Source organism: Coleofasciculus sp. G3-WIS-01 (assembly GCF_040223135.1).
GTDB lineage: Bacteria > Cyanobacteriota > Cyanobacteriia > Cyanobacteriales > Coleofasciculaceae > Coleofasciculus.
In genome coordinates this window covers 1-57671 of sequence record NZ_JAVJZI010000012.1, presented here as the reverse complement: position 1 = coordinate 57671, position 57671 = coordinate 1, and the positions used below count along the sequence as shown (strand labels likewise).

Genomic DNA, 57671 nt, shown 5'->3' with positions numbered 1-57671 from the left:
CGGGTGATGGAGGGGCAATTACTCTCAGAGCAGACGGCGATATCATTGCCAGGAATTTGAATTCGTCCTCGCTCTTGTTCTCTGAAGATGGGGATGCTGGGAATGGAGGGGCGATTATGCTCTCCTCTAACTCCGGTGATATCACTGCCAACAATTTGTACTCGTCCTTCTCCTCGTTCTTTGGGAATGGGAATGGGGGGGCGATTATTCTATCCTCTGTTTCCGGTGATATCACGAGCAACAATGTTTTCTCGTTCTCGTTTTCTGGGAATGGGGGCAGGATTATCCTATCCTCTGACTCCGGTAATATCACGACCAACGGTGTTTTGCGTTCGTTCTCGACCTCGTTCTCTGGGGATGCTGGAAATGGAGGGGCGATTTCTCTCTCCTCTGACTCCGGTGATATCACGACCAACGATGTTTTCTCGTTCTCGTACTCCCCTGAAGGGAATGCGGGCAAAGGGGGAGCGATTTCTCTGATGGCTAGAGGTGGTGATATTAGCGGAACGTCTGGTAACTCACTCCTGTCTTCCTTCGCCCTCTCTGACGTAGGCACAGCAGGAAGGGGTGGAAACGTTACGATAGCCGCTCAAAACAACATAACCAACCTGGAAATTTTAACTCTATCCTCTGCTGCTGAAGCTGGAGATGTTGCGCTCAATGGGTTGGCAGATTTATCCATTGCTAATACCCGTATCCTGACGAGCAGACGTGTGGAAGTGCAAGTACCATTTTCATTTTTGGGAACCCTAACCTTGGAGGTTGGTGGTCAAGGACAATCTGGCAATGTCACTGTCACCAGTTCAGGCAATCTCACAGTCAACGATAGTTCCATTGAAAGTGACACCAATGGTCGCGATAATGCGGGGAATGTCATCTTAAGCAGCCCCGGTTTGGTCAGGTTCAATAACAGTCAAATTATTAGTAATACCAGTAACATCGGAAATGCCGGAACTATCGATATCAATGCTGGAGACGGCATAACGTTCCAAGGTTTATACTCCGACGCAGGCGAACCTCAACGTGGCGGACTATTTGCTGGCACCACGAATGAAGGCAATGCCGGAAGGATTACCCTCACCACCCCGGCGTTAACCCTACAAAACGGAGCCAATATTGGCACTACTACAGCAAGTTCTAGCCAAGCTGGAAATATTACCCTAGCGCCTGACTCCCAAGTATCGGCTTCTACATCTGGAAGTGGCAAAGGTGGCGATTTAATCCTGAGTGCGCCGCAAGCGATTACCATTGCGGGACAAGGACGATTGGCGGTAGAAAGCCGGAGTACAGGGGATGCGGGGAATGTATTAGTCACGACTCCCCAATTTACTCTCACTGATGGCGTGGAACTGTCGGCGGCGGCGACAAGCAGTGGCAATGCGGGAGAAGTTCGCATTAATACCCAACAGTTGACTCTGGAGAATGAGGCACAGATATTAGCATCTAATGTCTCTAGTCGCAGTGAGGGGATTATCCTAGAAGGTTTGGATAGCTTGAAAGTTGATAACAACAGCGCCATATCAGCCTCGACTCAAACCGGTGAGGCGGGAAGTTTAAGGATTAATGCAAATTCAAATCCAGCTAATTCGGTGCAAGTGAGTAACAATAGTCGCTTATCCGTGGAAGCCACTCAAGGCGGTACAGCAGGTAACTTAACCATTAAAACCGGGCAAATGTCTGTTCAGGATGAAGCCGCAGTAACCGTTAGTAGCCCCTCTGGACAAGCAGGTAGTCTGCTAATTACTGCTAATGCTTTACGCCTTAACCAAGGCAAACTGACAGCGGAAACTGGAGGCACTAACACCCAGGAAGGGGCAAATATTAACCTAAATTTATCGGATTTGTTGTTGATGAGCAACGAAAGCCTAATTTCTGCCGAAGCCTTTAGTAATGCTGATGGCGGTAATATCACCATTGATACTCGCTACTTAATTGTCCTACCCCCAGACGGCGCAAATGGTAGCGACATTATTGCCAAAGCTGATAAGGGCAATGGCGGTAATATTACTATCTCCGGTCAAGGGATTTTCGGGATTCAAGAACGTCTAGCTATTGAGGGAAATCGCAGCAATGATATTGATGCCAGTTCTCAATTTGGTTCCCCCGGTAACGTTACCCTCAATATACCTCTTGACCCCAGTCGGGGACTGACGGAATTACCCAGCAATTTTGTTGACCCGACGGGGCAAATTATTCAAGGTTGTCCCGCAATGGGAGAAAATGGCGGTAGTCGATTTGTGGTGACAGGGCGGGGAGGTGTGCCACCTACTCCGGATGATGTGCTTACTTTGGATACTGTTTTAGATGATTTAGGTACTCTGGCACAAGAGACACAGATGCAGGCACAGGAGGAAATGGAGATAGTAGAAAATCAAATTTCCAATCGAATTATCGAGGCTCAAGGTTGGGTGAAAACGGCGGATGGACAGGTTATTATAGTTGCTGAATTTCCCGACGCTACGCCTTCTGGAAACTGGAATAATCCCGCTAATTGTTCAGATTATAAGCAAAATCCATGATGGTTTACATACCACTGGCGAATTCGGAAAACCTAACCCCCCAGCCCCTTTCTTACCCCTCTCATTCCCCCCTGCAAGAAACCCCATTTTTGCTCTGGCGACTGGAAGTCGCAGCTACACAAACTTTCGTCCGCCTGCGCGGACTAGATTATAAAGTGGGTGGCTAACCCTGATTGGGTATTACATCATGTCCGGATAAACAGTTACGATAAAATTAACACACCAATATTTACTGGACTCAACTTATAGCGCTTCGCGCTGGTGTATTTACACATTAGATAGGGATGCTTGATCAGGAGGAATTTAGAACACTTGTACTGTAACTACGCGAGAGCGAACTGCTATATATCGTAAGTGATCAATCGGACATGATATTAGTAGACTAAAGACCATAATTGAGTTCAGAAGCAAAAAATATATTCCGCTTCCCTCCCCTTGTAGGGGAGGGCGAGGGAGGGGTCTGACCCCTGAGTTAATTGACCAGCAGTATCCTTTAAGGTCAAACATCTGAACTACTAACTTATCCAACTCGGTGAAATGGTCAAGCAACGGTTTATCGTTCCGATTCTTCAGCCAAAATCCCTCAAGTATCTGGGTTGGGCAATCAGCGTTACTCTGATGACGCTGTTGTTGAATCTGACTATATCCCCAACCGTAGCAACCGTAACTGAAGTAGAAACAACTACTCCAAATTCACCCGTTATTGATGCCCTAACAGTAACTACGTCTCAACTCGTACAACAAGGTAAAAAAGATTATCAAATGGGACACTATGCGGCGGCGATAACGTTCTGGAAACAAGCCCTGGAAACCTTTACAACTCAAGGCGATATCTTAAATCAAGCCATGGTGCTGAGTAATCTGGCATTAGCCTATCGGCAGTTGGGACAATGGCATGAAGCGAATCAAGCGATTGAAACCAGCCTCAACCTAATTTCCACTCAAAACCAAGATACATCCCAAAACACCTTAAAAATATTAGCTCAAGCCCTGAATACCCAAGGTCATCTACAACTGGCGCAAGGACAAGCTGAATCAGCCCTGGCCACCTGGGAACAAGCCACGAAAACCTATCAACAAGTCGGAGATGAAACAGGCGTCACACGTAGCTTAATCAACCAAACCCAAGCCATGAGAGCCTTGGGGCTTTACCTGCGGGCGAGAAACCTGTTAGACCAAATCCGGCAAACCTTAGCCGCCCAGCCGGATTCCCTAACCAAGATAGTCGGTTTGCGATCGCTCGGTGATCTTCTGTGCATTACTGGCGACTTAAACCAATCTCGGCAAATCCTAGAACAAAGTCTGGCGATCGCGAAAACCTTACCCTCCCCTCCAAATATTACCGCAATCCTATTTAGTCTCGGCAATACCGCCCGTTCCCAACACCAAATCGAAGACGCCATCCAATTTTACCAACAAGCAGCCGCCACCACCCTTTCCCCGACCCTCCAATTCCAGGCTCAAGCCAATCAGCTTAGTTTATTGGTAGAAACCCAGCAGCAACAAACCGCCAGCCAGTTGTGGACTCAACTGCAACCCCTCCCCGGTGAAAAAGAGGTCAGCCAAGCCCATCTCAAACAAGCCCGTGAGGTGATTGAATCCCTGCAACTGGCAGAACTGGATAACTTCTTTCAAGAAGCCTGTTTAAGCAGCCAACCCCAACAGATTGATCACATTGATCCCACCGCCGCCGTTTTCTATCCGATTATTTTACCCGACCGACTAGAAGTTATCTTATCCTTACCTGGGCAACCCCTACGCCACTATGTGACTCAGGCTTCCTCTGTCCAAGTCGAAGACATCATTAACCAAATGCGCCAATCCCTGAGACCCACCTCTTTAAAAAAGAGCGTTTGACCTTGGCGCAAAACCTCTACGACTGGCTTATCCGTCCGGCTGAGACTGAATTAGCCCAAAGCGACATCACCACGTTAGTCTTTGTCCTTGATGGTTCCTTGCGGAATCTACCTATGGCAGCTTTATACGATGGTGAACATTATCTTGTAGAAACCTATAGCCTAGCCATCGCCCCAAGTTTACACCTGCTCTCACCGCAACCCCTAATCCCAGGGCAACTGAAAGTCTTAACCGCAGGCGTAAGCCAGTCAATTTCCGGGTTTTCGCCCCTACCCGCCGTTGAGTGGGAATTGTCGCAAATTACGACTAAGGTTCCCGCCTTACAACTTTTAAATCAGGAGTTTACCAGTGTAAACCTGACCGATAACCTACAAAACAAGCCATTTTCAGTCGTTCATTTAGCCACTCATGGTCAGTTTAGTTCTGATCCAGAGGAAACATTTATTCTTGCTTGGGATAAAAAAATTAAAGCCAAAGACTTCGAGACTATCTTACGTTCAACTCAAGCTGACCCAGCCTATTCCATTGAATTACTGGTTCTCAGTGCCTGCCAAACTGCTACAGGTGATCAGCGAGCGGGTCTAGGTTTAGCGGGAATCGCGACTCGCTCTGGGGCACGCAGTACGCTTGCCACACTCTGGTCGGTACAAGATGATTCCACGGCTCAACTCATGGTGGAGTTTTACAAAGAACTAAACCAGGGGAGTCTCAACAAAGCGACTGCCTTGCGCCATGCCCAATTAACTCTATTGCAACAAGGCTATAACCATCCCTACTACTGGGCGCCGTTTATCTTAGTCGGCAATTGGCTTTAAAGTTATCCTATCTTCAAAATCAAATTTGACTGTTAATTGTCTAAATTTTGACGGTCACTGGATTAGTCCTGGCATTACGTTCAATGGGAGGGTTACAGTTATGGGAATGGACAGCCTATGACCAATTTTTACGCTGGCGTCCTGGGGAAACCCTGGATCAGCGTATTGTTATTGTCGCGATTGATGAGCCAGATATTCAAACCTTAAAGCAATGGACATTATCGGATGCCACATTAGCCCAATTACTCCGTAATATCAAAGCCCAACAACCTAGCGCCATTGGTTTAGATATTTATCGAGATTTACCAGTGGAACCTGGTTATCAAGACTTGGTTGAGGTGTTTACTTCGACACCGAATTTAATGGGTGTCCAGAAATTTCTAGGGGATGAGTATGGTACAAGTGTTGATGCACCACCCCGATTAAAAGAACGCAATCAGGTGGGTGCGATCGATGTTTTATTAGATGAAGATGGTCGGGTGCGTCGTGCTTTGCTATCTATTAGACAGGACAATACTCAAACTGATGCATCAAGTCAGACAATCTACAGTTTACCCGTCCGGTTAGCATTGATGTATTTAGAAAATAAAGGCATTACGCTGCAACCCATTGATCCGGCGCAGGGCAAAGTGGGTTTAGGGAAAGCTGTATTTGTTCCCATGCAACCCAATGATGGCGGTTACATTAACGCGGATACAGGGGGCTACCAGATTCTATTAAACTATCGTCACCCTCGATGCCTACAGCACTTCAAACGCTGCAGCTCATTTCCCACCGTATCACTGACTGATGTTCTAGAGAATAAAATACCCGCCAATCTAATGCGCGATCGCATCATTTTAATTGGTGTCAAAGCCGCCAGTCTCAAAGATATTTTCTTCACCCCTTACAGTAATAGTTACCTCTCGGCGGAGTACGGTGTAGAACTCCATGCCCAGATTACCAGCCAACTCGTGAGTGCAGCACTGGATGGGCGTTCCCCGATCCAGGTTTGGTCTGAACCAGTAGAAGGGGTGTGGATAGTCTTTTGGTCTAGTGTAGGTGCTATTTCTAGCTGGACATTCCTACGAATGCGCTATCTAGCGGTTAGTATTCTGCTATTGAGTACAGTTCTCGTCGGTGGTTCATACCTGGCTTTTTTACAAGGATGGTGGATTCCCCTCATTCCCCCATTACTTGCCCTAATCGGGTCAGAAATTGCGATTACAGCTTACCTCGCCTGCATTGAACGGGAAGATAGACAAGCAGTAATGAATCTCTTGGGACAATACGTTACTCCTAAACTAGCCCAAGCCGTTTGGCGCGATCGCCATCAACTCCTCAAAGAAGGACAGATTACCGGACAACAACTAACCGCAACGGTTCTATTTACAGATATTAAAGGCTTTACCGGAATTACCGAACGGACTAACCCTGAAGTCCTGATGGTTTGGCTTAACGAATACATGAAAGCCATGTCTCAGAGTGTACTTGACCATGATGGTGTCCTGGATAAATTTATTGGCGATGCGGTTATGGCGGTGTTTGGCGTTCCCATTCCCAGCACCACACCAGAAGCAATTGCCCAGGATGCGATCGCGGCGGTTCGTTGTGCATTGAATATGGCGGCAAAACTCGAACAACTCAACCAACAATGGAAAATCCAAGGGCTTCCCACGGCGGCGATGAGAGTTGGAATTGCCACAGTAACAGTTATCAATGGATAATTAATAATTGATAATTGACAATTGATTAATTGGGTCTAAGACCTCTTCGTTTACGAAGAAATTTAAAAAGATTTTCCTTGATTTCAATCCTCTTCTTTTAAGGAGAGGTCATCATCCATTGTTCATTATCCATTGTCAATTGGTGAACTCCATTCGTTGCACCACATACCGTTAAAAGTAAGGATTATAAAAGGGTAATCAACCGGAATTTGGTATCCTATCACTTCCGTTTAGGTAGTCATTGTAAAAATAGCCTAAAAGCTTTATAATATCTTACTGTAAGAATGAGCATGTAAACGGAATTAACATCAGTAAGCTTTAGCTTACTTTAGCTTTGGTTCCGGAAAATTATTTCCCGGCTATATGAGTTAAGCGATATTCCTATACGAGTCAGTGAAATTCAGTTTAGGGGCGACGGCAATAATAACTTCTAGTAGCCGACAGGAGAGACTCCCCTTTGTTTGGTCGAGTCGTTGGGCGATTTCATCAGGAATTTTAATCGGTGTAACCTTAGATCTATGGTACGCGATCGCGCCAGGTTCCCAGTAATCGATCAGACTCAGGTTTTGCACCGCTTTCTAGCCACTCAATCGGTGTCTCTTCTTCCACTTTATCGGGATTTACCCACACAATCTCTTTGAGTGCGTTAATTTCACTAGCCGCCTGACTAAAAAATGTTCTGGCTGTATTATCATCCAACGATATCACAGTTTTATCTGTCGCGATCGCGGCTTCCAGTAATCGTAAATCTTTAAACATATCTGCACGCTTTCTGTCCGTAGCAGCAATCAGATCAATTTTATCCCATAACTCCTTATCCCCTGAAACCTCTTTTAAAAAGACAAACTTCCCTTTAGCCACCATCCGACGACGCCATCTCAGCGCAAATACTGATTGATGCTTATCCCACTCTTTTCTAATATCCGGCGTCATTACAACTTTGTGACAGATATCCAAAACAGCTTGTAAAAAATCCCGACAGTGTACTGAAGTTGGATAAGTCGCATCCTCTCCGCCAGATGAACGGGCAACTGACGCATCAATTACCAGTCGCTTGGAAACCCCTTTAGCTACCACTGGAACCTTCCGATAAGCGAGATTCAGCTGCATTTAAATAGCGACTTTCTAGTTTTAGAGATACATCGCTAAAATCTTCAGGAAAATCTCCAAAAGCACCTGCTTCATCTAAATCAGCACTACTAATTGTTGTCATCCCATCATCTCCCCGTGTAAACCAGTGCAATTTTACTAAATCTGGTGATAGTTGACGTTCTGCGACTAAAGATTGAACAGCTAAAAGTAGCAATTCACTGTGAGTTTCTATAACAACACGGACACCCCGTTTAGCTGCATCTGCTAGTATATTAGCTAAAGCGGCTTGGGCGCGAGGATGTAAGTGAAGTTCTGGTTGCTCGATGTAAACTAACTGTCCTGGTTTGGCTACCAGAAGCGCTACTAATACTGGCAAAACTTGAGAGACACCAATACCAACGTCAGCTATACTGACCATATCATTTGCATCATATATTCCTGATAAACGACCTACACGCAATTCAATCTGAACATCATTAATTTGTCTAGCTTCAACTGTCCAAGTCAGTCCCAACATCTCAAGAGCTTTACCCAAACTCACAAGTCGTTCATCTTTTGTTTTCTGCCATTGATTTATTAGGCTGGCAACATAATCTTCAAATGTTCCAGAAAAAGGACTGGCTGTCGCTGCATTTTTGTAATTCCTTTCTGGATTTTTCCTTGATCCAGGAATATATATGATTTCATGAATGGCTTGCATGAAAATATCGGCAGGACTAAAATCTTGCCTCAAAATCTTATTTGTATGAGGCTGTATTTGGTATTCAAATACTTGAAACGCCAGTAGTGTGAATGAAATTCTATTTTTTCTGACTTCAAATTTTAATTTTTCTGGTTTATAAGTATATTTTTTGCTTTCTAATTCAACAGTCTCAGTAGACTGTTTTGTAGTTACAAGTAAGTTGTTGATAATCCAATCCGGAAATGCATTCTTAATCTCTTCTTCCGCGAGATTTAGTTTAATTGTTTTAATTTTCTCTAATTCATCACTGTCTGAATCATCCTTATATCTTAATTCTATAATATCAATTCCTTGCCCCGGTACACCTTCAAAGATCATTTGAATAAAATGATCAAATCCACTGTGTTTTAATTCAAGTACAGTATTAAATTGACTTATTTCATTTTTGTCAGATTTTTTAGATAGAATTTGTTCCACAGAAGTAAAGCGCACATTTGGACCATTCAGTAACAATGCACCAGGGTCATAGGTAGCTTCCAGGGTTTGCTTCATCAGCAATAATGGCTGCATGCTACTGGATTTACCGGAACTATTCGCACCAGCCAGAATGGTTAAGGGACGGATTTCAATACTGCACTCGTCATAGAGTGACTTAAACCCCTGTACAGAAATCTTGGTGATTCCCTGAACTTCCTTGTTGTTGCTTTCAGGTAATGTAGATTGACTCATAACTTAAATATACTTTTTCTTGTGTTTTACCGCGTTTTTCCCATATCCGCATAAGCCGCATAAACTCCCTGCACGTTATACCAATTGAGGAAAATTCGGGCAATTTCTAAGGCTAACTGCGGCTTTCCGCGATTAATCAAATATTGCAAAAAGGATGCCATGGTTCGTTCATTTAATCGCCCACCTAGAGAAAGAACACCCCAGAGTATCCGGTGCAGCCATGTCATCTGAATCATCATCCGCACGTCCCAAGTGGGATGTTTTTGATAAAATAATACCCCCATGCGTCCCCGTTGAATTTCTCGGTCAATCATCTGGGGAATTTGGTCTAAATTAAAGGGAGGATGCCAATGATAACCAACAGCCGCCGGACATTTAATCAGTTTTAAGCCTAACTGTTTGAGGCGAACACCTAGTTCTAAGTCTTCCCAACCATAGAGTTGAAAACGAGTATCAAAGAGTCCCGCTTTCTCCAACCACTTCCGCGCGATCGCAACATTCCCCGTAGCAAAATACGCGGCGGAGAAATCCGTTATCTTATAGGGTTCTGAACTGGGATTATCGAAATTGTTGGTATTAATCACCCAACCGTAAGTAAAGACGCGATCGCTCCTTAACTGCTGTTGTCCCTGAACCAATGCATCAGCATGGGCTTGCAGGAAATTCTCGGTAACGACTAAATCGCTATCAATAAAGATAATCGTATCGCCCTTAGCCTGCTCTACGCCTAGATTACGAGCTGCGGCTGGACCCAGGTGATCTTGAGAGAGCGATCGCACTTTAGATAATTCATGACGATGAGAATCTAGCCACTCTAGTGTGCCATCTGTTGAGCCATCATCCACGACGACGACTTCATAGCCAGCGACAACAGTATTGTCTCTGAGATGTTGGTATTCTAAGGCTTTTAGGCATTTTTGTAGAATGGGTAAGCGATTATATGTGGGAATAACAACGCTGAAAAAGAAGGATGAGTGATGGGGTATTACAGATGAATTTTTGTTCTTCATTCAGGGGTAAACGGCTGTAGGACTTATTGATTATGAATCAGGGTGGGTTTTGTTGTTCATTTATCGGTGGGGCTGGCGGGTTTTGTTGTTCCGTTGTCGGTGGGGAGGGCGGGTTTTGTTGTTCCGTTAGTGGTGGGGAGGGCGGGTTTTGTTGTTCCGTTAGTGGTGAATATCTGAATTTTGTCCCTAAACCCGCCCCTACAATTGTCCCTAAACCCGCCCCTACGGACGTATTACTTTATATCGTGCCAAATGTCACCCTCTTTTGTTTTAGCCAGCGACGGTAAGCTAGGGAGGCTTTATCACTGGGGAAATGACACTCCCGTTGTACATCTAAAGGCAATAATTGAGGACGTTGTGACTCAACAATGGGAATATCTTGAGCCACAACTTGATCTTGAAACGCTTTTAATTTAGCTTCAGGAACATCAAACGCATAATTCATCGCTAACCCCATCCAGCCCAGACATTCGGTTTCCGTGACTGGCGTGACGGTAAAAAAAATAGCCAAGTTCCCTTGAGTCGATTCTTTGATAAAATGAGCCGTTAGCGGACGCAAAATTCGATAAGTATAGGTTACGTAGCCGCCTTCACCCGTACCATCGGGGTCAGGTTGCCAAACGCGGATATTATTAATCATAATTTCATCTGGGGTAGATTGGACGTGATAGTCCGCGATCGCACTTTGACACACGTCTCCCAGTAATCCTTCATGGACAAAGGGAAAATGAGCCAAATCCAGAAAATTTTCCAAGGCGCGAAAAGCGCTAGCGCGATAATAATACGCACCACAGAGAATTTTACGATAACTAGGGTCATCCCACTCCGGGAAACAAGGAACTGTTTCCTTTGGCTGACCCAGAGATGTCCAAATTAAGCCGTAACGTTTAACAATCGGATAAGTCCTCAAACTAGCGCTGGCTGGTGGTGTCAGGTGAGGATGAGCAGGAATGCGAATGCAGTTTCCCTGGCGGTTATACGCCAAGCCGTGATAAGGACAGATCAAATTCCCTGAGCGAACAACTCCTGGTGATAAAGCAGCCCCTCGGTGCGGACACTGATCTTGCGCCACCGCGAAATCTTCACCATCATGCCACATCACTAAATCATGTTCCAGCAACCGGATAGACTGCACCGTACCCGCAGTAACATTATCAGCCGCCGCAATAACCTGCCAGTCGTTGAGCAAAACTGAGTCTTTGAACATACTAAAAGTATGGTGAACGGATAAAAGTTGATGACCGATTACGACAAAGCCGCCAGTGATAACTCCCCACTCAACCCCAAGCGCAGACAGTTTCTCAAACGATGTGGTGTCCTCGGTGCAGGAATCGCCCTATCTGACTTAATTTTGCAACCCATCAACCAACCAGTTGCAGCCGCACCGCTCCAAAAAACGCCCCTTGCAGGAGATATAAATAGTATGACAACCCTCAACCCTGGAGAAATCCCCCGTCGTCCCTTGGGGCGCACTGGCGTAGATGTCTCAGCCATTGGCTTAGGTGGCGCTCATTTGGGTAATGCGTCGAGTCAGGAGGAAGCAACACGCATTGTCCAAGAAGCCGTTGACGCGGGAATCACGTTTATGGATAATGCCTGGGAATATAATAACCATCGCAGCGAAGAATTGATGGGCAAAGCCCTGGTTGGGCGGCGTGATCAAGTTTTTCTGATGACTAAAGTCTGCACCCATGGACGCGATGCGAGTGTGGCGATGCAACAATTAGAAGAATCACTGCGGCGACTAAAAACCGATTATCTAGACTTGTGGCAAATTCATGAAGTCGTTTACGATAACGACCCAGAGCTAATTTTCCGCCAAAATGGGGTCATTGAAGCCATAGAACGGGCAAAGCGTGAGGGTAAAGTGCGTTTTGTTGGCTTCACGGGTCATAAAAACCCAGCGATTCACCTGAAGATGCTGGCTTACGATTTCCCCTTCGACACTTGCCAGTTACCGCTTAACTGTTTCGACGCCACGTTTAGCAGTTTTGAACAGCAGGTATTACCGGAACTGAATCGGCGCGGTATTGCGCCCATCGGGATGAAAAGCTTAAGCGGTAATGGTCAAGCGATAAAAAACGGGATTCTCACGGTTGAGGAAGCGCTGGGTTATGTGATGAGTCTACCTGTCGCCACCACCGTTAGCGGTATTCCGTCACTAGACGTATTGCGTCAAAACTTAGCCATTGCCCGGGGTTTTCAGCCGATGAATCCCGAACAGATGCAGGCGCTACGCGATAAATGTGCCGTTTATGCGGCGGATGGACGCTTTGAACTGTTCAAAACCTCGAAGAAATACGATGCTGATATTGGCAGAATCCAGCATGGCTTTCCACCCCATGCGGAAATGCCCAGTTAGGTAGGGTGGGCAATGCCCACCCTACGGTATATCAAGGGTTTTGGCGCTCCAAAACGGCAAATTTTTAGTGCCATTGGGTCTTAGGATAGGGAATGTCAAGCTCAAAGTTGTACTTGGAGTCTTTATAACCAAGGGAAAATACTGATATGTCAATTGACTGGCAAACCGCCAAAACATACGAGGATATTCTTTATCACAAAGCAGACGGTATCGCCAAAATTACTATTAATCGCCCCCACAAGCGCAACGCCTTCCGCCCTAAAACTGTCTTTGAACTCTACGATGCCTTTTGTAATGCCCGCGAAGACCAGAGAATTGGTGTTGTTTTATTAACCGGGGCGGGTCCTCACACGGATGGTAAATATGCCTTCTGTTCTGGAGGGGATCAAAGTGTCCGGGATAAGGCGGGATACGTTGGCGATGATGGCGTTCCTCGCTTAAATGTCTTGGACTTACAACGCCTGATTCGTTCTATGCCAAAAGTGATGATTGCTCTAGTAGCAGGTTATGCCATTGGCGGCGGTCATGTCTTGCATGTTATCTGTGACCTAACCATTGCCGCAGATAATGCCATCTTTGGTCAAACCGGTCCCAAAGTCGGTAGCTTTGATGGGGGATTTGGCGCTAGCTATCTCGCCCGAATCGTGGGTCAGAAGAAAGCCCGGGAAATTTGGTTCCTCTGTCGCCAGTATACGGCACAAGAAGCGCTAGATATGGGTTTGGTGAACACTGTTGTCCCCGTAGACCAGTTGGAAGCGGAGGGGGTTCAGTGGGCAAGAGAAATTTTACAAAAAAGCCCCATTGCTATCCGTTGCTTAAAAGCGGCGTTTAACGCTGACTGTGATGGTCAAGCTGGCTTACAAGAACTGGCTGGAAATGCCACGTTACTTTATTACATGACTGAGGAGGGGGCAGAAGGGAAACAAGCGTTCCTGGAAAAGCGCCCTCCTGATTTCCGTCAATATCCTTGGTTACCGTAGTTTGACACTGTTCGTTAGGTCTTTGACTTGGTCGGGGCGGGTTTACTCGCATCCCTGGTGAGGTCAGAAACGATAATGGTGAAACCCGCCCCTACACAAAGGCGGGTTTACTCGCATCCCTGGTGAGGTCAGAAACGATAATGGTGAAACCCGCCCCTACACAAAGGCGGGTTTAGTCATATCCCTTGTGAGGTCAGAAACGATAACGGTGAAACCCGCCCCTACATAAATTTTCTCAAAGATTAAGATTGGGTTATCAAAGATTAATTAAATAGGAATCCACTAAAACGATAAAACTCAAGGGCAAGGTTGATGCATTCACTATATGAATGCGTTAAATTGATGCAGGCTGTAAGTAACCTGTAATTAACTGCCCTTCTAGCCGAGCTTTATAAACGGGAAGTCACACCAGAGCAACTTGAGTTGTCAATTTTTCAGGCGTTGATGCCGGAACTTTTACCTGGTGTGTCGGCTGTAACTGGCTCCGTGAGCAAGTTACAGCTAACTCTTCTCTCAACATGTGTTGATCATCAAGCCATATTTGCTCAAAACTTTCCCAGGAGGGAGCAAAGGGTGGGAGGGCTAAAGAACAAGCTTTCCAATTGGCTTTAACGGGTACGCCAAGTTGCTGACACGTACCGCCGCGCCGTCCTTCAAGTTGGTAATAGCGACAAAACTGACAAGCGGACGTTGAGCATTTGAATGTCTTCATTGGAGTAATTAAAAATGAACTTTTAATTAGCTGTCTATACTTTTCAAATTTCCATTATTTTTTACTAAAAGTATTAATATTTTATGATTTCTTTATAATTGCTTTATATATGCACACATTTTCGTAAAGAAACTAAACAATCGGTTAAGCTTGGTCAAAAACTTGGTGAATTTTTGGTGAAACATCATGGGGATCAAGTCCACAGTGAAAGCCAATGTATAGTTAGATACGAAATTTCATCGGGAAATAAAAACGAGAATGATAAGTTAAACCGATCTGACGGGAAACCATTCATAAGCAGGACAGCTAACCTTGCCACTGCTTGGTCGCACATAGTCCACAAACTTGCCAGCGTTTGAGTTCTCCTAGGGGTGTGGGACAATGACATTGAGGACAAAGGGGCAAATGCTGCGATCGCGCCTGAATTTTTGCCGCCCACTGTTCAAATGTGGTTTGGGGTGTAGGCTGTTCAATAGGCGGATCAGCAGGAGATGAAACCTCCAGTTCAGCCACAAGGCTAGGATGTTCCGATTCCTCAGTCTGGGGTAAGGTTTGGTGTTGATACCACCACGTTGTCGAAAAGCGGATATTCTCTATGGGGGTTGACAATCGACCATTAAGCTGTTTCAAGATAGAACGGCAATTTAAACTCAGCTCTTGAGTCCAAACCGAACTTGACGTGGCAACATATAGAATATTCCGGGATAGGGAATGGGGTCTTGTCTGCTGCGCCCTATCTTCACCCACAACTTCAGCCCAACAGTCGCGGATCAACTGAAACTGCTGTTGACCTTGCCAAAATGACTGATTTTCCAGCGCCGTTACTATATGATTAAGAGATTTCAGCATGAGTATTTATGCGTGCCTATACAGCTATCCTAAACCAACAGTATCCTGAGCTATTGCATTCGTCCTCACCCAGATAGTGCCTCACTCAAGCCAGTCGGATTAAACGGAAGTTCCCTTCATGAGCCAGAAAACCCCAGCTAAATCATCAACTCCTTCCTCCCCCCTGTCGATTAACCCTGCTTTGCAGACGGCTTTAGGAAGCCTAGACGTGCAACTCGAAGCCGAATTAGCCCGCTATCGACGCCAAAGTCAGGGACGTTCTGTCACATCTCTCCAACTACCGGGACATTACCCCCGACACAAACCCGCAGTAAATCAGCTTGAGCCAACAACAGCATCTCCTATTTCTATCGCCCCAGCCGCTCCGCCGAGTCCTCCCGTAGACATAAATCAGCAATCCGCTCCAACGGGGGGTTCTCCAAAACCAGAAAAGAGGGAATCCACAGAGACTGAACCCACTCCCCCCCTGTTTCCCCCCCTACCTAGCCAGGAAGCGCCCTTGGCGACGACTCAGGAGCCAACCCCTACTGACTTCCCAAACCTAGAGGAATCCCTAGAAAGGCAGGGAAAATTAGTCGTCCCGACAACCGAGCAGTCTCAGCCAGAAGACTATTTAGAATCATCAGAAAAACTACGGCAAACTTTAGCCGAACAAGAAACAACGAAGGATTCTCAAAAACCCTTAACGAATAGAATCCTCACTCCCCTCGGTGTCGGTTCGATTTTACTATTGCTGGTTTCTAGTGCTACATTGACCTATATTTTTCGGACTAGCCTAGGAATTGACCGTTTCTTGGAGACTGAGACACCCACGACGGCTGAGAATTCCGCAGCGACAACCGTTAACCGGGAAAATGAATTACTCGGCGTAAATAGACCTAATCTCGCCAGTGATGAATTCTCAGAATCTATTAATATATACAACCTCAGTGAACTCCAAGCTAGTCCAACACCCAATCCAATTTCACCCATCGCCCCCATCCCCAATTCACCTCCCCCAGAAGCGGCTCCACCGACGGCTTCAGTATTTCCTTTACCCCAGTTACCGAATCCGGCTTCAAATTTACCAGCCGCCCTTTTACCCCCTCCTACCCCACTAAGAACCGCCCCTCAGACGACTACGCCATCGGTGACACCAAATTCTTCACCCGCTCAACCTGAATCATCGACTAACAAGTCTTCAGAACAGGCGAATAAATCCACACCAACTCCATCAACCCCGACTTCGGCTGCACCGAATTCAAACAACGCCAACTCAAACCTGAGTAAGGGTTTTTACTACGTGCTGATTAACTCCAACGATAGTAGCGTGTTGGAGAAAGCCCAAACTATCGTCCCTGACGCCTACGTGGTGAATGTACCCGCAGGGACAAGAATTGCTATGGGCGCTTTTAAACGGGAGTCAGAAGCCAAAACCCTGGTCGAGGAACTTAAGCAACAGGGACTTTCTGCATCGATTTATAACCCTTAGTAACTGGGGAACTCTTAACAGGGAACAGGGAATGACAACAGACAAATGACAATGGAGATCGGCTAGGGAATTGATGGAGCGCATTGGCAATAGAGAATGACATAAGACATAAGACCAACAAGCCTGAGATACCATAGTGATAAAGTTTTCCCTACCCCTAACCACAATGGAGAGCTGCTATGGGATTGATTGAGCGCATCGGGCGAGTGATTCGCGCCAACCTAAATAGCCTGATTGGACAAGCCGAAGATCCAGAGAAAATTCTGGAACAAGCTGTAGACGATATGCAGCAGGATTTAATCCAGATGCGGCAGGCTGTCGCCCAAGCGATCGCGTCCCAAAAACGTACAGAACGCCAAGCCTCCCAAGCTGAATCGACGGCACAAGAATGGTACAAACGCGCTCAACTGGCACTGTCAAAAGGGGACGATAATTTGGCACGAGAAGCCCTAACTCGACGACAAACTCATCAGCAAACGGCTCAAGCTCTACAAGCACAACTGGGGCAGCAACGCGAGATTGTCAATAAACTTAAAAAAGATATGCTGACTCTAGAGCGTAAAATCTCGGAGGCAAAAACGAAAAAAGACCTTTATATTGCCAGAGCGCGTTCGGCTCAAGCCTCAGAGAGAATTAACCAGATGCTGGGAAATCACAACACAGGCGGTAGCCTGAGTGCCTTTGAGCGCATGGAAGACAGAGTACATGAACTAGAAGCGCGATCAGAGGCGATCGCAGAACTCTCTAGTGGCGATGAACTAGAAAAGAAATTTAATTCCCTAGAAAGTGGCAATGTGGATATGGAATTAGCTTCGATGAAAGCCAACCTAGGTGGCACAACGGAATCAGCAAAATTACCCTCCTCTCAAGCCCCATCGGGTAGCAGTGCGGAGATTGAGGCAGAATTGGAAAAACTGCGTTGGGATCTGGATAAATCCTAATTGGCGCGTCAACAACCTTTTTAGGCGGCGTGGTGAGGAATCACCGCCCTAAAAGTGCGGTGAGGATGTCAAGAGCTAGCAATATTGGGCTGGAAGTTTTTACACTAGATGAAAAGCCTCCTGTCTGAATACCATTGGTTATGAGTGTTTCGATTCCATTAACGCAGTGCTTTCTCCAAAAGGCAGGAGAGCCTCTATTCCATAAAGTTGACCCCTAAGCAGATTCCCAACCGTAGAGCCTGCTTGATACTTAGTTTGTACATTCCGAGAGGATAAACAGCGTCATGGGACTATTTGATCGCCTGAGCCGAGTTGTCAGAGCTAATCTCAATGATATGGTTAGCAAGGCTGAAGACCCAGAAAAAATTCTGGAGCAAGCCATTATTGACATGCAAGAAGATCTGTTACAACTGCGCCAAGCCGTTGCCCGATCAATTGCTACGCAAAAACGTACCGAGCAACAATACAATAAAAACCAATCCGAAGCCAATACCTGGCAGCAACGTGCCCAACTTGCCCTGCAAAAAGGGGATGAAAACCTAGCCCGGGAAGCACTCCAGCGCAAGAAAACAGTCGCTGAGACAGCCAATGTACTAAAAGGTCAGCTAGATCAGCAAACAGTTCAAGTACAAACCCTCAAGCGTAACCTAATTGCCTTGGAAAGCAAAATTTCTGAGGCGAAGACCAAGAAAGATATGCTCAAGGCACGGGTGAGTGCTGCTCAGGCAAATGAGCAGTTACAAAGTACCATTGGTCGTTTGGGAACTAGCTCAGCGATGGGGGCATTTGAGCGGATGGAAGACAAAGTGCTGGAACTTGAAGCCCGTTCCCAAGCGGCTCATGAGTTGGGTGGTGCTGACTTAGAAAATCAATTTGCCGCCCTCGAATCGGGCAGTGATGTTGATGATGAGTTGACAGCAATGAAAGCCCAGTTAGCCGGAGGCTCCGTCTCCCAGCCAGTTTTAGAAGGTGCATCAGAGCCCAAAACCGACTCGGGTACTGCTCCAAAATCAGAAGTTGACGACGAATTGGAACAACTGCGAAAGCAAATCGACAATTTGTAAGCATCAGCCGTCGATCAGCCCGATCGCGGCTACCCCAGATCTGGGTAGACTACCGACTCGTGTAGGGACGTTGCATGCAACGTCTCTACATAATAAAGTAGTCATTTGTGTTTATGGAGGGTGTTGTGAGCAAAGTACTTGAGATTACCGATCAGGAATTTGAAACCGAAGTTTTAAAAGCCGACAAGCCAGTGCTAGTTTATCTGTGGGCAAGTTGGTGTGGCCCTTGCCGCCTCGTCTCGCCCTCGGTAAGTTGGATTGCGGAGAATTATAGCGATCGCCTGAAAGTGACTAAGATGGAAGTTGATCCAAATCCCATTACTGTGAAACAGTATCACGTTGAAGGAGTCCCCGCACTCTTACTCTTTAAAAATGGAGAGGTTACCCAATCCTACGAAGGTGCTATTGGTAAGCAAAAGTTGCAAGAAATGATCGACAAGAGTTTTGAGTCTTGAAGGGGGTAGGGGCGGGTTTCACCATTATCATTTTTTGCCGCCAAAATGTCACTAAACCCGCCCCGTCTGAATTACAAATTAGGATTTTAAATTCCCTATTCTCTAACGAATTATTGAAGGGCGGGTTTAGTCCAGTTATTGGTTTGTGGCAAAATGTTATCTATCAAACGTGCCCCTACACCTCGGCTTCCCCAAGTCAACTAACTAAACCATGCAGTTTGCTCAACGTTTACAACCCCTGCAAGCCAATGTGTTTGCCGATATGGATCAGGCGAAGGCAAAAGCTAAAGCCTTGGGTCAAGATATTATTGACCTATCCTTAGGGTCTTCTGATTTATCGGCATCTGATCATGTCGTTGCTGCTATTGAAACCTCGCTACATGACCCTAGCACTCATGGTTACTTACTGTTTCATGGTACGCAAGGGTTTCGTCAGGCTGTAGCGAATTGGTATAGCCAACGATTTGGTATTCCAGTGAACCCAGAAACGGAGGTTCTGCCTCTGATTGGTTCCCAAGAAGGAACAGCGCATTTACCCTTAGCGATTCTCAACCCCGGTGATTTTGCCTTATTGCTTGATCCAGGTTATCCGTCTCATGCGGGTGGGGTTTACTTGGCGGGGGGTCAAATCTATCCTATGCCTCTGTTGGCAGAAAATCAGTTTTTACCTGTTTTTGAAGAGATTCCCGCCTCTGTCCTTGCCCAAGCTAGGATGATGGTGTTGAGCTATCCTCATAATCCCACAAGCGCGATCGCACCGTTATCCTTTTTCCAGCAAGCGGTTGCTTTTTGCCGCCATCATGACTTGGTTCTGGTTCACGATTTCCCTTATGCTGACTTGGTATTTTCCCAAAACGGTACAGCACCTGCCAATCTTAATGCCCTAGCACCCTCAATTCTGCAAGCTGACCCCCATAAAGAGATCTCGATTGAATTTTTTACCTTTTCTAAATCCTATAATATGGGCGGCTTTCGCATTGGTTATGCGATCGGAAATGCTCAACTGATTAAGGCGTTGCGCCAAATCAAGGCGGTGGTGGATTTTAACCAGTACCGAGGAATTTTAAACGGTGCGATCGCGGCGTTGCAAGGGAAGCAAGATGGTGTTCAAACCATGGTGGCTACGTTTCAGAAACGGCGGGATGCGTTTGTGCAAGCTTTACACCATATCGGTTGGCAGGTGCCGCTTCCCCAAGCAACTATGTATGTCTGGGCAAAATTACCCGAACCCTGGGAGCACAATTCGATCCAATTTTGCACCCAGTTAGTTGAGCAAACCGGAGTGGCGGCATCCCCTGGAGCCGGTTTTGGCAAGGCTGGTGAAGGATATGTGCGTTTTGCTTTGGTGCGGGAACCTGATTTTTTAGAAACAGCCGTGCAGCGAATCGCCGAATTTATGCGATCGCATCAGTAGGTTGGTGGAAATAAACCCAACTATATTAAGTTATGTAAACAGTCCTCAAACCCGCCAAACGCCAGAGCCAAAAATCTTAAGTCAACCCCATTCGATGACAGTATAACTTTGGTAACCAAACCCCTACTTCGGTGGAAACATACCATTGGTTTACATAATGTTACCAAAGTTATACAGGTTGATAGATTATTTTATATATATTTAATTAAATGGTTATTAACATATATAAAACAAAATGGCTACAACTTCATCGAAACTTTATCGATTTTTGGCGAAACTTCATGTAAACTTTAAAAAGAGGCAAGGAAATTTGTGTACAAGCGATGAAAGCTCAAGGGCTAAAGACATCGCCTGTCAAGGGATGACCAGAGGTTATTAGAGCCAAAAGAGGGTTAGCCAAAGCTTAACCCTGTCTATGTGCTGTAAAGAAGGCTCAACCTATAAAGTCACGGAGATACTGCAATGAAAACTAATATCCAGAAACTGCTCGTCGGGGCATCCGTTGCCATGGGTGTCAGTGCGATCGCCACCAATCCTGCGTTGGCGGCATCTCTGACTAACCCTAAAGTGACTGGCGTGAAGGGAGTGGACTATTTGATCTACGAATACGTCCCTAATCCAGATCTGACAGCGACCACGGATTTTACAAAACTCAACAACGATGCAGATTTGGAAACAGTCCTGCAAGGAAGTTGCTCGGTTGGAGGAGCGTTTATTCCCAGCAATAGTTGTAAAAAAGGTGAACCGGGGGGCAATGTTGAATTATTTGCCAATAGTGAACGACTATCCCTTGATGAATTTTTGAATTACAACACGGTTACTAGCTTAACGGGTGATATTGGGGACAAAAGCATTACCCTGAGCAGTTTGACGGCAACGGATTGGTTTGGGGAAGACCTAAATACTAGCTATAAAGCCAAGAATTTGGCGAATGAGTGGTTTGAGGCGGCTTTAGGATTCTATGGCATCGATGATCAACTGCTAGGGTTCGCGAACATGCTGATACCCACAATTCCCAATAATAAAGCGAGTCTTTTTAACGAATTCCGGGATAAGGGCGGATTTCAACGATTCAGCGATCCAAATATTGCCTACATTGACATGAATGATACGACGGGATCTCTAGAAGTTGGGCTAGCGGGGCACTTTAATGCCGTTGACCTAATCTTTGACGGTTTAACCGATCAACAGAAAAATTTGTTGTCGGTTTTCTTGCAAGGGAAACCTGTACAGGCGGCTGAACTCGTCAAGATTGACTACGACGGAGAGACTTCGTATCATTATAGCTTCAGCGCCGCCGAATCTGGGTTAATTGAGCAGGGGGATATGATCTCTCATACAGGGCTCTATGATCCTGAGCTACCGACTAATGTAGAAGTGGAAAAAGTCCCTGAACCCTCCTTTATCCTCGGAAGCCTATTGGCGGCTGGTGGAATGTTTGCCGCCAAGGGCAAGCAGAAAAAATAGTTAATCTCAAATCGTAACATTTGTATCGTATCTGGGGGGAGTTAAGTCCCTCCTTTTTTTGTGCGATCGCCTCCCCACGACGTAACGATCCAGAAACTTCATCAAAACTTCATATAAACTTCACGGTTCCTTTACCTGATCCGGTATAAACATCTCATAGATTAAGAGGGAACTCGTACATCCACAATAGAAAAGAATCAATATGACAAGGTTATCCGTGGCGATCATCGGAGCCGGATTTATGGCTCTCGGAGCAGTTAGTGCGGCTCCTGCCGAGGCAGCTCAAGTGACACTTGATACCTGTAGACAACTTCAACTTAACTGTACACGGCTTGATTATAGTGGCACGGTCACTTTGGAATCAGATGTGATTTCACTGTTGAGCAGTGAACTACCCGCTCTTCCGGGTATTGTGTTTAAGGGGAACCAAGCTACAGCCACTTTAGAACAGAGTATCATCATTGATAATCTCAGTGGTCGATTACATGACTCAGGTGATACTGAATTAACCCTTCCCCTGAGCGACGCCCAAAACTATTCGGATAAAGTCTTTTCTGGTTTATTTTCCAAATTTTTAAACTTTCTTTCTCTCAATTCTATTAACATTGACGGAAAAGTTTTGGACATTCAGGAAAACCCACTGTCAAGTTTTCGTATCTCTTACAGTAAGGTTACCGATCAAGTTATTATCGGTGGTTATGACTATAATCGTATTAAACCTTGTCTGAATGGTATCTGTCTGATCAATGGTGCAGGTTCCATTAAGACTAATGTTGCGGGGGGTTCATCATCGGTTAGTACCAATGTGATCTTTAATGTTACCCAAACAGCGACCCCTCTAGACCCTCCATCTGTACCCTCTGCTCCAGAACCCTCCTTTTTACTAGGAAGTTTATTAGCTGGGGGAGGTTTGTTGAACGCCAAACGTAAGCAGAAAAAAAAGTAAATATTTCATCCTATAAATTTAGCTGGCATTTAAGAGAGCTAAATAGCTCTTTTTCTGTACTTAAACTAACACTAACTTGATTGACCTGAAGATTCATCAAAACTTTACATGCACTAACCTTAACTTTACAGAAATAAGTTGTTACATCCTATAGATTAAGAAGGAACACGTACATCTAAGCAGGAGATTAAAAAATCGACATGAACAAGTTATCCATGGCAATTGCTGGAGCCGGATTTATGGCTATCGGTGTGGTAGGAATGACTCCCGCTGAGGCAGCTAGCTTGACACAAATAGACTCTTCTGGATCTGTGGCTTTTCAGGTAAAGGTTGATCCATTTGTATCAAGGTTCTTACCACCAGAGTTTCAGAAGCTAATTGATCAGCCACAAAGGGTAGATTTCGAGAGTACAATCATTGTCGATAATGCCCATGGTCGGTTATCTGATGCAGAAGATGAAGAGTTAACTTTTGGTCTTACTCATGTTGAGGACTATTTGGAGGAACTCCTACCTAGTTTCCTTTTACCATTTATCAATCTGCAGGGTTCTATTCTAGATTCCCAGAACAATTTGCTATCTGAGTTTGATATCTTTTTCCGGGATAATGAAATTGTTGCAGGTAACTATAATTATGGTGATATCCAAGGCTGTCTAGAGAGTACCTGTAGGATTCTGTTTGACGGTAGTACCACCGCCTCTGTACTTTTCCCTGGCGATGTTAATCTGAGCGTAAGTGGCGGTTTTACCCAAACAGCAATGTCTATTGTTGATGACGGTTCTGTAGATCCAGGTTTAGTATCTTTAGAAACTTCAATCACTCCAATTGGCTCTTTACCTGAACCGATCGCTTTGTTACCTGTTGATTTTGAAGCCGAACCACCTGTTGCTGAACAACCCTCTCCTGAACCCCCTGTTGGAGAAGCACCTTCTGAACCCTCTCCTGATCCTGAACCCCCTGTTGCCGAAGAACCGCCTACAGCTGCACCAGAAGAATTTGGTGACGAATCTGATATCGCATCTGTACCAGAACCTACCACATTATTAGGGCTATTTGGCTTGGGTGGTTTCTTGGCTGCAAAACGTAAGCGAATGAAAGCAGATTAGGGCGGCTTACCACCACTAATAACAACTGAAAATATTGAGAGGATACCCAAAACTTTACTGAGGAATAGTTTTGGGTTTAAAACTAACAAATTAGTGACTGAGTACGTAACATCAAAAAAAAATTAACTGGACATTATTGCGGGCATCAAGATTGAGTCAATCACATGAATGACACCGTTATCCGCCAAGATATCTGGTTTAACCACAATAGCTTGATTCACTTTATAACCACTGGATGTATCAATCACTAATATTGAACCTTCCAGAGTTGGCACTTCTTGTAACTCTAGCAGGTTATCGGTTCTGACATCTCCGGAGACAACATGATAGGTAAGAATTTTCTTGAGTTTGGGAATATCCTGCAATAGAGTGTCTAAGGTTCCCTCTGGCAGTTTAGCAAATGCCTCATCGACAGGTGCAAAAACGGTGTAGGGACCAGGACTCTTGAGGATATCGACTAAATTGGCAGCCTCAACCGCCTTGACTAGGGTGTTGAACGAACCAGCGTTGATGGCAGTCTCGACGAGATTGGGCATGAGTTTTATCGTGTTTTTAGTGCATCTCCTGTTCAGGGATACAATAGTTTCTCTGAAACTCACATCTTTCAAAGGTTAGAATTATCTCTCAAATCGTGCCATCAAACAATCGGCAATGCGCCGCGCTGCACCAGATTGACCCATACGACGGGGACCATTTTCGGCAATCAGTTGCAAGCGATCAGGATCTCGTAACAACTTTTGTAGGACTTGGACAACTCGCTCCGGTTGTTCGACTAAAATTAAGGATGGTCCTAATAGTCGCGTTTGCGCTTCGGCAAAAGCCGGGGTGTATTGAGGACCTGTTCCAGGAATCGCGATCGCAGGTTTTCCTAATCCGACAAATTGTTCGGTTGCGGTTCCTGCCATGGCAATGCAGCAGTCTGCTTTGAGCAGGCAAAGGTTATAATCTTCTTGGGTTAGTACCAATGTGCCATTCTTTTGGGTAAACGCGATCGCGGTTGGGTCATTTAACTTCAGGTTCACCTCGATGTCTTCTATAGGCTGCTGACGCCATCCATACCCGGTCAAGGTTTCTTGTAGGGGTTCAAGACTTAAAGCCGATGCGATCGCGCCGAGAAACACCACAGATCGTTCCTGGTAAGCATCTAATAACCCATTCGCAGCTAGGGCGATTTTCTGCCAATTCTGGTATGCCTCTGGCATTCTCGAACCGGGCAATAAGGTAACCACCAAAGGACGCTGCATCTCTTTTCGTTCAGCATCAAGTTCATAGAATATCGGTTCTGGCTGTTCCGGTTCAATCCCATCCATCATTGGGTTCCCTAAATCCAACGCCGGAATTGACCATTTTTGCAAAATTTCTGTCGTTAGTTTATCTCTAGGAAACACCGCCTTGCAGCGCTTGCGACTCATCAACCAACGTTCCCACGGCAAATACACAGAACCGGACCATCCTTCCCGGCGCTGACGATTCGGTAACCATCCCGCTTCATCCCGCAGATAATACTCCGATTTAGCCGTCCCGACAAAGGCGTAGGGGGCGTCACTCAACCAGGCAAACAAAAGTGGTACAATATCCCCCACCGCTAAAATAACCCCTCCCCGTTTAGCCCAACGGCGAACAGCTTTCAATTGCGCCCATGTCAATTGCAGCAAACCACTCTGCACATCCCGCCGCAGGTGACGCCCTTCCATATAGATAAAACCACCAGAGGGCATTGTTTGCACCGGTCCGACAATCGGAATATCCAATTGCCTATAGGCTGCACCTTCACCCACTAACGGCAATGCTGCTAATTCCGGCGCATCTGAGTTAGCGTTGAGTTCCTGTAAAATTCGGACAGCAATGACATCTTCTCCGTGACCGTTGCTGATGCACAGCAGTTGCATAGTTGATAATGGGTGCTAAATGCTAATTATAAATCTATCTTAAGGAACAGGGAACAGGGAATAGTTTTTAAGGATCGAGGGTTTTGATCTGGAAAATAATTATTCTATTTTCATAAAAAATCTAACCAAGCCGGAAAACCCCCTGAAATTCATCCTCTTCGATACCACGATGCGAGATGGAGAACTCACACCTGGGGTAAAAATGAACATCCAGCCAAAAATCAGGCGGGCTAAATTACTCGAAAGCCTAGGAATAGACGTGATTGAAGTCGGATATCCGGGACAGTATGATAAGGATTTTGATGAAATAGTTACTATTGCTAAACAACTCAAAAAATCAACAATCTGTGGATTAGCCAGTTCTAAACGTGAGGAAATACGATGATTTAGGAAGAGCAGTAGAGAATTCAATAATACCCCAAGTGGTTCTGGATGCGATCGCACTGGCGATTACCGATGACCGAGCCACTGGTAAGGTTTACAATATAGCAGAGGCACAATTTCCAACGGAAGCACAACGGATTAGACGCATTGGGCAAGTGGCTGGATAGAACGGTGAAGTCGTGATTGCGTCGCCATCCCTAATGCCAGACAGTTGGAGTTTGCCCTACAATTTAGAACAGCATTGGGTGGTCGATTCTACCCGCATCCGCCAGGAATTGGGTTATATAGAACCAGTCCTCTTAGCAGAAGCACTCTCAGCGTACCATTGAGTGGGAACAAATTCAGCCGCCTGAAACCGTTTCCTCAGAAGCAGCACCAGAATTGCTGGACTATGACACTGAGGATGCAATCCTGGCTCAATTGGCAGCGATTAGGAGTTTGTAGATAAGCACAACGGCGATTGCGTTAAAACGGGAGTAAACCCCTGCCTTAGTGACAATGAACCAGCCTAAAAATCCAGGTCTGGAGAGTTCCAATCATTACTTGATAGTGAATCATTCGCCTAAATTATCCCCTGACTCAGAAACTCTAAACACAGGGACATCAGGTTCAGGTGTTCCACCAGAACCACCAAAATCATCAATGACATCGGGTTCAGTTGTCCCACCAGAAAAGCCAAAATTATCAATGACTGAAGAATTTTGGTTAGATAATCAGTTATTTGTTGTTGATCCGCGTCGTCGGAATGGTTTAATTATCTATAAACGCTATCACGCCGAATTTGCCGGACCCGGTGCCGCCGTCGGGGGAATATTTGATCATGATTGTCGGCAAGTGATACCTGTGGGGGATATGAAGTTGCTCACTCCAGAATCAGCAGATGAGCGAAAACGAGCTTGTTTGATTCGCCGCCAGTGGGCGCAACTGACTAGACAAATAACCGGTCACCCAGCACCAGCAAAACGCGCCCAGAAGATTCTGAGTCAGTTTGAGGGCTTTTTTGACGGCGAGACAATTGCCAAAATACCTGACGAAGCTTTCGCCCTCTTGGTGGGGGTATTTCCCCATACCGTTCAGATGATCCGAGAGTCGTCGGGGAGGTAATTATTAGTTGATCCGCGTCGCTCGAATACTGGTGTATTCTATGTAAACCTTAGCCATGTTGGTTGGGGTAATCCGAGATTGGTTAGAACAGCAATGAAGTAATCATGATTTAAGTTAAGTTATATAAATGTTCCTCAAACCCTGACCAATGACTAATGACCACGGAACGAATTGTCAAAACTGGATCAGGCTGGCGTCTAGGTTGGAATCCTCAAGCCACTCATTACCAGGGATTGGTAGGTACCGACGAGTGGGCAATCGAGCTGACTCAGGCAGAGTTAGACGATTTTTGTCGATTATTAGCACAGCTAGCTCAAGCTATTGAAGACATCGCTGATGAGTTAGTCGATGAGGAGAAAATCACCTGTGAAGCCGAAAGTGACTTGCTTTGGATGGAAGTCGAAGGCTATCCGTCTGCCTATACGCTACGCTTGATTTTGAACCAGGAACGTCGTTGTGAGGGGAGTTGGCAAGCCTCAGCCGTTCCCGGTTTGCGGCAAGCGGCTCAGTCTCTCAAAGTCTTTTGAGAAGGTTCCAGACGTGGCTATGAATGGAAAAAACACCTGTAGGGGCGACCCGCTTGCTTAAAATACGCCCTCTCTTTAAACCCTTGCGCCTCAAATCCTTGTGCCAGAACGTGTTTCTCTTTAAGTTGTAAAAATGATAGATCTTATGATAATCTAGGAAAGGTTTCGCGGGGCGTAGCGCAGCTTGGTAGCGCACCACTTTGGGGTAGTGGGGGTCGTGGGTTCAAATCCCGCCGCTCCGATCGCAAAAGTTGACCCTAGAGATGTTGTTTATTTCTCTAGGGTTAATTCTTGGGTTTGGGATTCATGATTCAATCCGAAAAACCTTACAAAGCCTTCACAAAAAAAATCCCCAGTTCTGTTGTGGAATGGCGATAATAGAAACGCGGCGGTAATAGTGCTCTCCGCATTGTACATTAATCCGATTCAAGAGAGGCGTGAGCAATGGCAACGTTAACCATGTCCCAGCGTGATTTGTCGGCTTTCACGGAACAGGATGTTACTGAATTAGCTGGACGTTTAGAACGAGACGATTACGACAATGCGTTTGCGGGACTAGATGACTGGCATTTGCTGCGGGCGCTAGCCTTCCAACGTCCAGAGTTAGCAGAACCCTACCTCTACTTGCTAGACCTAGAAGCCTATGATGAAGCGTGAATGAGTCTAGGCGAGTATTGATAGGTATAGGCGGTGGTATCGCCGCCTATAAAGTTTGTCAGGTCATTTCTACTCTGTTTCAGGCTCAGGTGCAAGTTCGGGTTATTCTCACCCAAGCGGCTGAAGAGTTCATCACACCCCTGACAATCTCCACCCTATCGCGCCATCAGGCTTATACCGATCGCCTATTTTGGCAGCCAATTCACGATCGCCCAGTTCATATAGAGTTGGGCGAATGGGCTGATCTATTCGTGATCGCCCCGCTTACCGCTAACACCTTGGGCAAGTTAGCTCACGGTTTAGCCGATAATTTATTAACTAATACCGTTCTCGCCTCCCATTGTCCCATACTCCTTGCCCCAGCAATGAATACGGATATGTGGGAACAGCAGGCGGTACAGCGGAATTGGCAGGAAGTTTTGAGCGATTCTAGGTATCATACCGTAGGACCCGGTGCAGGACGATTGGCGTGCGATCGCGTCGGTGCAGGACGATTGGCAGAACCTAGAGAGATTCTTACTTCCATTCATTCGTTGTTATACACAGGTGGTAAGCGGGATTTAGTCGGGAAAAAGGTTTTAATTAGTACCGGTGGCACCAGAGAACATTTAGACCCCGTGCGCTTCATTGGTAACCCCTCTACGGGTAAAATGGGACTGGCATTGGCACAAGCCGCCAAGGAGCGGGGAGCAATCGTAACATTAGTTCATGCGCCCCTAACTGAACCCATTCCCCCGGATATTCAGGCAGTTTCAGTCGTCAGTGCCGCAGAAATGGCTCAGGTAATGTTAGCGTCTTTCCCAGAAGCAGATCTGGTAATTATGGCAGCCGCCGTAGCTGATGTCAAACCTGCCGATTATGCATCCGAGAAATTACCCAAAGCCCAGCTTCCGACTGCCTTACCTTTAGAACCTGTACCCGATATTTTGGCAGAACTCGGACGGCGTAAACAAACCCATCAACAGTTAATTGGCTTCGCAGCACAAACAGGCGATATTGTCAAGCCTGCTTTAGAAAAATTAAACGCCAAGAATTTAGACGCGATCGCGGCAAATCCCATTGATCTGCCTAATGTAGGATTTGCCAGCGACACGAATCAAGCTATTTTCATTGATAAACAAGGACGTATTGAATCAGTTCAACCGTGCCACAAACTTGAGCTAGCCCACGCCTTATTTGATTTTATAGGTTTGTAGTGGGCACTTTAGTGCCTGAAACTGCCAGCACTTTAGGGAATTTTCGAGAACACCAACAAAGTAGAGACGTAGTATGCTACGTCTCTACAGATGTTAGAAAGACGAGTGTCAATCATTAATGTCTCGCCCTTCGGCAATGATTAAAACAACCCTTCCTTCCTCATCTTTTAACGGTTTAAGCGAAACATCCATGCGAACCATCACGCTTTCCCGCTTCCGAAACTGGATGTCCTGGCGAACCAAATCACCGTCAGCCGCCTTTTTTATCGCCGTTTTCAACCACTGTTGTAGAGATTGACAGTGATTCCAACAATCCAGTTGCCACAGGGGTAAACCTAGCAAATTATCTAATTTATAGCCACTCGAATTTAATGCCGTTTGATTAATATCCACGATCAATCCTTCTGGTGTCAGCAACATCATGGATTGAAAGGTTTGATTAAAAATTCCCCGGAAACGTCGTTCACTGTCCTGGAGTTTTTTGAGAATTTGTCCCCGTTCAATCCCATAGCGAATTGTTTTCACTAATAGGGGAATCGTAATATCATCCTTGAGCAAATAATCTTGCGCTCCATGCGCCATTGCCCCTAGAGCTAATTCTTCGTCGTTATTTCCCGTTAACACAACAATGGGAAGATGGGGAATCGCCTCTCGGAATTCAGTAACGGTGTCTAAGCCATCAGCATCAGGAAGATTCAGGTCTAACAAAACCACATCAATGGGAAGATTAGTACAACTCTCAATTGCATCAGCGAGTCGTTCAACATGATACAGTTGCCATTCGTTCGGATTTAAGCGTGAAAATCGGTGACGCTGCAAGCGAGCATCACTGGGGCTATCCTCCACTAATAGGACATGAATTTGTTGTTTGTCCATAGGACTGGTATCACTCCGAGGGCAATTGAACCGCCGCTAACCAAAATTCTTCCAATAACTGAACCATTCGCATAAACTGTTGAATATCGATAGGTTTGGTAATATAGCAGTTAGCATTAAGCTCATAAGACTTGAGTATATCCTCTTCATCCTCTGAGGTGGTGAGAACAATCACTGGAATCCGTTTGAGCGTGGGATCTGATTTGACCGAGGTTAATACTTCTTGACCATCCATTCCTGGTAAATTGAGATCCAACACAATCAAATCCGGGCGGGGAGTGTTCTCATAATCCCCTTGCTGGAGTAAGTATTCTAGGGCGGTTTCCCCATCTTCCACCCAATGCAGGGTGTTGGCAATTTTAGCTTGCTTAAAGCTAATCCGGATGAGATTTGCGTCACTGGGGGAATCTTCAACGAGTAGAATTTGAATGGGTCTAAATCTATAACGGCTGCTCATAGCGAGGATATCAAACAGGGAAGGGTAAAGAAAAAGGTGCTACCAACTCCAGGCTGAGATTCCACCCAAATCCGTCCACCGTGGCGTTCGACAATTTTCTTACAAACGGCTAAACCAATACCCGTACCCGAAAACTCGCGGCGGGTATGGAGGCGTTTGAAGATGACAAAGATACGGTCGAGGTATTTGGGTTTAATCCCAATTCCATTATCCTTTACCTGAAACAGCCATGCATTCTCTGTCAATTGTGCCTCAATCTGGACGTGGGGAGGGCACTCGCGGCAGAATTTGATCGCATTTCCGATTAAATTTTGAAACAGTTGGATCAGTTGAGTCGGATCAGCCTGAACCGTGGGGAGAGAATCGTAGGTAATCGTTGCTTGGCATTCTGCGATCGCGAACTGCAAATTCTCAGTTACCTGACGTAGTATAGCATTACAGTCTGTGGGTTTCCCCTCTGGTGGACGAGTCCCTAGGCGAGAATACATCAGCAAGGCTTGAATCAACTGGCGCATTCTGGTGGCGCCATCAATAATAAACGCCATATAGTCTTGGGCGGATTCATCGAGTTGATCTAAGTAGTCTTGTTGTAATAGTTGTGTATAACTTGCCACAGCGCGTAACGGTTCTTGCAAATCGTGAGAAGCGATATAGGCAAATTGTTCTAATTCTTGATTAGAACGTTGCAATTCCTGAGTCAGTTCTTTGAGTTTTATTTCCGCGTCGCGACGTTCAGCAATTTCCGCCTGTAAGACGGAATTCATGGCAATTAAGGCTTTGGTTCGTTCCTCAACTTGCCGTTCTAATTCTTCTCGCGCATTTTGTAAGACATGTTCCGCTTGTTTTTGTAGGGTGATATCTTGAGACATCACCATCCCAGCAAAAATTTCACCCCGCTCATTTTTAACCGGAAGAGTATACAATTGATGCGTGCGATCGGCAAACGTCATTTCAGATACCTTTGTTTCTCCGGCTAAGGCTGACTGATACAGCGGTTCGATTATTTTACAAACATCGGGTGATAAGACGTCTGTAATAGTTTTTCCTTTTAACTGTTCAGGTTCAAAGCCGCCAGCCCTTACCCCCTCCCCTTCTGCTAACAAGAAGCGTAAATTTTGATCAAATAATAAAACACTGCCATTAGGAAAGTTTTGCGTCAGTGTTCGATAAAGTCCCTCACTTTTGCGTAAAGCTATTTCCGTGCATTCCCGTTCCGCAATTTCCGACTGTAATGAATGATTGAGTTCCGCTTGCTTTTGCCACAGACGAGCATTTTTAATCGAAATGGCAGCTTGGGCTGATATTAAATGTAATAGTTCAACTCGTTCTGGCGTAAATGCACCAGTCGCTAAATTATTTTCCAGATAAAAGAGTCCGATCAATTGTCCTTGATTCAGCAGCGGCGCACAAACTATAGATTTTGGTTGATTGTGCTGAATGTAGGCATCGGTAATAAATTTATCCTCAGAGGTGGCATCATTTAACACTAACAGTTCTTGAGTCCGATTGACATAATGAATAATCGCGGTGGGAATATCTTGGCTAGTTTCCAGGGGAATCGATTGTAAGACAGTAATATTATCTAAATTCCCTTTATAGGTTGCTTCAATCAGTAACTGTCCCTCCCGATCCAATATTAAAACACCTTGGGTAGCGCCAGCATTTTCTATTAAAATTTTTATTAAGCTACTGAGCAATTTATCCAGCGCCATTTCACTGGAAAGCGCTTGGAATGTTTTCACAATAGTGCTAAAATCTAGCACTGCTGCCAGATAATTCCCCGAAACTGAGTCCATAGGTGAATGAGTGAGCGTGTCTTTGATTTTAACCGAGGCTAATGCTTCAGTAAGCAAGTGAGGATAGGTTTTCTCCAACTCTTCAACCTTTCGCTGGGCACCCCAATGTTGATACCCATGGCGGGCTTTTTGCAAATAAAGTTTAGCGAAGTCTACCTTGCCTTTGCTCAACCAAAATTTAGCGGCTAGTTCATTTCCTAAGGCTTCATGGTGAGTAAACCCATTGGTTTTAGCTAAAGCAATAGCCCGATCATAAAGATCCATCGCCTTGTCCGTTTGACCAGAAATCTGTGTCATTTCTGCATCAATCAATACATATTTATGTAGAAAGTTTTCTGGGCAATTCTCTGCCCAGTTTTTCATCTGATTTTGATTAACAATCAATGTTTGCCAATAGTCAGTTTGCTGACTATCCGTAGCTTTGGTATAGAGTGCTGTTAGGATCAGTGATGTATAAAAATTATATTCAGCTTGAGTTAATAAGCCTAGAATAAACGGCAGATACTTTTCTGCTTTTTTAATATAAGTAAGCGCAGCTTCGGGTTTATTGTATAAATAAAGAACCCAAGCCCTAATACTGTAAAATGTACAAATACCACTAAAGGTATGATGGGTATGACAGGTGTCTAAATAATGTGCCTCACTAATCTCATCCGTATCAAATACCCATTTATCTTCAGTTTTTCCAGATAAGTTAAAGACAGGTAGTTGACAGGCTAAAATCATATCCGTTACCCATTTGTTTTGAGTTTTGCGGCTAAAGCGCAAAATTTTATGGGTTTGGGTGAGTATATTTGTTAAGTTTGAACCCTGATTGAAAGCATTATACAACTGATTGTTTAAGGTATAGCCAACATATTGAAAATCCCCAGCTTCCATTCCCGCTTCATAAGCGTCACGATTAATGAATTCTGCACATGGAATGGGCTTAATCCAGGCGTTTAAAAATGTCGCCATAAAATGATGGGTTCGACCTATATAAACTGGATTATTATAGGTTTTACTCAATTGGCAAGCCAGTAACCCAAAGGCATACCCCCCTTGATAATCTCCCCAAAGCGAACCTAGTAATAATCCATAATTAGAATAACCTTTAGAGGATTCTGGAGCATTGCCATATTGGAGGGATAAATTAACAAGTTTTACTGTAACCCAAGCATAAACATCTTGATCTAAGAAATAAGTGGGAGGATCTAGACTCAACAGTAGCTTTACCGCCGCTTTTTTTACGCCGTCGGTCATATCTGGTAAATCAATTAAACTAGCGATTTCACGATTGCCTAAATAGAATTTTAAGTCAGCGACTTCTCTATCTAAGGCTATTTTCCAGTTGGCGCTTGGGAAGTCAATTCCAAGTTGCTTTAGGGCTTGGCTTCCCACTCTAATCGCTTCCTCATAGTTAGCCAGCATGGTATACTGAACGATGAGTAGGTTATAAAGTTCAGCCTGTTCAACAGTTGAAGAAGCTTTAATTAAGGTTTGATTGATTAAATAATGTGACTGTTCAAAGTTGCCATTAAGATATTCAAGTTCAGCCAACTCTTTGTGAATTTTAAATGTTAATATATATTGGTCATTCCAGCTCGTTTTGGTTAAAGTCAGTAGACTTAAGTTGAGATAATCTCTAGCCGCTATATACGCTGTTGCTAATTTAGCTTTTTTGGCAGCCGCTAAATTCAACCGGGTTAATTCAAGTCGTTCTTGAGCATCGGTGATAGCGTGACATTTCCAATTGAGATGATCGACAATATCAAAAATTCGCTCATACTTTTGAGACGGGGAAAGATTAGCAAGCAACAGCCGACCAATTTTCCAATGGACGGCTTCTTTCGTCACTTTATCCATTAAAGCATCGACCGCCTGTTGAACGCGATCGTGGGAGAATTTATAATACTGAATTAAATTAAAATTCGTTTCTGAATTCTTTGACTTGGGTTCAATTAATCCTAACTGAAGTGCTGGGATTAAATCGCCAAAAGTTTCATCGGGTGTTTTTTCATAAATTCTGGCAACTAAATCAACTTGAAAGTAATTTCCCATACAAGCGGCTAAACCCAAAACCTGCTGAGTATTTTCAGGAAGTTTTTTTAACTTTTCAATCATCAATTTGACTACATTATCTGTAATCGCTGTTTCTTCAATCTGGTCAATACCCCAAGTCCAATGACCGGATTTTCCCCAGGGAGAAGGACTAAAGAAAATTAGATTTTCCTGGGCAAGGGTTTTGATGAATTCTTTAATAAAAAAAGGATTTCCGGCTGTTTTCCGTAGTACCAATTCAGCTAGAGGGGTAACAGCTTGCTCATCCTGGTGTAAGGTTTCCGCAATTAAGCTGATAACTTGTTCTAGGTTAAGGGGATTTAAGATAATCTGGTTAATACTAATGCCAACACTACAAATTGTATCCAAGCTGATCATTAAAGGATGACTCGGATCAACTTCATTGTCTCGATAAGCACCAATAAGTAATAGATGGTGGATTTGGTCATCGGTTAGAATGGATTCTAGCAACTTGAGGGTAGCCACGTCAGCCCATTGTAAATCATCTAAAAAAATGACTAGGGGATGTTCAGGTTGGCAGAAAACCCCCATAAAGGCTTGAAATACTAAATGAAACCGATTTTGGGATTCAGCCAATCCTAATTCAGGCACTTCTGGCTGAGTTCCAATAATCAGTTCTACTTGCGGAATTACCTCGATAATAATTTGTCCATTGCGACCCAAGGATTCCAATAGTTTCTCTCGCCATTGTCTAAGTTTTGCTTCACTTTCAGTTAAAATTTGTCTGATTAATTGGGAAAAAGCATTAACCAAGGCTGAGTAAGGAATATTACATTGAAATTGGTCAAATTTTCCAGAAATAAAATAACTTCCCTGCTGGATAATAGCTGGACGTACTTGATGAACTAGGGATGATTTACCAACGCCAGCATAGCCAGTGAGGAGTATTATTTCAAGCTGTCCATTTTGGTTATTCGTTACTACCTGCTTTTTTGGGAAACAGGCTAGGCGAAAAAAAGCGGCGAGGAGTGTTTTAATCTCACGTTCTCGACCATAAAGTTTTTGGGGAATTGGCAACGATTTGCCCTGATCATGACATCCAAGGGGGAATTCTTGAATTGTTCCAGTTGTTTTTAACTGTTCTCGACAATGCTCTAAATCAGCTTTGAGTCCTGTAGCACTCTGGTATCGCATTTGCGGCATTTTTTCCAGGAGTTTCATGACAATATTGGAAATAGCTTTAGGACAAAGGGATTGGCGATTGAGAAAGTTTTGAGTTTGGAGTTTTAAGTTAGTTTTTTCGGCTTCCCCGGCTCCCCAGATCGTCTGATCCTCTGCTCCCTTGTCCTCCCCATCTACTACCTTTGATTGCAACGTTACATGAGGAGGGAGGGGTTGTTGAGCTAGATGGCAATAAATCAACTCCATGGGTTCATCTTTATCGAAAGGGAGATGATGGGTTAATAGTTCATAAAGAGTGACACCTAAGGAATAAAAATCCGTGCGGTAATCGAGAGGACAATCCATCCGTCCAGTTTGCTCTGGTGATAAATAGGCTAAAGTCCCCTCTAAACTCGGCGATTGTTTTGGCGGATAATTTTCTCTGGATAAGCGAATAGCAATACCAAAATCAATAATTTTGGTTTGTCCCGTCGCCGGATTAAAAATAATATTCGATGGGTTAATATCTTTATGAATCGTATTAGCGGCGTGGATTTCACCTAAGCCCTCTGTAATCTTAATCGCGATGTCCAGAATATCAGACAGAGACAATTCTATGTTATTGAGTAATAATTTTAAAGATTCTCCGCCAATATCTTCAAACACGATAACCCAGGTATTCTGATAAGCGAGTAAGTCGTATGAGTGAATAACGCCCTCTAATCGCCAGTGATGAGTAATTTCGTATTCACTTTTGTAGCGGTTCACTTCTTCAGACGTGGGGTAGTCGGATTTGAGGACTTTCAGAATAACAGGTTGAGTATCGAGCTGTCGGATTCCTCGATAAACTAGAGAATTAGAGCTTTCATAGATTTTGGCGAGAATCTGGTAACCTGGAAGGACGATCACAGTGGGATTTGCCTAGTAGTAATGCGATGTTACAGACGTAGTCTGGCACGTCTATTTAAAAACGGTAACATCTTGAGGCGAAACTGTCTCTTTTTGGAGGGATTACCTGGAAAAGTTAATTTAAACTTAAACCCGCTTAATCGGGTCAAGTTATAACTCTTGACACTTGGGCAGGTTTTGTGGTTAAGTTATCGGTGAGGAGTTGCCTGACTAAGCAGAACGTAAGGATTGGGTTTGCCAGTGACGCTGTTGAAGCTGGTGCATCTGGTTAAAGAGTTGCCAGCAATAAGCTTCGCTGAGTCCACAAGTAATAGCTCCGCGAAGCACAACATTAAAATACCAATCGTTCGGTGCTAATTCTTCCGCTAATTTTTCCACAACTACATAAGTCCGAACATCGGGATAGACTCGCCCTTGACAGGAAACTTCTACGGTTTCTCGTCGATAGCCACCATGGGGTACTTCTTCCCGGTGATCTAGAAGATCACTAAATCGCTCAGGTAGGCGGTATAATACTCCTTCAACCGTTGCGTTAACATCGGGTACGATATCCAGTACACCACAGTTACGCCGTACTGATTTGCGGTTAAATCCCAGTCGATATCCCTGGAGAATAGCTGAACCAAGGACGAAAGCATGAGTACTTTCACCTAGCGATCGCTTTAAATCAACAGGACACATACAGGAGCCATAGGCAAAGTAGTAAAAGGTTGGCTCTGGCTGAGGAAACTGTAGCACATTAGCTACGGGCAAAGACGGCTCAAGAGACTGTGACGGTGAATCTTGACGATGAGGCTGAGTTGTCATCGCTGGCTAAAGACTAAAATAATAAACGGCAAAGGCTTAAGCTGTATATTATCAACTAAGTTAGGAGAAAGAATTGTAGCAGATTTTTCATAATTAGTGTAGCTCAATCCGGAATCAACCCAGTTGGTCTTTTACGAACTATAATCACAAAGGCGATCGCATCAGAGGCGATATAATGAACGTGGGTAGTACAAAAAACTGGTAGCTGCATCAAGCTACAACGCTTTGAGCTAGAGAGTTGAAACTTTGGCGAGTGCTGACTCGTCATCAGAGTTAACCAATCGCCTCCGTAAGCAGGATGGTGTCTTCGAGTCAGGAGAACCTCTAGGCTTTCCAGGAATATTTGGCGTAAACTATCCACAGCAAGATTGCGAACTTTGGCGTTACTTACCCCTGAACTAATGAAGTCCTGCTTATTTAACATGGCTAACCTGAAGCGGCGTTTAGGCATAGCACTGATACTGCCAATTAGCCTCATGGGAGCGATGGCGCTTCCTACTCCCCTCAAAGAAGCCCAAGCCCAAACTGGCGATGGACGTGCTATCACGGTTCGGGCAGATGTTCAAGAAGCCAATTCCCAAACTGGTGTTGTCACCGCACGGGGTAATGTACAGATTGATTATCCCGCTCGCCAAATTCAGGCAACGGCGGCTCAAGCTCAATATTTTAGTCGAGAACGCCGCATTGTGCTCACGGGAAATGTTTACGTCTTGCAGCAAGGTAATAGTCTGCGCGGTGAAACCATTACCTATTTAATTGATGAAGGGCGCTTTGTTGCCCTACCGAAAACCCAACAACAGGTTGAATCCATCTATCTTGTGTCTGATCCAGAAGCCCCAACCCAATCGGTTGCACCGCCTGTAAATCCTCCCTTTAATCCAAAACCTGTGTTCAAAACTCCAGTGAGTGAGCCATAATTGTTATTTGTCATTTGTTATTCGTTAGCGCCAAAACCCTTGAGATACCGTAGGGTGGGCATTGCCCACCAGCATACCAGTCAGTACCCTTCAACTGAACACTAATCGGGGCGGGTTTAGTTACATCTGGGTGACAGGCAATGATAGTAGTGAAAGTGAGCCCCTACAGAGGTACCATGCTACGTCTGTACATATCAAAACTCCCCAAATGAGGTGGCTATTCTTGAAAATTGTTTTAGAGAATATTCATAAATCCTATAACAAGAAGTCTATCGTTAACCGTGTCAATCTGTCTGTGGCACAAGGGGAAGTTGTGGGGCTGCTTGGACCCAATGGTGCAGGAAAAACGACCACATTTTACATTGCAATCGGTATAGAAAAACCGAATCAAGGGACAGTATGGTTAGATGATAATGACATCACCAAGCAGCCGATGCACCAGAGGGCGCGTTTTGGTATTGGCTATTTGGCACAAGAAGCCAGTATCTTTCGTAATCTGACGGTTCGAGATAATATTCGACTGGTGCTAGAGCAGACGGGTGTACCGCGTCAAGAATGGCGCTGGCGGTTGCGAACGTTGATCGAAGAGTTTGGTTTAGAAAAAGCGGCGAATACCATAGGTAGACGTGTCTCCGGTGGCGAACGCCGTCGCACAGAATTGGCAAGAGCGTTAGCTTCAGGCGTAGAAGGACCCAAGTTTTTATTCTTAGATGAACCCTTTGCGGGGGTTGATCCGATTGCTGTGTCTGAGATTCAGAAAATCATTGCCCGATTGCGCGATCGCCAAATTGGAGTTTTAATTACAGATCATAATGTTCGCGAAACCCTAGCCATCACCGATCGCGCCTATATCATGCGAGATGGACAAATTCTGGCATCGGGTAGTGCTGAAGAACTTTACAACAATCCCTTAGTGCGGCAATATTACTTGGGCGATGAGTTTCAACAATAATCCTCAGACGCGCTCTAGTGCGTCTGGCACACTTCTGGAGTCATGACTGTCCGTAAATCTCTCCCTCTTTTCTCATTCATTCCTGGCTTATCGGTGATGGATCGTTATATTATCGCCGAACTTATTCCCCCATTTTTATTTGGTATGGGAATGTTTTCATCGGTGGGGGTAACCATTGGTAGCTTATTTGACTTGATGCGGAAAGCGGTGGATGAAGGGCTACCGGCTACGTTGGTGCTAAAAGTGCTGCTGTTGAGTTTACCTCAGTTCATGGCGTATGCTTTTCCCACATCTGTCCTTTTAGCCACTTTATTGACCTACAGCCGTCTCTCTAGCGACAGTGAATTGATTGCTTTGCGAAGCTGTGGGGTGAGTATTTATCGCCTAGTGCTACCCGCAATATTACTGAGTTTTATTGTTACTGGTGTTACCTTTGGATTTAATGAATACATAGTCCCCGCGTCTAACTATCAAGCTACCCTCACCTTAGAACGGGCATTAGGGGAAGAAAAACCCGCCTTCAAGGAGCGCAACATCTTCTATCGAGAATATGGAGAGGTTGAACAGGCTGATGGTAGCAAGGACAATCTACTTAAACGCTTATTCTACGCTCAAAAGTTTGATGGTGAGCGGATGAAGGGTTTAACGATTCTTGATTGGTCTCAGCAAGGTCTTAACCAAATTGTTACTGCTGATTCAGCTATTTGGAATATAGCTCAAAGTACGTGGGATTTCTATAACGGTACTATTTATTTAGTAGCACCGGATGCCTCTTACCGTAACATCGTGCGGTTTGAACACCAACAACTACAATTGCCTCGCATTCCCTTGGATTTGGCAAGAAAAGACCGCGATTACGATGAAATGAACATCACTCAAGCCAGAGAACGTCTAGAGTTAGAGCGCCAGAGTGGGGATGAGGATGACATTCGCAAGCTCAAAATCCGCATCAATCAAAAATTTGCCTTACCATTTGCTTGCGTTGTTTTTGGCTTAGTTGGAGGCTCATTAGGCAATCGACCTCAGCGTACCAGTAAAGCCACAGGCTTTGGTATCAGCGTGTTAGTTATTTTCGCCTATTATATGCTGATGGCGATCGGAGATGCCCTAGGATTAAGTAACTACCTCCCCCCCTTAATCTCTGCGTGGTTGCCTAATCTGATGGGGTTTGCTGTTGGGGGATTTTTGTTAATTCGAGCCGCCCGATAGTAGGGGTTTGGTCACCAAACCCCTCAACCGAACAGCATTGTGGTATAACCTGTCCGAACAGGTGAATTGAAAAGTCTATCACATTAGATATAATTAGTGGGTTGCACTACAGAGTCAACCGTTGACGCTCATAAAAAATCAATCCTTTAAAATATTTCTGTAACAAAAGTTACATTATTTCCTTTATTCTGACTCGGTTAGTTCAATTTTTGTCAAATCCTACTTCAGGCTTTCGCTATGTCATCTCCCAATCAAGTACCTGCGTATCTGCGCTATTTAAAAGCCCGACTCCAACCCTTAAGGCAACCCAAATTTTGGCTATCAGTCATGGGTTTTGGTTTAATCGTGCTGTTTGTCTGGGAATATTGGAAGAATCCCAATTGGTTGAGTTTCTTAGAAGAAGACCCAATCCGCGAGCAATTTGAGAATTCAACGGATGAGACCCCGCTTTCGGCTGAAGAACTTGCCGCCAACATGGCAGATATCGACAGTTCGGCAGTCCTCATCGAGGAATTTGACCAACAGAACGCTCTGGCTGTAGCTAGTCTACCGAACCCTAAGTCGGGTGACAAAAAAAATGCTTTGATTGCATCGACACCAGAAAAGCCATCAACCTCGGCTCCCTCACTCCTAAACAGCGTTGCTGAGCCAAAACCCAGCTCCAGCAATCCCTTTGCCAAAGCCTCACAAGAGTTCCTCATGGGGGATATTTTGTCGGGTAAGGGACTCTTTCCCAACCCGAATATGTTGAGTTCTGAGTCTTCCTCCTCAAACTCAGACACGACTTCTGCGAATGCTTTCCAAGAATTGACTGAGGTGCCAGGAAATGAGGCGTCTCAAACGAGCAATAAAAATTCTAATCAACTGACTCAACGTTCTGATACGAGTCCCAGTCAAACCGTGCCAACCTCTGGAACAAGTGGACAAAACAGGACTCCATTACCCACTGTGCCAAGGACGACAACCAACAGAGGGATAATACAGCCTAGCTATCCTCCTGCTTCTGTACCGACTGTCTCTAATTACAATGGTGCCGGACAGCCCACCTATCCCACAGGGATGACACCGAATGGAACAGTTTATAACGGTGCTGGACAGCCCATGTATCCCTCAGTTCCTGCCCCCCCAGTCCCAGCAACGGGTGTCACCAACTATCCTGTGATGCCAACAGCACCTGCCAACTCCGCTAATGTTGGACAATATCCGACTCAACCCAATACTGTTCCCAGTGTCGGAAATAATCCGACACCCATTACACCGGGGTTGCAGCCGAGTCAGCTCAACCGCTCACAATTAAATGCTCCCCGTTAGGGAGAGAAGGTTATTGGTTTATCCGTTAATTTTGTTCCATTACCCGCCCCTACGTTAGATTGTTTGCCGCGATATTAGATGGATGGATAGATTAACCGGAAACCAGATAATAAAACCTACCCTGTTTTCCAGCGCGATCTCACCTTCTAAATGTACATCCCAAACATGTAGGGGCGGGTTTAGGAATTAAATTAGGAGACCGATCTGAAATTGGACAACGAAACCCGCCCTGCCTCCAATCTCAAGACTACGATGGTGATAATAGGGCACGGCATTGCCGTGCCCCTACCACAATTAGATAATTGGGGCTTGCTGCACAACTCCCAAACCCTTAGCTATCAAGGCTTTGATTGGCATTGATATTTGCTCAAGTTCAAGAAATCCGGGTTAAACCCTTTTATACCCTTGCACCGCTATCAGGGAAAATGTACTATGGCTCCCCCTGCTAAGAGACGCGCTTTTGAAGCGTCTCTACATTGCTCCCCCTGCTCCCTCCACCAGACTTATTCAGCAGACCCTAATTGATTGGGTAGGGGCACGATAGTATCGTGCCCCTACCTTCTCGAGCTAGAAGTGTTTAATAATTGCGTCCGCAAATTCAGAACACTTCAACGGTGACTCCACCCGTGGCGTCATCATTCGGGCTAAGTCGTAGGTCACTTCCCGGTTAGAAATAGCACCGCCAATTCCTCGTGTAATTAAATCAGCCGCTTCTTGCCACCCCATATATTCCAACATCATCACAGCAGATAAAATGAGTGAACCGGGGTTAATTCGGTCTAAACCTGCATGCTTGGGTGCTGTACCGTGGGTGGCTTCAAAAACTGCACAGGTGTCACCAATATTGGCACCAGGTCCCATGCCTAAACCCCCCACCAGGGCAGCCGCTGCGTCGGATAGATAATCCCCATTCAGGTTCATCGTCGCCAGAATCGAGTATTCATCTGGGCGAGTCTGGATTTGTTGGAAAATACTGTCCGCAATCCGGTCATTGACCATGACTTTTTCTTTCCACTGACCATTCCCGTGGGTGTCCCAGATGGCATTGAGAACACCTTCGACTTCTGCCATCGCTTCAGCCCGTTTTTCTGGTGTCAAGGCATCATAACCGGGTTCAATCTTACGGGCATTTTCTTCGAGGCTGATATCTGGGTTATGTTCTTTATTGCTCAGAATCCAAGATTCTCGTTCGGTAACGCATTGCGCCCGAAATTCTGTGGTAGCCAGTTCATACCCCCAGTCTCGAAACGCACCTTCGGTGTATTTCATAATATTACCCTTATGCACCAAGGTAACCATTTGCTTGGCTTTGGGTAAGGTTAAGGCACGTTCAATGGCGCGACGAATCAGACGTTGAGAACCGGTTTTACTAATGGGTTTAATCCCAATACCTGAGTCAAGGCGAATCTGCTTTGTACCATGTTCTGGCGTGGCTGGAATCAGATCATTATTGAGAATAGATATCAGTTTGTCGGCAATTTCGCTGCCCTGGCGCCACTCAATTCCCAGGTAGATATCTTCTGTGTTCTCCCGGTAGATAATCAAATCCAGTTTATCGGGTTGTTTGTGGGGCGATGGTGTCCCTGGATAATATTTGCAGGGACGCACGCAGGCATAGAGGTCATTAATTTGGCGTAAAGCGACGTTGAGAGAACGAATACCCCCCCCAATTGGTGTGGTTAATGGTCCTTTGATGGCAACGCCGTATTCTTTAATCGCGGTTAGGGTGTCTTCCGGTAAATACTGATACGTGCCGTACTTGTCGCAGGCTTCATCACCCGCATAAATTTTAAACCAGGTAATTTTCCGCTTTCCACCATAAGCCGTTTCTACGGCTGCGTCAATGACCTTTTGGGTAGCGGGCCAGATATCGACACCTGTGCCGTCTCCCCGAATGAAGGGAATAATCGGATCATCAGGAACGATTGGTTTGCCATTGTCGAAGGTAATGCGAGAACCCGTATCTGGAGGTGCGATTTTTTCGTACATAAAACTCCTTGGCTAAGGTTGAGATCAGCATCACGATTAATTGATGCTCCGAAAAAGTTACCAGATCTCCCTGCGGCTGGGAACTTTATTAAGTTTTTTTGCAGATCACTGCCAAATGAGGAATAAAAAGGCAACAAATTGGTAACAAATATAACGGACGTTTAGTGAGTTACCCATTACCTCTTACCCGTTACAAAGACCATAACTTCTGTCGCTCACCAACTTACCAACTTATGGAGGAAGGAGGAATTCACCAACAAAAAGTATCCAATACTACCAAACATAGGCTAGAATTTCTCTTTTGCTCCCAAATGTACCATGCTATTGAGATCTTGCAGAACTGCTAATAAACTCCAAGTGACCTTGAGGTGGGCAAGAGCAACGGACGATAATATAAGAATTTCCTTTCGTGATAACTCTTGCCCACCCTAGACAAAAGTGGCTAATTGAGATTGGTGCAAGATGTGAGATGCTACCTGTCCATGGCGTCGCCGCTCTTTATTGGCACAAGTACAAAGTTGGACGCAATAGTCTAGGGTTTAGACACTCGCTGAACTCAACCATTATGCTGGAATAAAGCATCTGTGTTGGCTATTGTTGTGCACTCTGTTACTTGATAGAGCGTAGCTCGGCATCAACGCGACTGTGTGATGGAGTAGCCGATTACACAGAGTTGGCTAATCTGTCCTCCGGATGGCTTCTCTACAGGGAAGGTTTGTGGCAATGCGCTACTGAAGTCGCTAGGCTAATACCAACACAGAGTTTTTTGCTCCTGATTCCTGCTATTGCCCAGACGCTTCTTATCCAAGGAAGGATGTTCTGAGGGAAAGCGTCTCACCAACCTAACCTTCAACCTTTTGACCCATGACTGACGACCAACGATGAAAAAAATTTTAGTGGTTGATGATGATAGAACATTACGCATTACTTTGACACGCGCCCTGGAAAATATGGGATATCAGGTTGAACAGGTGAGTTCTGGGGCAGAAGCTTTGGAGGCTTGTGTCAAAAGTCCACCGGACTTGGTGGTTTCTGATGTGATGATGCCACAGATGGATGGAATAGAATTTTGCCGCCGTCTGAGGGCGACTCCATCCGGTCAACTGATGCCTTTTATTTTTCTATCGGGCAAAGGAGAACTAGAAGACCGCATTCATGGGCATTCCATCGGAGCGGATGATTATCTGATTAAGCCTGTTAATCCCAGAGAATTAGCAGCTAAAATCGAGGCTCAGCTTGAGAGAACCCGTCGCATTCATGCTCTGATTGTTCAGTTAATGCAGCTTAATGCCAGTTCCGCCGTCACGGAGTTAGCCAACCAAGCCAAAACCGCTCAAGCGACCGAGGTTTCACCACCCCCGGAAGAAGAAACTGTCACCCCTACACCTTTACCGTTGACACCTGCAGAAGAACGAGTTTTTTGGGAAGTGATTCAAGGATTGACGAATAAACAAATCAGCAATCGCTTGTTTATTAGTCCGCGTACTGTTCAAACACACCTGAGTAGTATTCTCAATAAGTTAAAGTTGGGAAACCGCGCTCAGCTTATTCGTTTTGCCTATGAAAATGGTTATCAACCTCCGAGCAATGGTTAGGAAGGCGGGGGAGCTGGGGCAGTAGGGGGAGCTGGGGGAGCAGAGGGAGCTGGGGGAGCAGAGGGAGCAGAGGGAGCTGGGGGAGCAGAGGGAGCTGGGGGAGCTGGGGGAGCTGGGGGAGCAGAGGGAGCTGGGGGAGCTGGGGGAGCTGGGGCGCAATGTTCCAGACGTGCCAGGGCACATCTGGAAGCGGGTGACTTCTTTTTACTGCTAACTGAGGTTATTAGACCGATGCTCTAAAGTAATCTTGTCAATTTTCGAGTCTAAGGCGTTCAAGGGAGCCACTTTGCCTCGACAATAGGATCAGTTGCCGCAACTTCAAACACGTCGCTTCATGATAGACCAAACGACTGCCTCTGTACCCGAAACCTCTAACCAGCTTGCCGAGTTGACTAGCCAACTCGAGTCGAGTTCTGAGAAAAAACAACTCCAGCTCATTCCAGAACTGGTGAATCAGGGGGATGCTGGTTTAGATGTTTTGATGGACTTTCTGCAAGCGCAATCCTCAACCCCTCCCAGTCTCAGTGTCGGTTTGGCATACCTTGCCCTTTATCAGGCAAAGACTGCCAAAACTGAGGAGTTCCTACAAAGCCATTTTCCGACAGGGATTGTTCCCCTGTTGTCTGAACGGGATATTGACTACACTCCCCTACAACAGTTACTTGCCCAGCAAGAGTTTCAGGCAGCGGATAGGTTGACGTTAGAGAAACTTTGTGAATTGGCTGGCTCTACTGCCGTACAGCGAAAATGGTTGTACTTTTCTGAACTGGAGAAGTTCCCGATTCCCGATTTACAAACGATTAATACCCTGTGGGTGATTCACTCTCAAGGTAAATTTGGATTCTCTGTGCAGCGGGAACTTTGGCTTTCTGTGGGTAAAAACTGGGAAAAACTGTGGCCCAAAATTGGCTGGAAGACCGGAAATAGCTGGACTCGATACCCTAATGAGTTTACTTGGGATCTCAGTGCCCCGAAAGGTCATCTCCCGCTTTCCAATCAGCTACGTGGTGTCCGGGTTATTGCTACTTTGCTTTCTCATCCGGCGTGGTTAAGCTAAAGCTGGTCATTTGTCATTTGTCATTTGTCAGATAATTTTCGCAATTGGTCGGGGCGGGTTTAGTTACATTCGGATGAAAACGAAACGTTAAGGGTAAAACCCGCCCCTACAAAAGACTTTCTATCTCCCCCAGCTAAGAGACGCGCTTTTGAAGCGTCTCTACATGCTCCCCCTGCTCCCCCTGCTACGGTAGCCAGTGAGGTTGGAATCCTGGTAATAATGGCTCAGGTTGTAGTTGCAGGGGTGTTTCTGAGGGTATAGACTCATCTAAGGGCAATAGCCAAAGACGTCCGGTTGCGATCGCCTGCCCTTCATCATTTCTTAAACTATCAATCGCTGAGGCGGGTCGGGTTGCTACCTGATCGAATAATAAGGCTAAACCATCTGGGGATAAACTCAGTTGAATATCACGCTGTTCCGGCAGAACCACCAAGGGTTTGACCGGACTCTGTTCACTCTCAGGTTCAGCCTTGAGATTAACGGCGGCGATAAACGGTTCCTCGCGATACTCTTCCCCTTGAATTAGTTGTGTCAGCAGGCAATAGAGGGTTTCTTCATTGGGGGCAAACTCGCAGTTGACAATCGAGCCGGTTGTACGTAAGAATTCTTGCTCTGCTCCCTGATTATTCACTAAAAACAGCGATCGCGTATAGTCGGTATTAAATTTCACCATTGTCGCCGCTGAACCATCTCTGGCAAAGCTGAGGACTCGACCAAACTTGGGCAGAAAGTCTAGCGGTTCGGCGTCGGAGTTTAACGGCAAAATCGCCACCCCTTGCCCTTGCGCCACGGCTAATGAGGCACTATCTGGGGCAATTAAAAATTCGCCACCGGGCTGATTTTCTAAGGGTTGGGGTTCACCATCAGCGGGGATAATCCACAAACCAAAATCAGCGGGATCTTGTCGATTCACTCGCTGTACCACAATGGTTTGTCCATCTCTGGATAAGTCGAATTGCAGATTTTGATAGTCTTGACTATCTAACACTAAATCAAGCTTGCCAGGGGTTGACTGAGATGGAGAACGTTTATTTGGAGATGGAAACGATAGTCCTGTGGTTACGGTGTACAGTTGTGCCGTGAGTAAACCCCTTGCCTGATTTTGGCGGTCATTCGCCGAAAATAAAATGCGATCGCTCCCAGGATAGGGCTTAAAGTCCAGTACGACTAGATCAGCCGGCGTCAGCAGTGTTTTTTGTTGTCGTGTGAGATTATAGAGGATTAACCGCCCCTGTTCCTCCTCTTCAACACCAATGTAAGCAAAGGCGCGATCGCGACTGTGAAAGGTTGCCTGAAACGGTTCCATGACTGTACCTTCTTCTTCAACTCCCGGTATTTTCTCCTTTGCTCCCTGAAGCTGGACTTGATAGTCATTACCATAAGGAATCGGCGAGAGCAACGTATACGCCATTTTACGCCCCGCCCAGCTAATTTTTCCCTCGATTGGCGGCACCTCTGAGGGACTAACCTCCCCTGAAGGCAAAACTGGTGTGATTTTTAGATTCGCTTCCACGCTGGCGTGGTTCATCGGACGGCTAAAGGTTAGAATAAACGCTGTATCCTCAGCACCGACGTATTTGTCCTGCCAGCTAAAAGCCCTAACTCTAGGTCGAGTGGTATCGCCTGTCAATAGGACGATGCCAATTAGCAGACTTAGCACTACCATGATTACCAAAGCCAGACGGTCAATGGGTTGAAGAAATTTTTTAGAGGGTACGGTTGGAGCTGACATTTCAACGATCAAAGTTGGCATTTAGATTCTAGTCTAGATCCGCCTCCAGGCAGTAACTCTACAGGGTGTAGGCTTTCTCGACTGACTCTCGTCCGCAGAAAACAGGATGTTTTTTTGAATCTTTATTTTAAAAACATGTATATTGATTCTTCCATAAAGTTATCTAAATTCATCCTTTGGGTGTATTTAAATCTCTTTTGAGGTGTTTTTAAATTGAAAAGAATACGCCTCGACCTCCCCAGGTATTACACATTGCTGACTTACTGCCATGATTTCCCACCTACATCAGTCCTCAACGGGTCGTCTTTTCGATGCCAATACCTCCGATAAAGTGGATCTGGAGACACTTTATTTGGATGAGCGTATCCTGGGTGCGGCAAGCTGTGGCATTATCCTCAGCGATGCTAGCAAACCAGATATGCCGATTGTCTATTGCAATCCTGCTTTCGAGGAAATCACTGGCTATTCCCGTCAAGAGGTGATTGGACGCAATTGCCGCTTCCTACAAGGAGCCGATACTGATCCGAATGGGGTTGAGCAAATCCGTCAGGCTCTCCGAACTCAGCAAGAGGTGAAGATAGTCCTTAAAAATTATCGCAAAGATGGAACACCCTTTTGGAATGAGCTAGCTATTTCACCGATTCGAGATGCCAAGGGACATGTGATCTATTTTATTGGCGTCCAGACTGATATTACATCCCGTAAGCAAGCCCAAGAGGAACTCCAAATCAGTCATGCTTTATTAAAGGCGCAACAAGAGGCTGATCCGGATGGCGTCATCGTAATTGCTCCAAATGGCAGAATTATTAGTTACAATTCTCGATTTTGCCAAATGTGGCAAATTCCTCATGAATCTGTGAAATCCTCAGATCAGGAGAAACTTTTAGAATGTATGTTGTCTTTAATTGCTGAACCGCTAAAGGTGTTCAGTAAAGTCGAATATCTTGAGCAGAATCCCAACCTGAGTTGCCAAGATGAAATTCAACTCACTGACGGACGAGTGTTTGATCGTTACTCCGCACCCGTATTATCTCCTACAGGTGAATACTACGGCAGAATTTGGTCGTTTCGTGACATTACCGAACGCAAACAAACCGAAAACAACCTAAAGCGGCAAGCCAAGCAAGAGCGACTGTTGAGCTGTATGAATCAGCGAATTAACCAGTCCTTGAATCTGGATGAAGTCCTGAAGACAGCCGTCGAAGAAGTGCGAAAATTTCTGACGTGCGATCGCACGCTCATTTACCGCTTTAACCGAGATTGGACGGGAACAGTTGATGTGGAGTCAGTTGGCGATGGGTGGATGAGGATTGTCAACATCACCATTGAGGACGATTTTTTTAAGGAGGATGAAGTTGTATCGTCTCTCTACCAAGATGGTTATATTCGAGTAATTGACGATATCTACAACGCCAATTTAACCCCCTGCCACATTGAATTACTCGAAACACTTCAGGTTCGTGCTAACCTGGTAGCGCCTATTTTACAAGGGAAAAAGCTCTGGGGATTGCTTGTGGTTCAGCAATGTTCGGGAGTAAGGCAATGGCAGCAGCCGGAAATCGAATGTGTGAGAAAACTGAGTATCCAGTTAAGTGTAGCTATTCAGCAAGCGGCATTGTTTGAGCAAGTCGCGGATGAACTCAAGGAACGTAAAGCAGCTGAATCTGCCTTGCGAGAGTCGGAAACAAACTTAAAAGAGAAAGCCACTCAGCTTGAACAAACCCTACGCGAACTCAAACAGACTCAACTCCAACTGGTTCAAAGTGAAAAAATGTCAAGTTTGGGACAGTTAGTGGCAGGGGTTGCTCATGAAATCAATAATCCAATCACGTTTATATCGGGAAATATTGCCTATGCCAATCAATATGCTCAGGATTTATTGAAATTAATCCAACTCTATGGTATTCACTATCCTAAACCTGTATCGGAAATTGAAACCTTAATTGAAGAAATTGATATTAACTTTCTCCAAAAAGATTTTTCCAAACTTCTCAGCTCGATGAAAGTCGGTGTAACCCGCCTGCAAGCGTTAGTTGGTAGTTTAAAGAATTTTTCGCGCCTGGATGAAGCTGAACGCAAATGTATGGATGTTGAACAAGGGATGGAGAATACACTGTTAATTTTGCAGCACCGCTTAAAGTCGGAAGCCTCTAACATCCAAGTTGTCAAAGAGTACGGCAAGCTTCCCCCTGTGGAATGTTATCCCGGACAACTCAATCAAGTCTTTATGAATCTTTTGAATAATGCGATTGATGCTCTCAATTCAGGGGATAAACAACCGGAGAATACAAAGGATTCGGCATCAGGGGAACTCTCTATTCCTGATAATGTTTCCACGCCGACGATATGGATTTGGACTGAATTATCGGAGCGCAACTCTGTACTGATTCACATTGCCGACAATGGTTCTGGCATTCATGAAGAAGTCAAGGAACGAATTTTTGACCCATTTTTTACCACAAAACCTGTAGGAGAAGGGACGGGTTTAGGATTGTCGATTAGCTATCAAATTGTCGTAGAAAAACATGGCGGACAATTACATTGCTTCTCCGCGCCCGGATGCGGTACGGAGTTTGTGGTGGAAATTCCCTTCAATGGTGAATGTTAGTCTGACTCCACCCTAACCCTCCCCTTATCAACCCCACCCTAACCCTCCCCTTATCAAGGGAAGGGAACCGGGAGGAAGGAGGAAGGAGGGAACTCCAATGGCAATGGTTAGGAGGTTAACGTTAACGATATTCCCAGCCAGTAGGGTGGGTTAGGCGGAACTCAATGATAGACAATTACCTTTTAATTTTCCTATCCGCCGTAACCCACCAACAATTCATAATTTGAACCCTTTAGGAACCACCTTTAAACCTCGGCGATTAAAATCGCGGAACCACACTTGCCTTGCGGCCGCCTGCGCGGGCTATTATAAAGGGTGTACATCGGTTTCCGACTCGATTTAAGTGTAGCCATAACTGAGCGCGATCGCTCTTTGGTGGGACAGATGTCTAAACCCACTCTCTCGTCAGCTTTCGTACTGATGCCCAACTGACTTAGGTTCAATGGCACTCAAAAGCGTGCATTTTTGGATCGTCAAAACCCCTTATATTCCGTAGCATTGCCCACCAGCCTCATCTGAGTGTCCATTCGACTTAGGCTTGATCGGGCGATCGCGCAGGACCAAAGTTATCCGGTAGATCCTCCAAGCTACACTGCAACTCTCGACACAAAGCTTTAATCTGGGGAACATTGAACGTTGCTGGGTAGGCTCCTCTTTCCCAGTTACTAATGGTTTTAGTCGAGACGCCAATTCACCGAGCCAACTCCTCTTGAGTTAAACCAACCGCTTCTCGTAACTGCTTTAACGGGGATTCGGCACTCTCTACATCTAATCTGTTTTTATTGGGCATAGCAAATGACTATCTGGCAAATCCGAAGCCGATAACCTACTCCAGTTCACAGGCGAATCAGATGTTACCCTGACTCGACATCAATCCCCTCAAATGCCTCAATCAGTTCATCGAGAGTGCATTGATAAGCCTGACACAAACGCTTGATTTCAGACGGTGTGCCTCGTGGTAAAGACGTCCGAGCTTCCCATTTGGCAATGGTTGAAGGACTTTTTCCAATCGATATCGCAAAATTCACCTGAGTCAAACCTGTACGCTGACGCAAATCCGCTGGTGTGAGACGCTTTCCACTTTCTTGGGGCATATTGTAAGTTATGACTTGTAATGCATGGCTAGTTATGCTTTACTGGTCATAATCCAAAAAACCATAGAGGGCAGAGAATATTCTAACTGCCCTTCCATCTGTTCGTTCTTTCACCATAAAATTCCATGAAACATACTGACTGGCTACGCCTTCAAACCGAAGGTGAAAAACTGTGCGCCCTTCTCAGACAACACCACTATCAATGCTTCAAACAACCCCACCGCTTGTCCTGGAAAATTAATAAAGACGGCAAAACCTACCTTCTGACTTGGTTACCCGCACCCGTAGGTGACTGGGGTTTACTCCCCAACCATACCACCTCAGCACGTCGAACCCTCTGGCAGCTAATTCAAAGCATCCTTAATATTATCCGAGGTAACGAAGCAACGAATCAAGCCATTCCCTTATCCGCCGACTTGACTCGTCCTTGGGCAATTGTACGCCTTCTCCCCAACGCCCAACGCTATACCATCGCCCGATTTCCCAATCGCCAAGATGCTCAAGACTACATCCGATTCCTCAATCGCTTCGTTCTTACCGCAGAATTTGAACTCCTATTTGATGTTTCTCCAAAACAACTATGACTATTCTATTTCGCCGCATCAAACCCCAATCATTTCCAATCACCATCGATCTTATTTCTCAATTTCTGGGTATTCCCAAATCGATGATTATTCGAGCAGAACGCTGGGCTTATATTATTTTTGTTCATCGCCGCGATAAAGGTGGACAATTTATCAGTTATCGAAAACTAAAACTCTGGATTGAGGCAATAATTGCCTTAATTCAAAAAACCACAACCTTGGACGAACTATGGCAACTGGGATTATGGATTCGACAAGAATGCCGAAAATTTAATTATACTCAAACCGTTGTCGAATACCTACGTTCTATCTGGGCAAAACAGCGAGACGATTTGGGAAGCTTGGCACACGTCAGATAGCAGTTCGTTAGACATCAGGGGGAATTATCCTGATAGAAAAGTCTCTCAATTGTAAATGATTAACATCAAGAACCGCGATACGTTCAACTCCATCAGGTGCGAGACAATCCAATATCCCCCGTCTAAAATCGAGTAAGCCACGTTTACTCCCATTCAACAAAAGAATGCTAGATATTATATCTCAAACGTGCCATGGCGCGTCTGGAACATGATCCCCGTCCCAATACTACTCGGATAAGCTCTAAATGTAATTTCTTCTTCCCCTGCTCCCTCTGCTCCCTCTGCTCCCCCTGCTTCCTCTGCTTCCTCTGCTTCCCCTGCTCCCCCTGCTCCCCCTGCTCCCCCTGCTTCCTCTGCTTCCTCTGCTTCCCCTGCTCCCCCTGCTCCCCCTGCTCCCCCTGCTCCCCCTGCTCCCCCTGCTCCCCCTGCTCCCTCTGCTTCCCCTGCTCCCCCTGCTCCCTATGCTCCCCCTGCTCCCCCTGCTCCCTATGCTTCCCCTGCTCCCTCTGCTCCCCTATCCCTTGCAGTATTAATCCCCGTCCCCTGTCTTGAGGAACTTTAACAGTGAAACTGCACTGGCTACTTCCCAGTTTTCTCGGCTTTTTTTTGCTCTCCTTTCCAGCGCAAGCGGCGAGATTACTCTCCTGGCGCTTTGATGTGAATCAAAATCAACTCGTCTTTACGACAGATGAAGGGGTGCAACCCACTGGACAATTTTTTGCCAATCCCAACCGCCTGGTGATTGATTTACCCGGTATCTTACTGGAGAACTCCAAATTAGAACAAGTAGTCGGTGGCGCGGTTCGGGCGGTGCGTGTTGGTCAATTGAACTCCCAAACCACGCGCTTGGTGATTGAATTTAATCCGGGTTATACGATTAACCCTCAACAGGTTCTATTCAAAGGATTCTCCCCTCGGATGTGGACAGTGCAGTTACCGCCACCGCAACGAGTTGTCGAATTAACGACACAAACCCCTCTACCGCCGCAAAATTCTGTCATACCGCCTATAACTAGCAATCCTCCATTTAATAGTTCCCAAATTCCGAACCGCCGCATTGTGGTTATGATTGATCCCGGACATGGGGGAAAAGATCCTGGTGCGATTGGGTTAAATGGGTTGCGGGAAAAGGATGTGATTTTGCCCATTTCTCAACAAGTTGCTGCTATTTTACAGCAACAAGGCATTCAAGTCATTCTCACCCGAACCAGCGATTATTTTGTAGACTTAGCACCGCGCGTCGAGATGGCAAAACAAGCCCAAGCGGACTTATTTGTGAGTATTCATGCTAATGCTATTGGTCGTCGTCCTGATGTGAATGGATTAGAAACCTATTATTACTCTAATGGTCAGCGTCTGGCTCAAACCATTCATAGTAGTATTTTACAGACAATTCCGCTTCGCGATCGCGGCGTGAAACAAGCCCGATTTTACGTCTTGCGTAATAATCATATCCCTGCTGTCCTCGTGGAAGTCGGTTTCGTTACTGGACGAGAGGATAACCCACGACTAGCGACACCAGAATACCACAGCCAAATGGCAGGCGCGATCGCACAGGGTATCTTACAATATATTCGGCAGAATTCATTTATGTAAAGACTTGCCATGGCACGTTTGTAAATTGTCAGGACTCCTTTAGCTGCTTAACTTTGGTATTTACCGATAACTTTTCAACAAAACCCGCCCTTCGTCAATTGTAAAGGTGGGTTTAACCGTTTAATTTTTCTATCTACCGTCTCCAGTTCAAAAACTAAGGCAACCAAAAATCAGGTAATACTGTCTTCCCCCAATCCCGCACCATTTTATTAATCATCCGCCCCACTTGAATATGAGGTTCATCGGGTTCAACCGGGATAATCGTTGCCTTATTTCCATACCCAAAACGGCCAATTACTAAATTTGCCGCCTCTAAACCCGTCACATACGCCTTCTCCTGTGACCAAGAACCGTGCTTGGTAACAATCCAATCCCCACTCATAAAAACATTATCAATCGGACTTGTCGCTGGCAGTAAATACTGATAACTTCCCGGTGCAAAATGCGTTACCCCTTGCGGTACACGAATCACGCTGCTATCCATAACCTTGGCATCCTGAAACTGTGGCACACAAGTTGCTAAATCTAGATGAACCTTTGCCACAATTTGCTCATCATTCATGGGTAATAATTGATTAGCATGATAAAAATCCGCTTCAATTACACTCCCCGGTTCATAAGCATATTCATCATGCAGCGCATTCAAATCAAAAAATGTCCACCCCGTCGTCGGATCAAAACCAAAACAAGCATTAGAAGGATTCCGCAGAATAACTTTTCGGTCAAACCACAATCGGGTTGCCAAGACATCAATTGCCCCTAAATTTCTCAAATTCCGGAATTCAGGATAAGGTTGTAAGTTCGTACTCGCACTAACAATTTTTTTCATGCCATTAACACTAACGGCAAAAATCACCGCATCGGCTTCAAATACTTCCTCTCCACAGACAACGCCTTTCGCCTTACCCCTATCGTCCAAAAGAATATCGTTTACCCGCTTATTCGTCAGCACTCGTCCCCCAGCTTTCTCAATCCGCTCCACCCAGGGTTTAAAAATCATTTCTGCCACTGTTCCCCGACACCAGACGACATCAAAATTGGGTTGGTGAGCCAAAATGAAGTAATAAAGCATTCCCAGGGCGGCGGCGGCTGAACATTGTTCGCCAGGGGCAAATAATCCCACCAATAGCATCGGTTCAAAGGAATCTTGATACAGTCGGGCAGAAACACCAAACTGTTTAAATAGTTCGCGGGCGGTTACCTTATCATAACGTCGCCACGCTTGATCAGAATTATCAAAATCAATCACAGCATAGAGAAGAGGCAAAGCCGAAAGCCTGTCAATCAAAGGTAAGCGTCTAAACTTGGGATACACAAAAGTACCCAATGGGGTAGGCAGCGGGAATTCATTTTGAAACAGGGGCGATTCGACTTCTAATCCAGCGGGAGAATATTGGGAGGAATAGGTAAAGGGAGTGAAGGGTTTAATCCCTAATTCGTTAACCAGACGAAAGATATTGCGATAGGGATACCAGAACCCATGAATACCCCCTTCGACTGAACGTCCGCCAGAGGTTTTCCATCCAGCCACTAATCCACCGGGATAGGGTGCGGCTTCTAGAAGAGTAACATCGTAGCCTTGTTGGGCAAGATGATGAGTCGCACCTAAACCTGCCCATCCTGCACCAACGACGACTATCCGCTTTTGTGCTGACGCTTCTGACATCCTTGACCTCATAACTGTCTCTTTGTTTTAGGATGCCATGAGCACTCGAGTAAAGTCAGCCCCACTGTGCCCCAACAATGAAGCGAGCATCTTGCCCACCCTAATTCAGCTTGGAAAAAGCTTGTTGAAGCTTTCTCTCTTCCTAGTGACTAAACTCTAGAACAGTTTTCCAGATATGAAATTGGAAAGGTAAGAGGCCACAAAACAGTAGCAATGACAAAAACTATCCTACACCGAAATTTTTGCTCCGACGATAAGTCAGTCTCTTTCTGGAATGCATTTAACCAGTTTAGGCAAAATAATCCAGCGATTAACAAGTAAATAGCGAGAAGTCCTAGCATCATAATGATATTGAGTAGAGAAATTTACTTACTATTCCAGGTGATGATGGAACAAATTAGCTTTTTGACTTCAGCAGTTTACCAAACGAGTCCTGATAATAGGCAAGTTAGTACTGAACCTGTATCAGGTTGCCCTAGGGATTACCAAGCATACACACAAACACAAGTTATTTTTCACAAAGAAGAGGGGAATGTGCATCTATCTAAAGGGATAATGTTCGGGAAAGTCAAAAGTGAAAGCGGCTTTATGTAACATTCGCTACCTAAGTCGCTCTAGACCCTACACCATACTGTAATCAGTTGGTGTAAGAGTATGTCACTGAAGGGAGCGTCAATTAGCCAGATTGCCGTTTTTGCCAAATCGAAGTTATAATCTGATTTGTGCCAGTGTGTTTCTTTCTGAACGCCGCTGCACAAAAGGGCGCGTAGCTCAGTGGATAGAGCACCAGATTCCGGTTCTGGGTGTCGGGGGTTCAAATCCCTCCGTGCTCGTTTATATTGTTCGTTTATCAAAAAGTGGAGGCTTGGGGGAGCTATAAAACCCCCTGTTTAATCTTCGATTCACGGGGGGATGATGTCTTTGACACTCCCCGCCCTATAAGAGCGGGGATTCTTCCGTCCTCTGGATTCCAGTGAATTTACCCTCAGAAAGCATCTTGACCGTGTGTCCCACGGCTGCAAGTCCACGAATACAGACTACTTGAGCGGCTGCAACGTCTC

At 45.4% G+C, this 57671-nt stretch carries 50 protein-coding genes and 2 tRNA genes (1 of these 52 running past the window's edge); 34 read left to right on the top strand and 18 right to left on the bottom strand.

What is annotated here, in order from left to right; translation table 11 throughout:
- The 4 genes from RIM23_RS00940 to RIM23_RS00925 form a co-directional block, all read left to right on the top strand.
- On the top strand, window positions 1-2519 hold the 3' portion of the coding sequence (locus tag RIM23_RS00940; RefSeq protein WP_446363654.1) for a beta strand repeat-containing protein. It extends 640 nt beyond the left edge of the window; 2519 of the gene's 3159 nt are visible here — the last part of the coding sequence; its start codon lies off the left edge, out of view; its stop codon occupies window positions 2517-2519.
- A gap of 537 nt (window positions 2520-3056) precedes the next feature.
- The gene (locus RIM23_RS00935; protein ID WP_446363652.1) at window positions 3057-4376 is read left to right on the top strand and encodes a tetratricopeptide repeat protein; all 1320 of its coding nucleotides are present in this window, start codon (window positions 3057-3059) and stop codon (window positions 4374-4376) included.
- A 2-nt stretch (window positions 4377-4378) separates the two neighbouring features.
- Window positions 4379-5191 carry a CHAT domain-containing protein gene (locus RIM23_RS00930; RefSeq protein ID WP_446363650.1) on the top strand — a complete coding sequence of 271 codons (813 nt, stop codon included), beginning with the start codon at window positions 4379-4381 and terminating at the stop codon, window positions 5189-5191.
- A 47-nt stretch (window positions 5192-5238) separates the two neighbouring features.
- The gene (locus tag RIM23_RS00925) at window positions 5239-6897 is read left to right on the top strand and encodes a CHASE2 domain-containing protein (protein ID WP_446363648.1); all 1659 of its coding nucleotides are present in this window, start codon (window positions 5239-5241) and stop codon (window positions 6895-6897) included.
- Window positions 6898-7413: 516 nt separating this feature from the next.
- On the opposite strand, the gene RIM23_RS00920 is transcribed toward RIM23_RS00925, so the two are convergent.
- From RIM23_RS00920 to RIM23_RS00910, 3 genes are read right to left on the bottom strand one after another with little or no spacing between them, the layout of a single operon-like run.
- A complete protein-coding gene (locus RIM23_RS00920; RefSeq protein ID WP_446363646.1) occupies window positions 7414-8007 on the bottom strand; it encodes a hypothetical protein in 594 nt (197 codons plus the stop codon).
- Window positions 7964-9400: an AAA family ATPase gene (locus RIM23_RS00915; protein WP_446363644.1), complete on the bottom strand. Its 1437-nt coding sequence runs from the start codon at window positions 9398-9400 to the stop codon at window positions 7964-7966. The genes RIM23_RS00920 and RIM23_RS00915 overlap by 44 nt, the downstream gene beginning before the upstream one ends.
- Window positions 9401-9426: 26 nt before the next feature.
- A complete protein-coding gene (locus tag RIM23_RS00910; protein WP_446363642.1) occupies window positions 9427-10410 on the bottom strand; it encodes a glycosyltransferase family 2 protein in 984 nt (327 codons plus the stop codon).
- Between the two features lie 42 nt (window positions 10411-10452).
- Here RIM23_RS00910 and RIM23_RS00905 point away from each other — a divergent pair, with 42 nt between their 5' ends.
- Window positions 10453-10587: a hypothetical protein gene (locus RIM23_RS00905; RefSeq protein ID WP_446363640.1), complete on the top strand. Its 135-nt coding sequence runs from the start codon at window positions 10453-10455 to the stop codon at window positions 10585-10587.
- A 61-nt stretch (window positions 10588-10648) separates the two neighbouring features.
- Here the strand turns inward: RIM23_RS00905 and RIM23_RS00900 are convergent, their stop codons facing one another.
- Window positions 10649-11617, bottom strand: coding sequence for a Rieske 2Fe-2S domain-containing protein (locus tag RIM23_RS00900; RefSeq protein ID WP_446363638.1), 969 nt, complete (start codon window positions 11615-11617; stop codon window positions 10649-10651).
- 30 nt (window positions 11618-11647) lie between these two features.
- Here RIM23_RS00900 and RIM23_RS00895 point away from each other — a divergent pair, with 30 nt between their 5' ends.
- On the top strand, window positions 11648-12772 hold the full coding sequence (locus tag RIM23_RS00895; RefSeq protein WP_446363636.1) for an aldo/keto reductase: 1125 nt from the start codon (window positions 11648-11650) through the stop codon (window positions 12770-12772).
- A gap of 146 nt (window positions 12773-12918) precedes the next feature.
- Window positions 12919-13752 carry a 1,4-dihydroxy-2-naphthoyl-CoA synthase gene (gene menB / locus RIM23_RS00890; protein WP_446363634.1) on the top strand — a complete coding sequence of 278 codons (834 nt, stop codon included), beginning with the start codon at window positions 12919-12921 and terminating at the stop codon, window positions 13750-13752.
- 403 nt (window positions 13753-14155) lie between these two features.
- Here the strand turns inward: menB and RIM23_RS00885 are convergent, their stop codons facing one another.
- Entirely contained in the window at window positions 14156-14464 is a 309-nt protein-coding gene (locus tag RIM23_RS00885) for a hypothetical protein (RefSeq protein WP_446363632.1), read from the bottom strand.
- A gap of 306 nt (window positions 14465-14770) precedes the next feature.
- Window positions 14771-15313 (bottom strand): DUF721 domain-containing protein, encoded by a 543-nt coding sequence (locus tag RIM23_RS00880; protein WP_446363630.1) that lies wholly within the window; start codon window positions 15311-15313, stop codon window positions 14771-14773.
- A gap of 118 nt (window positions 15314-15431) precedes the next feature.
- Here RIM23_RS00880 and RIM23_RS00875 point away from each other — a divergent pair, with 118 nt between their 5' ends.
- From RIM23_RS00875 to RIM23_RS00840, 8 genes are all read left to right on the top strand, one after another.
- The gene (locus RIM23_RS00875; protein ID WP_446363628.1) at window positions 15432-16784 is read left to right on the top strand and encodes a hypothetical protein; all 1353 of its coding nucleotides are present in this window, start codon (window positions 15432-15434) and stop codon (window positions 16782-16784) included.
- A 179-nt stretch (window positions 16785-16963) separates the two neighbouring features.
- Window positions 16964-17725 (top strand): PspA/IM30 family protein, encoded by a 762-nt coding sequence (locus RIM23_RS00870; protein WP_446363626.1) that lies wholly within the window; start codon window positions 16964-16966, stop codon window positions 17723-17725.
- A gap of 284 nt (window positions 17726-18009) precedes the next feature.
- Window positions 18010-18789: a PspA/IM30 family protein gene (locus tag RIM23_RS00865; protein WP_446363624.1), complete on the top strand. Its 780-nt coding sequence runs from the start codon at window positions 18010-18012 to the stop codon at window positions 18787-18789.
- A 125-nt stretch (window positions 18790-18914) separates the two neighbouring features.
- Window positions 18915-19244, top strand: a complete 330-nt coding sequence (gene trxA, locus RIM23_RS00860) for a thioredoxin (RefSeq protein WP_446363622.1) — start codon at window positions 18915-18917, stop codon at window positions 19242-19244.
- A gap of 211 nt (window positions 19245-19455) precedes the next feature.
- Window positions 19456-20658, top strand: a complete 1203-nt coding sequence (locus RIM23_RS00855) for an LL-diaminopimelate aminotransferase (RefSeq protein WP_446363620.1) — start codon at window positions 19456-19458, stop codon at window positions 20656-20658.
- A gap of 462 nt (window positions 20659-21120) precedes the next feature.
- Window positions 21121-22125 carry an NF038130 family PEP-CTERM protein gene (locus RIM23_RS00850; protein WP_446363618.1) on the top strand — a complete coding sequence of 335 codons (1005 nt, stop codon included), beginning with the start codon at window positions 21121-21123 and terminating at the stop codon, window positions 22123-22125.
- A gap of 202 nt (window positions 22126-22327) precedes the next feature.
- On the top strand, window positions 22328-23071 hold the full coding sequence (locus tag RIM23_RS00845) for a PEP-CTERM sorting domain-containing protein (protein WP_446363616.1): 744 nt from the start codon (window positions 22328-22330) through the stop codon (window positions 23069-23071).
- A gap of 200 nt (window positions 23072-23271) precedes the next feature.
- Entirely contained in the window at window positions 23272-24177 is a 906-nt protein-coding gene (locus RIM23_RS00840) for a PEP-CTERM sorting domain-containing protein (protein ID WP_446363614.1), read from the top strand.
- Between the two features lie 122 nt (window positions 24178-24299).
- On the opposite strand, the gene RIM23_RS00835 is transcribed toward RIM23_RS00840, so the two are convergent.
- Together RIM23_RS00835 and RIM23_RS00830 are read right to left on the bottom strand one after the other, a co-directional pair.
- Entirely contained in the window at window positions 24300-24713 is a 414-nt protein-coding gene (locus RIM23_RS00835; RefSeq protein WP_446363612.1) for a fasciclin domain-containing protein, read from the bottom strand.
- 81 nt (window positions 24714-24794) lie between these two features.
- Window positions 24795-26066, bottom strand: coding sequence for a lipid-A-disaccharide synthase-related protein (locus RIM23_RS00830; protein WP_446363610.1), 1272 nt, complete (start codon window positions 26064-26066; stop codon window positions 24795-24797).
- 169 nt (window positions 26067-26235) lie between these two features.
- On the opposite strand from RIM23_RS00830, the gene RIM23_RS00825 reads away from it, so the two are divergent.
- The 8 genes from RIM23_RS00825 to coaBC all read left to right on the top strand — a co-directional run bounded on the left by RIM23_RS00825 (window position 26236) and on the right by coaBC (window position 29934).
- Window positions 26236-26451 carry a hypothetical protein gene (locus tag RIM23_RS00825; protein ID WP_446363608.1) on the top strand — a complete coding sequence of 72 codons (216 nt, stop codon included), beginning with the start codon at window positions 26236-26238 and terminating at the stop codon, window positions 26449-26451.
- Entirely contained in the window at window positions 26435-26617 is a 183-nt protein-coding gene (locus RIM23_RS00820) for a hypothetical protein (protein ID WP_446363606.1), read from the top strand. The genes RIM23_RS00825 and RIM23_RS00820 overlap by 17 nt, the downstream gene beginning before the upstream one ends.
- A gap of 12 nt (window positions 26618-26629) precedes the next feature.
- Window positions 26630-26779 carry a hypothetical protein gene (locus RIM23_RS00815; protein ID WP_446363604.1) on the top strand — a complete coding sequence of 50 codons (150 nt, stop codon included), beginning with the start codon at window positions 26630-26632 and terminating at the stop codon, window positions 26777-26779.
- A gap of 358 nt (window positions 26780-27137) precedes the next feature.
- Window positions 27138-27554, top strand: a complete 417-nt coding sequence (locus tag RIM23_RS00810) for a hypothetical protein (RefSeq protein ID WP_446363688.1) — start codon at window positions 27138-27140, stop codon at window positions 27552-27554.
- A gap of 155 nt (window positions 27555-27709) precedes the next feature.
- Complete coding sequence (locus tag RIM23_RS00805; RefSeq protein ID WP_446363602.1) at window positions 27710-28081, top strand: DUF1818 family protein; 372 nt, start codon at window positions 27710-27712, stop codon at window positions 28079-28081.
- 168 nt (window positions 28082-28249) lie between these two features.
- A tRNA-Pro gene (locus tag RIM23_RS00800) sits at window positions 28250-28323 on the top strand.
- 202 nt (window positions 28324-28525) lie between these two features.
- Entirely contained in the window at window positions 28526-28738 is a 213-nt protein-coding gene (gene isiD / locus RIM23_RS00795; protein ID WP_446335130.1) for a protein IsiD, read from the top strand.
- Window positions 28735-29934 carry a bifunctional phosphopantothenoylcysteine decarboxylase/phosphopantothenate--cysteine ligase CoaBC gene (gene coaBC / locus RIM23_RS00790; protein WP_446363600.1) on the top strand — a complete coding sequence of 400 codons (1200 nt, stop codon included), beginning with the start codon at window positions 28735-28737 and terminating at the stop codon, window positions 29932-29934. The genes isiD and coaBC overlap by 4 nt, the downstream gene beginning before the upstream one ends.
- Before the next feature lie 108 nt (window positions 29935-30042).
- Here coaBC and RIM23_RS00785 read toward each other — a convergent pair whose 3' ends face one another.
- From RIM23_RS00785 to RIM23_RS00765, 5 genes are all read right to left on the bottom strand, one after another.
- Entirely contained in the window at window positions 30043-30810 is a 768-nt protein-coding gene (locus tag RIM23_RS00785; RefSeq protein WP_446363598.1) for a response regulator, read from the bottom strand.
- A gap of 10 nt (window positions 30811-30820) precedes the next feature.
- Window positions 30821-31267, bottom strand: a complete 447-nt coding sequence (locus RIM23_RS00780) for a response regulator (RefSeq protein ID WP_446357795.1) — start codon at window positions 31265-31267, stop codon at window positions 30821-30823.
- On the bottom strand, window positions 31264-37134 hold the full coding sequence (locus tag RIM23_RS00775; protein WP_446363595.1) for an AAA family ATPase: 5871 nt from the start codon (window positions 37132-37134) through the stop codon (window positions 31264-31266). The genes RIM23_RS00780 and RIM23_RS00775 overlap by 4 nt, the downstream gene beginning before the upstream one ends.
- 210 nt (window positions 37135-37344) lie before the next feature.
- Window positions 37345-37941: a gamma-glutamylcyclotransferase gene (locus RIM23_RS00770; protein WP_446363594.1), complete on the bottom strand. Its 597-nt coding sequence runs from the start codon at window positions 37939-37941 to the stop codon at window positions 37345-37347.
- Between the two features lie 103 nt (window positions 37942-38044).
- Window positions 38045-38365: a hypothetical protein gene (locus tag RIM23_RS00765; RefSeq protein WP_446363592.1), complete on the bottom strand. Its 321-nt coding sequence runs from the start codon at window positions 38363-38365 to the stop codon at window positions 38045-38047.
- Here RIM23_RS00765 and RIM23_RS00760 point away from each other — a divergent pair.
- The 4 genes from RIM23_RS00760 to RIM23_RS00745 all read left to right on the top strand — a co-directional run bounded on the left by RIM23_RS00760 (window position 38364) and on the right by RIM23_RS00745 (window position 42330).
- Window positions 38364-38858, top strand: coding sequence for an LptA/OstA family protein (locus RIM23_RS00760; protein WP_446363590.1), 495 nt, complete (start codon window positions 38364-38366; stop codon window positions 38856-38858). The two genes, RIM23_RS00765 and RIM23_RS00760, sit on opposite strands and share 2 nt — an antisense overlap.
- Before the next feature lie 223 nt (window positions 38859-39081).
- Complete coding sequence (gene lptB / locus RIM23_RS00755) at window positions 39082-39810, top strand: LPS export ABC transporter ATP-binding protein (RefSeq protein WP_446363588.1); 729 nt, start codon at window positions 39082-39084, stop codon at window positions 39808-39810.
- Between the two features lie 96 nt (window positions 39811-39906).
- Complete coding sequence (locus tag RIM23_RS00750) at window positions 39907-41019, top strand: LptF/LptG family permease (protein WP_446363586.1); 1113 nt, start codon at window positions 39907-39909, stop codon at window positions 41017-41019.
- Between the two features lie 237 nt (window positions 41020-41256).
- Window positions 41257-42330, top strand: a complete 1074-nt coding sequence (locus tag RIM23_RS00745; RefSeq protein WP_446363584.1) for a hypothetical protein — start codon at window positions 41257-41259, stop codon at window positions 42328-42330.
- A 567-nt stretch (window positions 42331-42897) separates the two neighbouring features.
- Here the strand turns inward: RIM23_RS00745 and RIM23_RS00740 are convergent.
- A complete protein-coding gene (locus RIM23_RS00740; protein WP_446357780.1) occupies window positions 42898-44319 on the bottom strand; it encodes an NADP-dependent isocitrate dehydrogenase in 1422 nt (473 codons plus the stop codon).
- An 881-nt stretch (window positions 44320-45200) separates the two neighbouring features.
- On the opposite strand from RIM23_RS00740, the gene RIM23_RS00735 reads away from it, so the two are divergent.
- The gene (locus RIM23_RS00735; protein WP_446363582.1) at window positions 45201-45914 is read left to right on the top strand and encodes a response regulator transcription factor; all 714 of its coding nucleotides are present in this window, start codon (window positions 45201-45203) and stop codon (window positions 45912-45914) included.
- 334 nt (window positions 45915-46248) lie between these two features.
- Entirely contained in the window at window positions 46249-46971 is a 723-nt protein-coding gene (locus tag RIM23_RS00730) for a GUN4 N-terminal ARM-like repeat domain-containing protein (protein WP_446363580.1), read from the top strand.
- 184 nt (window positions 46972-47155) lie between these two features.
- On the opposite strand, the gene RIM23_RS00725 is transcribed toward RIM23_RS00730, so the two are convergent.
- On the bottom strand, window positions 47156-48724 hold the full coding sequence (locus RIM23_RS00725; protein WP_446363578.1) for an Ig-like domain-containing protein: 1569 nt from the start codon (window positions 48722-48724) through the stop codon (window positions 47156-47158).
- A 247-nt stretch (window positions 48725-48971) separates the two neighbouring features.
- Between RIM23_RS00725 and RIM23_RS00720 the strand changes: the two genes are divergently transcribed.
- Window positions 48972-51311, top strand: coding sequence for a PAS domain-containing sensor histidine kinase (locus tag RIM23_RS00720; protein ID WP_446363576.1), 2340 nt, complete (start codon window positions 48972-48974; stop codon window positions 51309-51311).
- A gap of 532 nt (window positions 51312-51843) precedes the next feature.
- Here RIM23_RS00720 and RIM23_RS00715 read toward each other — a convergent pair.
- Window positions 51844-52002 carry a helix-turn-helix transcriptional regulator gene (locus RIM23_RS00715; RefSeq protein ID WP_446363686.1) on the bottom strand — a complete coding sequence of 53 codons (159 nt, stop codon included), beginning with the start codon at window positions 52000-52002 and terminating at the stop codon, window positions 51844-51846.
- A gap of 163 nt (window positions 52003-52165) precedes the next feature.
- Window positions 52166-52405 (bottom strand): helix-turn-helix transcriptional regulator, encoded by a 240-nt coding sequence (locus RIM23_RS00710; RefSeq protein ID WP_446335114.1) that lies wholly within the window; start codon window positions 52403-52405, stop codon window positions 52166-52168.
- A gap of 125 nt (window positions 52406-52530) precedes the next feature.
- Here RIM23_RS00710 and RIM23_RS00705 point away from each other — a divergent pair, with 125 nt between their 5' ends.
- From RIM23_RS00705 to RIM23_RS00695, 3 genes are all read left to right on the top strand, one after another.
- Complete coding sequence (locus RIM23_RS00705; RefSeq protein ID WP_446363575.1) at window positions 52531-52989, top strand: hypothetical protein; 459 nt, start codon at window positions 52531-52533, stop codon at window positions 52987-52989.
- Complete coding sequence (locus tag RIM23_RS00700) at window positions 52986-53348, top strand: hypothetical protein (RefSeq protein ID WP_446363573.1); 363 nt, start codon at window positions 52986-52988, stop codon at window positions 53346-53348. The genes RIM23_RS00705 and RIM23_RS00700 overlap by 4 nt, the downstream gene beginning before the upstream one ends.
- A gap of 564 nt (window positions 53349-53912) precedes the next feature.
- Window positions 53913-54944: an N-acetylmuramoyl-L-alanine amidase gene (locus RIM23_RS00695; protein WP_446363571.1), complete on the top strand. Its 1032-nt coding sequence runs from the start codon at window positions 53913-53915 to the stop codon at window positions 54942-54944.
- 154 nt (window positions 54945-55098) lie between these two features.
- Here RIM23_RS00695 and RIM23_RS00690 read toward each other — a convergent pair whose 3' ends face one another.
- Window positions 55099-56610: a hydroxysqualene dehydroxylase gene (locus RIM23_RS00690; RefSeq protein WP_446363569.1), complete on the bottom strand. Its 1512-nt coding sequence runs from the start codon at window positions 56608-56610 to the stop codon at window positions 55099-55101.
- A 760-nt stretch (window positions 56611-57370) separates the two neighbouring features.
- Between RIM23_RS00690 and RIM23_RS00685 the strand changes: the two genes are divergently transcribed.
- Window positions 57371-57443: transfer RNA gene (locus RIM23_RS00685), tRNA-Arg, on the top strand.
- Window positions 57444-57671 lie beyond the last annotated feature (228 nt).

Coding starts and splice junctions, on each gene's coding strand:
- RIM23_RS00935 (WP_446363652.1), top strand. CDS start 3,057: ATGGTCAAGCAACGGTTTATCGTTCCGATTCTTCAGCCAAAATCCCTC.
- RIM23_RS00920 (WP_446363646.1), bottom strand. CDS start 8,007: ATGCAGCTGAATCTCGCTTATCGGAAGGTTCCAGTGGTAGCTAAAGGG.
- RIM23_RS00915 (WP_446363644.1), bottom strand. CDS start 9,400: ATGAGTCAATCTACATTACCTGAAAGCAACAACAAGGAAGTTCAGGGA.
- RIM23_RS00910 (WP_446363642.1), bottom strand. CDS start 10,410: ATGAAGAACAAAAATTCATCTGTAATACCCCATCACTCATCCTTCTTT.
- RIM23_RS00900 (WP_446363638.1), bottom strand. CDS start 11,617: ATGTTCAAAGACTCAGTTTTGCTCAACGACTGGCAGGTTATTGCGGCG.
- RIM23_RS00895 (WP_446363636.1), top strand. CDS start 11,648: ATGACCGATTACGACAAAGCCGCCAGTGATAACTCCCCACTCAACCCC.
- menB (WP_446363634.1), top strand. CDS start 12,919: ATGTCAATTGACTGGCAAACCGCCAAAACATACGAGGATATTCTTTAT.
- RIM23_RS00885 (WP_446363632.1), bottom strand. CDS start 14,464: ATGAAGACATTCAAATGCTCAACGTCCGCTTGTCAGTTTTGTCGCTAT.
- RIM23_RS00880 (WP_446363630.1), bottom strand. CDS start 15,313: ATGCTGAAATCTCTTAATCATATAGTAACGGCGCTGGAAAATCAGTCA.
- RIM23_RS00875 (WP_446363628.1), top strand. CDS start 15,432: ATGAGCCAGAAAACCCCAGCTAAATCATCAACTCCTTCCTCCCCCCTG.
- RIM23_RS00870 (WP_446363626.1), top strand. CDS start 16,964: ATGGGATTGATTGAGCGCATCGGGCGAGTGATTCGCGCCAACCTAAAT.
- RIM23_RS00865 (WP_446363624.1), top strand. CDS start 18,010: ATGGGACTATTTGATCGCCTGAGCCGAGTTGTCAGAGCTAATCTCAAT.
- RIM23_RS00855 (WP_446363620.1), top strand. CDS start 19,456: ATGCAGTTTGCTCAACGTTTACAACCCCTGCAAGCCAATGTGTTTGCC.
- RIM23_RS00850 (WP_446363618.1), top strand. CDS start 21,121: ATGAAAACTAATATCCAGAAACTGCTCGTCGGGGCATCCGTTGCCATG.
- RIM23_RS00845 (WP_446363616.1), top strand. CDS start 22,328: ATGACAAGGTTATCCGTGGCGATCATCGGAGCCGGATTTATGGCTCTC.
- RIM23_RS00840 (WP_446363614.1), top strand. CDS start 23,272: ATGAACAAGTTATCCATGGCAATTGCTGGAGCCGGATTTATGGCTATC.
- RIM23_RS00835 (WP_446363612.1), bottom strand. CDS start 24,713: ATGCCCAATCTCGTCGAGACTGCCATCAACGCTGGTTCGTTCAACACC.
- RIM23_RS00830 (WP_446363610.1), bottom strand. CDS start 26,066: ATGCAACTGCTGTGCATCAGCAACGGTCACGGAGAAGATGTCATTGCT.
- RIM23_RS00825 (WP_446363608.1), top strand. CDS start 26,236: ATGCGAGATGGAGAACTCACACCTGGGGTAAAAATGAACATCCAGCCA.
- RIM23_RS00810 (WP_446363688.1), top strand. CDS start 27,138: ATGACTGAAGAATTTTGGTTAGATAATCAGTTATTTGTTGTTGATCCG.
- RIM23_RS00805 (WP_446363602.1), top strand. CDS start 27,710: ATGACCACGGAACGAATTGTCAAAACTGGATCAGGCTGGCGTCTAGGT.
- isiD (WP_446335130.1), top strand. CDS start 28,526: ATGGCAACGTTAACCATGTCCCAGCGTGATTTGTCGGCTTTCACGGAA.
- RIM23_RS00785 (WP_446363598.1), bottom strand. CDS start 30,810: ATGGACAAACAACAAATTCATGTCCTATTAGTGGAGGATAGCCCCAGT.
- RIM23_RS00780 (WP_446357795.1), bottom strand. CDS start 31,267: ATGAGCAGCCGTTATAGATTTAGACCCATTCAAATTCTACTCGTTGAA.
- RIM23_RS00770 (WP_446363594.1), bottom strand. CDS start 37,941: ATGACAACTCAGCCTCATCGTCAAGATTCACCGTCACAGTCTCTTGAG.
- RIM23_RS00760 (WP_446363590.1), top strand. CDS start 38,364: ATGGCTAACCTGAAGCGGCGTTTAGGCATAGCACTGATACTGCCAATT.
- RIM23_RS00765 (WP_446363592.1), bottom strand. CDS start 38,365: ATGTTAAATAAGCAGGACTTCATTAGTTCAGGGGTAAGTAACGCCAAA.
- RIM23_RS00750 (WP_446363586.1), top strand. CDS start 39,907: ATGGATCGTTATATTATCGCCGAACTTATTCCCCCATTTTTATTTGGT.
- RIM23_RS00745 (WP_446363584.1), top strand. CDS start 41,257: ATGTCATCTCCCAATCAAGTACCTGCGTATCTGCGCTATTTAAAAGCC.
- RIM23_RS00740 (WP_446357780.1), bottom strand. CDS start 44,319: ATGTACGAAAAAATCGCACCTCCAGATACGGGTTCTCGCATTACCTTC.
- RIM23_RS00735 (WP_446363582.1), top strand. CDS start 45,201: ATGAAAAAAATTTTAGTGGTTGATGATGATAGAACATTACGCATTACT.
- RIM23_RS00730 (WP_446363580.1), top strand. CDS start 46,249: ATGATAGACCAAACGACTGCCTCTGTACCCGAAACCTCTAACCAGCTT.
- RIM23_RS00725 (WP_446363578.1), bottom strand. CDS start 48,724: ATGCCAACTTTGATCGTTGAAATGTCAGCTCCAACCGTACCCTCTAAA.
- RIM23_RS00720 (WP_446363576.1), top strand. CDS start 48,972: ATGATTTCCCACCTACATCAGTCCTCAACGGGTCGTCTTTTCGATGCC.
- RIM23_RS00710 (WP_446335114.1), bottom strand. CDS start 52,405: ATGCCCCAAGAAAGTGGAAAGCGTCTCACACCAGCGGATTTGCGTCAG.
- RIM23_RS00705 (WP_446363575.1), top strand. CDS start 52,531: ATGAAACATACTGACTGGCTACGCCTTCAAACCGAAGGTGAAAAACTG.
- RIM23_RS00700 (WP_446363573.1), top strand. CDS start 52,986: ATGACTATTCTATTTCGCCGCATCAAACCCCAATCATTTCCAATCACC.
- RIM23_RS00690 (WP_446363569.1), bottom strand. CDS start 56,610: ATGTCAGAAGCGTCAGCACAAAAGCGGATAGTCGTCGTTGGTGCAGGA.